Origin of the sequence: Streptomyces sp. NPDC048417, assembly GCF_040651615.1 — a bacterium.
Classification (GTDB): Bacteria; Actinomycetota; Actinomycetes; order Streptomycetales; family Streptomycetaceae; genus Streptomyces.
The window spans coordinates 228536-283391 of the sequence record NZ_JBEZKI010000006.1 but is presented as its reverse complement, the minus strand read 5'-3'; the positions used below and the strand labels follow the sequence as shown (position 1 = coordinate 283391).

Here is a 54856-nt window from a genome sequence, read left to right as displayed (position 1 = left end):
GCTGGAGCGGCGCCCGGCGGAGCTGTCGGGCGGACAGCGCCAGCGGGTGGCCATCGCGCGTGCCCTGGCCCTCTCCCCCGACCTGGTGGTGTGCGACGAACCCGTCTCCGCGCTCGACGTGTCCGTCCAGGCCCAGGTCCTGGACCTGCTGGCCGAGTTGCAGGCGGACACCGGCGTGGCGTACCTGTTCATCTCCCACGACCTGGCCGTCGTACGGCAGATCGCGCACCAGGTCGCCGTCATGCGGGCCGGACGGGTCGTCGAGACGGGACCGCCGGGGGACCTGTTCTCCGAGCCCCGTCACGCGTACACCCGCGAGCTGCTGGCGGCGATCCCGGGCGGGCGTGTCCCCGCCCCCGCCGCCGAGACCACCACGAGCTGAGGACCGGCGACCCATGACCACTCCGACCATCACCTCACTGGCCTTCCTGACCCCCGGCAACTTCGCGGACGACGACCCGTATCCGGGTCTGGAGGAGACCCTCCGGCTGTTCGAGTACGGCGAGCGGCTCGGCTACGACGGCGCCTGGATCCGGCAGCGCCACCTCGAACACGGCGTCGGCTCGGCGGCCGTGTTCCTCGCGGCGGCCGGGCAGCGGACCGAACGGATCGAGCTCGGTACCGCGGTCATCCCGATCGGTTACGAGAGCCCGTTCCGGCTCGCCGAGGACCTGGCGCTGGCCGACGTGCTCTCCCGGGGCCGGCTCCAGATCGGATTCAGCACCGGCATGCCGCACGCCGACCTGCTCGGCGACCTGGTGTACGACGGCGACTGGCGCGGCTTCGACCTGTCGTACGGCAGGATCGCCCGGGTCGTGCAGAACCTGGGCGGTGAGTACCTCGGCGGCCCGGACACGGTCATCCACTCGCCGGGCAACGTCCAGCGGCCCCGTCTGCAACCGCACAACCCCGGTCTGGCGCGGCGCATCTGGTACGGCGGCGGGAGCCTGCGCTCGGTGCGCTGGGCCGCCGGGCAGGGCCTGGGTCTGCTGTCCGGCAACATCGTCACCGGCGAGCAAACCGACGACTTCACCACGGCCCAGCTGAACCTGCTCGCCGAGTACCGGCGCACCCTGCCCGCGGACCGGGCGCCGCGCGTGGCCCTGGGCCGGGTGATCGTGCCCCTCGACAGCGCCGACGCGGCCACCCGGGCCCGCTACCGGGCCTACGCGGCGAGCCGCCACGAGCGCACCCTCGCGCCCCAGGGCCCGAAGCGCATCCTGTTCGCCCCGGACGTGGTGGGGACCTCGGAGCAGATCCTGGAGCGGCTGACCGCCGACCCGGTGCTCGCCGGGGTCGCCGAACTGCGCCTGGAGCTGCCGTACGAGTTCCACCGGGAGGAGTACGAGCAGATCCTCCACGACGTACGGCACCTCGTCGCGCCCGAGCTGGGCTGGCGGCCCGTCGCGTCGGCGGTTCGGGAGGCGGCCCGTTGAGTGCCGTCCGGCCGGTCGACGGCGGGCGCCGCCGCCTGTTATCCGGCTGGGCGACCGCGGCAACAGGCGGGCCGTGCAGTACTTCTGCGACGCCCCGCACACCAACCGACCACGGACGCTCTACGACGCCGGCAGCCTCCGGGGCCGGCAGCAGCTGTTCGGTGCTCCCGTGCTGGACGCGAACGGCATGCTGGAGGCGCCGGGGATCCACGTCCGCGACCACAGGGGTGATCCCGTCGGCGGCGAGCGCGACTGCGGCGAGGTCGGTGCGGGCCAGGCCGGTGACCAGGTGCCCGCGGGCCGTCAGATGTCGGGCGAGAGTGCCACCGACGTAGCCGGTGGCACCGATCACGAAGACGTTCACCACACCCTTCCTCAACCGGGCAGTGTGCTGAGTTCGCCGCCGTCGGCGAACAGGATGGAGCCGTTGACGTAGCTGCTTGCCGGGCCGACCAGGAACGAGACGACGCCGGCGATCTCGCTCGGGTCGCCCGCCCGGCCGCGCGCGTTGGTCCTGTCCAGGACCGCGGTGTGCTCGCCGAGCATCGCCGAGGTGCCCTCCGTGTGCACGGGACCAGGAGACACGGCGTTGACCCGCACGCCGGACGCGCCGAACTCGGTGGCCCAGTACCGGGCGAGGATCTCCACACCGGCCTTGGAGGCACCGTAGGCCGCGCCGACCGGCGCCGGCATACGCGCCGCACTCGACCCGACCAGCACGATCGACCCCTGTCCGCGCCGGACCATGCCGGGCGCCAGCGCGCCGACCAGCAGGAACGGGGCCCGCGTGTTGACCGCGATGTGCCGGTCGAAACTCGCGGCGTCGGTGGCGGGGGTCGGCGCGAACTCGTACAGGCCCGCGTTGCTCACCAGGATGTCCACGTCGCCGGCGCGCGAGGCCAGGTTCAGGGTGTCCTCGGCGTCGGTGAGATCGGCGGAGATGAAACGGGCGGTGCCGCCCTCGTGCGCGATCTCCTTCACCAGGGCCTCACCCCGGGCCTGGTCCCGCCCGTGCACCACGACCTCGGCCCCCTGCCGGGCCAGGCTCTGCGCGACGGCCTTGCCGATACCCGACGTCGCTCCGGTGACCAGTGCGGTACTGCCCCGCAAGGCGGTGCTGATGTTCATCGCGGTCTCTTTCGTCGTTGTCATGACGCTTCAGCGGGCGGATCACACGCAGAGCGCCCTCTCCTCAACAACTATGCACAGCAGATGTTCTGTCTGCAAGAACATCTGATTGGCAGCGCTTGGGTGCTAGATTGGACGGGTGAGCGCAGCGACTTCCGAAAACAACAAGCCGCGCGGCAAGGTCGAAGACCTGGCGCTGGAGACCGACCTGGGCTGGGCGATCCGCATGGTCTCCGCCGCATTCCGCCGCGTCGCCACCGAATCCGTCTCCGAACTGCCCGGAGGACCACGCGGCTACCTCGTACTGGTCGCCCTGGCCGGTGGCGAACCGCCCTCACAACTCGCTCTCGCCAAAGAGGTCAGCCTGGACCGCACCGTGATGACCTACCTGCTCGACGACCTCGAAGCACACGGACTCATCACCCGAAGGCCCGACCCTCGCGACCGACGTGCACGCCAGGTCCTCATCACCGACACCGGGCGCGCCAGCCTCAAGCAGGTACGACACGGCCTGTCCGCCGCCGAAGCACGCCTCCTCGCCGATCTGGGCGACCAGGACGCCGACCAGCTGCGCACCCTCCTCTCCCGCGTCGCACAGACCGCCCAGCGAGAGCCGATCACCCCTGAAGAAGCGGACTGCTGAGAGAAAGCCCCCACACCTCCCCCTCGCGCACCGCGTCAGTCCATGCGGCGGCGGTCCTCCGTGCTCCAGGCGCGGGTGTCACGGGGCGGGAGGCAGGGCTCTTCGCCCTTCCGGCGTCCGCCGACGACGGCACCCTGGCGGGCCAGGGCCGGGAAGAGCGACTGGACCCCGCAGTACGTCAACGCCGCGCTCGGCCTGGACTTGGCCCGTGGCGGCGCTGCCATCTCTTCCGCAGAGGCCCGGGAGCTCGCCTAGGCTGCCACGGTGGGGTTTGAGTTGCGGGAACGGTGGGGCGCACAGCCGTTGTGGGCGAGATGGGTTCTCGCGGTGTACTTGATCGGCCTCACCGAGGGCACGGGTTCTCACATCGCAGATCTGGTTCGTGGCGGCATCCACGCGTATGCGTCGTGGCCTCAGGTCCCTCTGCAGGTGTTCTTCGTCAGCTTGGTGATCCTCGATCCGCTGGCTGCCGTGCTGGTGGGGCTTGTGCGACGGGAAGGAATCTGGGTGGCGAATGCCGTGATGGTGATGGACGTCAGCGCGAACTGGTGGGGCAACCGGCACTGGCTGCGGGATGACCCCGCACAGCTCCTCTGGCTGTTGCCCATCACTCTGTTCTGCCTGTTCGTCGTCGCGTTCGCGGTCCCCTTGCATCGCACGGTCGCGGCACTGGCGAAGATCTTGTGACTGTGCCCGTACTGCGGGAGCGAACTGTCACGATGTCAGTCGTGCGGTTCGCGAACCCTTGAGACGTTTCTTCCTCATGTGGCTGCGGCGCCCGGATGATCACAGAAGTGTCCGTTGTGCCGTGTGAGGTCCGTTTCGCCGGGCACTCGGAGCAGTGACGTATTGGTCGGGTATGCCCTACGGGGCTCGCCCGTGAGGCGCCCCCTCGCATTGAGCCACCCGCCGGGTGCGTCCGGTGACACGCTCGGGGCGCGGGCTGCGAGGTGTACGCGTGATCGACATGACGACCCAGGATCACAGCGGAGTCGGCTCGGTGCCGGCCTCCTGGGGGGTGTACACCCCCCAGCACGACACCCTGCTGCTGGCCCAGGCTCTGGGCCGGGAGCACATCGGCGCCGGAGCCGCCGTCCTCGACGTGGGGACCGGTGCCGGGGCTCTCGCCCTGGTCGCGGCCCGGCGGGGTGCCCGCGTCACCGCCGTCGACAGGGCCTACCGGGCGGTCCTCGCCACCCGGCTCAACGCCAGACTCGCCCGCCTGTCCGTCGAAGTCCTCCACGGTGACCTGTTCGGCCCGGTCGTAGGCCGCCGGTTCGACCTCGTCGTGAGCAATCCGCCCTACGTCCCGACACCCGAGGCCGTCCTGCGCCGCCACCGTGCCGCGGTGGCGTGGGACGCGGGTGTCGACGGACGCCTCCTGCTGGACCGGATATGCCGCCGTGTGCACACCTCGCTGCGTCCCGGCGGTGTACTGCTGCTCGTGCACTCCGCCCTGTGCGGCATCGCACCGACCCTGGCCTGTCTGGAGCGGTCAGGACTCGCAGCCCGGGTGACCGACCGACGTCTCGTGCCCTTTGGCCCCGTGCTCCGCTCGCGAGGGGCGTGGCTGCGGGAGCAGGGGCTCGTCGACGCCGACGAGGAGAAGGAAGAGCTGGTGATCATCCGTGCCGAACGGACGCGCTGAACCACCGCGCCGCGTCACGCTGACGCGCGACGGGCCGATCCTCGTCGAAGGACCGGTCGAAGTGGTGCTCGAGGACGGGAGGACCGTGTGCTCGGACCGTTTCACGGTCGCGCTCTGCGTCTGCCGGCGCAGCCGGGCCTATCCCTGGTGCGACACCAGCCATCGTGCCCGGGAGAAGAGGCGGACCGCATGACCAGCACCGCGGCGATCGCCCACGATCGCGCCACCGGCCCCGCGCTGCCGCGGAGCAGGGGCGAACTCTCCCGCACCGTTCGCCAGTCCCTGACCCGTCCCGCCGGGACACCGCTGCCGCGGCAGGTGACGGCGGCGCACGCGGACCCGTACGGGGACGATCTGCAACTGGCGCTCTACCTCTGCTACGAACTCCACTACCGAGGCTTCGCCGGCGTCGACCCCGAGTGGGAGTGGGAGCCTGGCCTGCTGCGGCTGCGGGCGGAGATGGAGCACCGCTTCCTGTCCGCGCTCCGCGCCGACGCCGGCCCACCCAGAAAGGCGGAAGAGGCGCTGGCGGAACTTCTCGTGGAACCCGTCGACGGCGACGGGCCCTCCCCGTTCCTCAAGGAACGAGGAGAGTTGTGGCAGTTCCGCGAGTACGCGGCCCAACGCTCCCTCTATCACCTGAAGGAAGCCGATCCGCACGCCTGGGTCATCCCGCGTCTTGCGGGACGCGCGAAGGCTGCGATGGTCGCCGTGGAGTACGACGAGTTCGGCGCCGGACGGCCGGAGCGCATCCACGCGCAGCTGTTCGCCGACCTGATGGCCGACCTCGGCCTGGACACCGCGTACGGACGCTATGTCGACTCGGCCGGCGCGGAGATGCTGACGACGGTCAACCTCATGTCCCTGTTCGGACTCCACCGTGCGCTGCGCGGGGCGCTGGTGGGTCACTTCGCGGCCGTGGAGACCACCTCGTCGCCCGGTTCCCGACGCCTCGCCCAGGGCCTTCTGCGAGTCGGCGCGGGCCCCGCGGCCGTCCACTTCTACGCGGAGCACGTGGAGGCCGACGCGGTCCACGAGCAGATCGTCCGCCGGGACGTCGTCGGCGGTCTCCTGGAAGCCGAGCCCTTCCTCGACGAGGACATCGCCTTCGGCGTCGACGCCACCCAATGGTCCGAGAACCGGCTCGGCAACCACCTCCTCACCGCATGGGAAGACGGCCGTACCTCACTGCGCACACCGCTGTGACACCCGTCGACGTCCATCCGTTGGTCACCGTTCTCGCGGTGCTGGTCGGCGAGGCGCTCCTCGGCATCATCGGCGCCCTCGTCGCCATCCCGGCGGCCGTCGCCGTCGGACTGGTCCTCGACGAGTACGTCTTCCCCAAGAAGGAACGGCAGTCAGCTGACCTCGTGTCTCCGTGAACCCTCGGTCACTCCATGTCGGCGAAGACGCTGGAGTCCAGGTGCCCGAGGAGGTCGGCGGGGTCCCGGTACACCGCCTGGGCACCGGCGGTCTCCAGGTCCGCGCGCGGGATCCCGCCGGACAGCACCGCCACGGGAGTCGCTCCGTCCCGTGCGGCGGCCTTCATGTCCCAGACGGTGTCGCCCACGAACACGGCACGTTCGCTCGGCACCCCGGCCAACTCTCTGGCCTGTTGTACAGGGTCGGGGGCGGGTTTGCCGTCGGCGACGTCGTCCGCGCTGGCCGCCCCGAGGATCACGTCGTCCGCGTCGATGGCACGCCGCAGCGCGGACAGCTCCGCGCCGCTCGCCGACGTCGCCAGGACGATTTCCCACCCCCGCCCGGCAAGTGCGCGCAGCAGATCGCCCGCCGCGTCCAGCGCCGGCAGCCGCTCGAAGTACGTGGCGTAGAGGGCGTGGTGGGCCGCGGCCAGCTGCTCGTCCTCATCGGGATCACGGTCGTCGCCGAGCAGCCGGTCCAGCAGGTCGCCGCCGCTGAGGCCCACGGCCCGGTGGATGTCGCGCATGGGGACGTGGTGGCCCGCCTGCCGGAAGGCCTCCCACCAGGTGACGACATGCAGGTGGTTGGTGTCGACGAGCGTTCCGTCGACGTCGAAGACCGCGGCGCGTCTCGTGGTCATCTCGGCGCTCCTCGCCCTCTCACAGTTCACGGAGGGCGGGCAGCAGCTTGTGCTCGGCCCATTCCAGGAACGGCTCCTGGTGGTCGCCGCCGATCTGGACCAGGGCAACCTCGGTGAACCCGGCGTCGACGTAGGGGCGCACGGCTTCGACGACGGCGTCCACGTCGTCACCGCAGGGAATGGACTCGGCCACGTCCTCGGGCCGTACGAACTGGGTGGCCCCCGCGAACGCGGCGGGTCCGGGCAGTTCGGAGTTGACCGGCCAGCCGCCGCCGAACCAGCGGAACTGGTCGTGGGCGCGGGCGATCGCCGCGTCGCGGTCGGTGTCGTAGCAGATCGGCAGCTGGCCGACCCTGGGCTTGCCCGTGCCGCCGTACCGGTCGAACGCGGAGATCAGTTCCGGCCTGGGTTCGGTGGCGATCACCAAGTCGGCCAGACGCCCGGCGAGTTCGCAGGAGCTGTCGCCGGAGACGGCGACGCCGATCGGCGGGGGCGCCTCGGGCAGATCCCAAAGCCTGGCGTTCTCCACGTCGAAGTGGGCACCGTGGTGGTTGACGTTCTCCCCCGCCAAGAGCGGGCGGATGATGTCCACCGCCTCCTCCAGCATCTCAAGCCGGACGTGCGCGGCGGGCCAACCTCCCCCCACCACATGCTCGTTGAGGTTCTCCCCGGAACCGAGTCCCAGGCGGAACCGCCCCTGGGAGAGAAGTTGCATCGTGGCGGCCTTCTGCGCGACGACGGCCGGGTGATAGCGGGTCGTCGGGCATGTCACGTACGTCATCAGCGGAATGCGTTCGGTGGCCTGCGCGGCGGCACCGAGCACGCTCCACGCGTAGGAGGCGTGACCCTGGGACTCCAGCCAGGGGAAGTAGTGGTCGGACGTGACCGAGAAGTGGAAACCGGCACGCTCCGCACCGACGACATGACCCACCAGGTCCCGCGGCCCGGCCTGCTCGGTCATCATCGTGTACCCGATCTGCACCATCGCCCTCATCTCCTCGTGGCTCAGTGTTGTGGGAGGACGGTCCTCCGTCCCGTCACCGCTTCGTCGTCAGCCGCAGGTCGACCTCCTGCTCCTGGTCTCCCGAAGCCGTCCCCCGCTCGTCCACGGCGAACGCGACCCCCAGGGCTTCACGGAGCTGATCCACGGCGGCATGGTCGCCCTGGAGCGTGGCGGAGACCGAGCCCTCCAGCGGGGTCGGACCGGCAGGGATCCAGCCCTGCGTCGGCTCGAACTCCGCGGTCCACACAACGGAGCGGCCGCCCGGCTGCTCCTGGGGCACGTCGTCGGAGGAACGGTCGGTCGTGAACCCGGTCCGCAGAACGCCGAAGACGGTGGCGGCGTCTTCCTCGGACGCTCCGGTGAGGGACACGGTGGCCATCGGGCTCACTCTCCTTGCATACGACGGGACAACGCGCGGTGCCACTCCTCCCGGTGCCGACCTTGTCCGTGTCGGGGATCTTCAGGCCGGGGATCCCCGGATCACCCCCTCCTGGGGCGCGCGGCTTGTCCGCGCCGGCCTGCCGATCGGGCGGACCCTCGGGATCCGCCTCGGTCTCGGCCCCTGTTTCCGGGGGCTGCCGTGCGGTGCTCCCTCACGGCGTTCTCGAGTCCTCGCACAGGGTGGGTGTGGTGTCAGACGCAGGTACCCCGACAGCCGACGATGATGCCGACCTCGACGGCCCGGCCCGCGCTCGCCGTGCACATGCCCTCGCGCACGCCGTCCGATCTTCTCGCCCACGCCACCGAGCTGGTGGGACGCCCTTGGCGCCGGTTGCCCGACACATCGATCATCGCATAACGGATGAATATCGGATAAATGGGAACTTGGAGAAGGTACCTCACCTCCCCACAAGGAGCCGTGCCCATGTCCACCGGAACACTTTTGGCGATCATCATTGCGATCGTGGTGGTGCTAGCCCTTGCCGCGGTAGCGGTAACGCTCATGGCTCGACGCCGTCATCTCCGTGAGCGCTTCGGCCCGGAGTACGAACGGACCATGGACGGATCCGACGGCCGGCTCGGCGCCGAGCGCGAACTCAGGGAACGCGAGAAGCGGCACGATGCACTGGACATCAAACCGCTCCCCCCGGTCTCCCGTGACCGCTACACGCGGGAATGGAGCAGCGTCCAGGAGGAGTTCGTCGACCGGCCGCAGGACGCGGTGCACGACGCGGACCAGCTGGTGACGTCCCTGATGCACGACCGCGGCTACCCGACCGAAGGGTTCGACCAGCAGATGAAGGACCTCTCGGTGGAACACGGCCGCACCCTCGAGCACTACCGCGCCGCACACGAGGTGGAGTCCCTCAGCACCCACAGCCAGGCGACGACCGAGCAACTGCGGGGTGCCATGGTGCACTACCGCACGCTGTTCGACGAGTTGCTCACCGACGGCGGCCAGGCACGGCCCGCCCGCTCCTGACACCGCCCCTCGGACGACGAAGCTCCACAAGAAACGGCGGGCGTCGGGACCACGGTCAGCGAGACACCCGCCACGCCGGGTGATCGACAGAACCGTGGACCGCTCCGCCTGGAGGTCGCCGGCCACCAACCGCACCGCGCGGAGTAAGGAGGAGGCCATCCCACCCCCTCACCCGCCCCCTGCGGTCTCTCACCGTTCGCCGGGGCTCCGACCACCACTGCCGGGACGCCGGCACCAGTCCCCCATGGAGAAACCATGATCATCCTGGGCATCATTCTGCTCGTCGTCGGCTTCGTCACCGGGATATCCATCCTGTGGACCATCGGGATCATCCTGCTGGTCGTCGGAGCCATCCTGTGGCTCCTCGGCGGCATGGGACACGCCGTCGCCGGTCGACGCCACTACTGGTAATCGCCCCACCCCGCCGGCCACGGGCCGTCACCGGTCCCCCGGGATCGGTGACAGCAGGCACCCGGCCCACGGTGCGGGTAGCCGGGGGTACCCCTCAGCGCCCGAGTCGGCCTGGACGGCTCGGGCGCCGTCTCGTAGTCGGGGCTCGCGGTGGATCGATTCGAGGGCGTCCTGGGACAGGACCCGGCAGAGGATCTGCCGGGCCGTGCCGGCCTGGACTCGTTGGACAGCGACGCTTCCTCACGTTCCGGTCGTGTTCCCACTCGTGGTGGAACAGACCAAGGCGAGAGGCCACAGGCCACAGCACGAGGCCAGCATCTGAACAGGGGTGGCCTCGAGGCCGCTCAACGGCTGCCTCACCGGAAGCGCCCTCCTCTCAGGAGTGTCGGTGATAAGCCTTGTTGGCGATGCGCCAGGTGTCGTGCGCGCGGACCAGCAGGAAGATGTCGGTGAAGCTGTCCGCGCCGTGTGAGAGCGTCATGGTTGCGGTCGCCGCAACAGCGATGTCGGACTCAGGGTCGACAGGGGTGTCGGCCAGGTCGGCTGCGCTGCGCAGGGGAGTGTTCGACGCGGCGGCCAGCAGAGCCATGTCCTTGGCCAGCGCACCGATCGTGAAGTCGGCCGTGCCAGCGGCCGACTGGCCGGCGAGGAAGGGGCGTTTGCGGGCCGTGAGCCCGCCGAGTTGCCCGAGTTCGAGGACGTCCAGCGCCTGGGCGCGGGACAGGCCGAGGGCGTCGGCCTGCCGTAGCGAGTCCCGGAGCGCGAGGACGGCACCGGCGAGGCTGTTGTTGGCGATCAGCTTGAGCGCGGCGGCGGTGGAGGCGTCGTCGACACCGCACGGTGCCCAGCGTTTCCAGAACCGGTCGGACTCGATCGAGCGCGTCCTGGTCGGCGGCGGTGAGAATCTGCAGGGCACCAGCGGCGGCAGCCGGCACAGAGCCGAGCACCGGCGCATGGACGTAGGACGGGCCGAGTTGCCGGGCCAGCACCACGCTTCTGCGGGGGCGATGGTGCTGATGTTCAGCACCATCGCGTCCGGTCGCAGCGAGTCCGGACCTCGTCGAGGACCTGCCGGCAGGCCGGGCCGTCGAACAACGCCAGGAGCACGAGGTCGGCCTTCGCCACGGCCTCGTCCGGATCGCCGGTCATCGTGACAGCGCCCGCTGTACGCCCGGAGCGTGTCCAGCCGACGACGTCCCAGTCCTGGGCAGCCAGTCGTGTCGCGATCGCGCCGCCCATGCGCCCCAGGCCGAGGACGGCGATCGTGTGCGGTGTGGTCATGCGCGCCAGAGTGGTGCACGGCGATGGCTGCGACCAGCGCAGATATTGCAGGCAAGCCCTGCGGGATGCGCATACTGGCTGGTCATACCGGTTCCATGGAACTGACGGTGGGGCGGACCTTCGTGACCGTGTGTCGGCTCGGGTCGCTGTCGGCCGCGGCCGCGGAGCTCAGTCACACCCAGTCGGCCGTCTCCCGGCAGATCGCCGGGCTTGAGCGGCAGCTCGGCGTGCCTCTGATGGAGCGCCATGCGCGCGGTGTGCGTCCGACGCCTGCCGGCGAGGTGTTCAGGCGCCACGCCCTGGCCACGCTCAACGAGGCCGACCGCGCCGTTCGTGCGGCACGAGATGTCCGCGACGGGGCGTACGACCGACCGTTGGTGGTCGGTGCGACACCCTCTCTGGCCGCAGGGATCGTCCCCGAGGCCATCCGGAGCCTGCTGGAGCGAGCCGGATCCATCCGGTGGAGCCTGCTTCCGGGCCTGAGCGCACAACTGCACAACCGCGTGATCGCGGGCGATCTCGACATCGCCGTCGTCACCGACGCACCGCCAGGGCTCCCCAACGACCCGCGGGTCGATCGACGGTTCCTCGGGCTGGACGACATGGTCGTCGTCCTGCCCGTCGGCCATCCGCAGGCCGGGCGCGGTCCGGTGCGCATGCAGACGCTGGCCGACCAGACCTGGGTCGAGGACAACGACGGCTCGGCGGCCCTCCTGCGTCAGCACTCCGCCCGCGCCGGAGTCAGCGCCCGGATCGACCTCACCGCGGCCGATCTGCTCGGCAAGCTGGCCCTGGTCGCAACCGGCCACGCCATCGCGCTGATACCCGGAGTGCTGACGTGCGCGCTGCGGACCGACGTCACCACAGTGGGCCACGCCCGCCATGCCGTCGTCGAAGTCCAGTCCGCGCAGTGCGATCCGGGCCAGTACCTCGTCGCCCGTCGCGGCACTTGATTCCGTTGGTCTGGTTCGCTTTGGTGCGGGCCAGGCGGCAGGACTCGGGGCCGGTCTCGATGAGGGTGGCGTCGAAGGTGTAGATATATCGGCCGTTGCCGTAACTTCCGGCTCGTATCCCCTGTTTACTGTTCGGTGGCACTTTGCCATGTCCGGAACAAATCAAGGGGGATCACGTTGTTGAAGAAGGTTGCCGCCGTGGGTGCGGCCGTCGTGCTGGGCTGGGGACTGGGGACCACGCCGGCGAACGCGTCGTCGAGCTACTGGCACCTGCAGAACGTGGCCACGAACGAGTGCCTGGATTTCCGGGCCGACTACGGGCCTTACGCGACAGGGTGCAACGAGGGCGCGTACCAGACCTGGCTGATGAACGACGCCATCGGCGAGCTCTCCGAAATGCGGCAGAACGTGGGTGCCAGGTTGTGTTTGGTCGCCCGCAACGGTCAGGCGACGATGAAGCCTTGTTCGTCCAGCGACCCGGCAGCCCTGTGGGATGTGTACGTCACCGTCGCAGGCTTCGAACTGATCAACAACGTGACCAAGACCTGCCTCGGCGAGGGGTCGGGAGACGTCCACCACGTCACGCTCGTCAAGTGCACCGGCGGCAAGTCCCAGCAGTGGCGCGCCTACCCCTGACCAGGAAGCCCCAGGTCAGGCTCCGGATGCCGGCAGTGTGACGGCCTTGTGCTCGACGTACTGGGCGAGCCCCACCGCCCCGTACTCGCGGCCGATCCCGCTGGCCTTGTAGCCGCCGAACGGGCCGTCGAAGGAGATGGCCGCGCCGTTGACGGTGACCGTGCCGGTCCGCAGCCTGCGGGCGACCGCCAGCGCATGCGCCTCGTCGGTGGACCAGACGCCGCCCGAGAGCCCGTACTCGGAGTCGTTGGCGATCCGTACGGCGTCGTCCTCGTCGTCGTAGGGGATGACCACGAGGACCGGGCCGAAGATCTCCTCCTGGGCGATCCGCATGGAGTTGTCGACGTCGGCGAACACGGTCGGGGTCACGTAGTTGCCGTTCTCCAGCCCCGGCGGGATCCCGGGGCCGCCGGTGACGAGCCGGGCCCCCTCCAGGATGCCGACCTCGATGTAGTCGCGCACGCGCTGCTGCTGGTCGCGCCGGATCATCGGGCCGATGAAGGTGTCGGGGTCGGCCGGGTCACCGACCTTGAGCGACTCCACGAGCCCCTTGAGGCCGGTGACGACCTCGTCGTACCGGCCGCGCGGGGCGAGGACCCGGGTCTGGGCGATGCACGACTCGCCGTTGTTGAGCAGGGAGGCGAACTTCAGCCCGCGCACCGCCCGGTCGACATCGGCGTCCGGCAGGATGATCGCGGCCGACTTGCCGCCCAGCTCCAGGCTGACCCGCTTGAGCTGCTCGCCCGCGATGGCGGCGATCCGGCGCCCGGCCCGGGTCGACCCGGTGAACGCGATCTTGTCGATGTCGCGGTGCGACACCAGGTACTCACTGGTCTCCCGGTCGGCCGGGAGCACACTGATCACCCCTTCCGGCAGACCGGCGCGCTCCAGCAGCCCGGCGAGGACCCCCATGCTCAGCGAGTTCTCCGGGGACACCTTCAGGACGACCGTGTTGCCGGCCAGCAGCGCCGGAATGATCTTCGCCAGGGCCGCCGAGAACGGGGAGTTCCAGGGAATGACGGCGGCGACGACGCCGACGGGCTCGCGGCGTACGACAGCGCGGACCGCGGAACCGGACTCAAGCGTCTCCTCCCAGCCGAACTTCTCCGCGGCCCTGAGGTAGGCCTCGGCCTGCCGGGTGAGCCCCGGCTGCCCCGCCCTGGTGAACCAGGCGGCCGAGCCGTTCTCGGCCGAGATGAGGTCGGCGATCCTCTCGGCGTCGGCCTCGCGCAGTGCGTTCAGACGCCGCATGACGGCGATGCGTTCCGCCGGTGCCGTACGCGGCCAGGGGCCCTGGTCGAAGGCGGCCCGGGCGGCGGCCACGGCACGGTCGATGTCGGCGGGCCGGGCCTGGGCGGCACGGCCGAGGACCGACTGGTCGTGCGGCGACCGGATGTCGAGCAGGTCGGGGTCGCTGGGTGCCTCCCAGGATCCGCCGATGAAGAGACGGTCGTAAGTGATCATTTGCCCTCTCCCGAGGATGTCGAGTGAAGTGACTGTTATCTGTCACATCAATGTAGCACTTCTAGCGGAGACAGCCGCACGCTCGAGTCACTAGGCGAGTCAGATTCCACATCACGGGCTATCCTCGGCGCGTGAGAGCAGACGCAGCACGCAACCTGGAAGCGGTTCTGACGACCGGGGCCCGCATGCTCGCCGCCGATCCGGCCGCGACCATCGCCGCGATCGCCGCCGAGGCCGGCGTCGACCGGCGGACCGTCTACCGGCGGTTCGCGTCCCGCGAGGAGCTGCTGACGGCCATCTACGAGGCACGCTACGACGCGGTCGAGCGGGCCGTGGAGGACTCCAGGCTGCGTGCGGCTCCGGTCGCGGTGGCGCTGCACCGGTACGTCGAGGAGATCATCGGCGTCAATCGCAAGTGGCCGGTGGAACTCACCCGGCTGCGGGCCGACGACGCGATCCGGGAGCGGCGCGACGCTCTGATCGGGGAGATCGACGACTTCCTGCGGCGCGCCACCGACGAGGGGCTCCTCCGCGCGGATCTCCCGCTCGCGTGGGCGAGTTCGCTGCTGCCGCAGCTGATGCACCTGGCCTCGCAGGAGTTGCCCGAACTCAGCGCCGCCCAGGCCGCCGACATGGTCGTCGACACCTTCCTGCACGGCCTCGGCCCGCGCTGACCGCCACGGGTCTTGTGGTGCGCCCGTACGTCTGATTGGGTACCGCCCGGTAGAACGGGAGCAACCGACATGGATCAGGCGCCACGGCAGGACGTCCGCGGGGCGCTGCCCGCAGGGCTCGGGCAGGCGATACGGCAGGCCGGCGAGGACATCGCGGCCGTGCTGGACGGCGTGGCCGACACGGGTGTCGCCGTACCCGGGTCGCAATGGACGGTCGGCGAGGCCGCCGCCCATCTGGCGCTGGCCAACGGGCTGATGGCCGACCTCGCTCTCGGCAGGGAACGCCCTTACGGGGACGGCACACCGCGGAGCCTCGCGGCGGCCAACGCCGAGTCGCTGGCAGCGTTCGGGGAGCGCCGGGCCGAGCCGCTCGCGGCGATGATCACCGACCAGGCCGCGCGGTGCGTCGACGCGCTCGCCATGACGGCGGACGGGCCCGCGCCGGTCACCCCGCTCGGCTCGATGGACCGGTCCGTCCTCGCCTCCTACCTGCTCACGCACATGCTGGGCCACGGCTACGACCTCGCCCGCGCGCTGCGGCGCCCGCACATGATCGACGCCGAACGGGTCGCGCTGTGCATGCCGTTCATGCTCTCGGTGATGCCGGCCGTGGCGGACGGTTCGGCGATCGCCGAACTCACCGCCCGCTACACGATCCGGCTGCGCGGTGGCGGCGGCGCCTTCGGCGTCACAGTCGCCGACGGCGCCGTGCGGGTGGCTCCGGAACCGCAGGAGCGTCCGGACTGCACCATCCTCATCGATCCGGTGGCCTTCCTCCTCATCGCCCTCGGCCGCCGCAACCCGTGGCTGGCCATGGCCCGGGGCCAGATACTCGCCACCGGCCGTAGGCCCTGGCTGGCCCCTCGCTTCCCCTCCCTCTTCGTCGCCCCCTGACCCTGACCACCCGTCTCGGCGACTGAGGCCACTCGGCACTTCGCCGGGCACGTTCCGAGTCCCGATCCCGTGGGCCCCAGGCCGGAGGCTTCGGACGGCCGTGGGGCGCGGGGGAAGCGTGAAGAGCGACCGGTCAGGCCGCTGAGCACCGGGGAATCGGGGGCCGCCGGCCGGGTGTGGCAGCGGGAGACGGAGATCGACAACCTGTCGACGCCGGTGTGCTCGTCGACGTACGACGAGGTCTGCTTCGTCGACCGTAACGGCCGGCTGCTCGCCCCGGACAGGCGCACCGGCGCCGAGCGGTGGAGCACGGCCGAGGCGGCCGACGCCGGGACCTCCGCCGAGCCACCGTGCCGAGCCTGCTGCCGGTGAAGGACGCGATCGTGGCCCAGGTCGGCGACATCGTCCTCTCGGTCCGCCCGGACCGTCCCGCGCAGGCCGCCTCCGCCGGCTGACCCGGCGTACGCCCTGGCACACCCCGTTCGGCCCAACCCCGCTCGGCCAGAAGAGGCGAGCGGGCGTGACCGATGTGACCGTGGTGGAAGGTATGGGCGCGCGCACGGAACCGAGGAGGCTGCATGGCCGAGGGACTGGTCGACATGGCCGAGGGACTGGTCGACGGCAGAGCGCCCCGCACTGCCCTGGTGGACGGCTCGAAGCCGCCTCCTGAGCGGTCCGGGCACTCCTTCGGGCAGCTGACCGCCGTCGCCGATGCCGTCCTCTACGAGGGCTACCTGCTCTACCCCTATCGGCGGTCCTCGCCGAAGAATCGTGCCCGCTGGCAGTTCGGAGTCCTCTTCCCCAGGGACTGGGTGGAGGCCGACGGCCCGGTCCGCCCGGGCGTGTCGGGCTCGGCGGACTCCTGGTACCAGCAGACGGAGTGCCTGGTGCGGGTGCACCGGCCGGGCGCGGTCCTGCGGGTGCGGGTGCGGTACCTGCAGATGCAGCACAAGCAGGTCGAGGACCCGGACCGGCGGCCGGTCGAGTCGCTGACGTGCGACGACGGCACCGTGCACCTGACCTTCGAGGAGGCCGTACCGCGCGAGGCCGACCTCACGGTGGCCCTGGCCGAGGGCGAGCACACCTTTCCGGTGGGCTCCCCCGCCGGTGCCACCGCGGCGACGCTGTCCTCCGGTGCCTGCCGGGTGGTCAGGCGCCGGGAGGAGGTGCGGGCGAGCACCACGGTCGTGGTCGAGCGGTTCGGCGAGGGCCTCCTCCGGCTCCGGGTGCGCACCGCGCACGAGGGTCAGACGGCGGATCCGCACGCTCCGCGCGACCGGGCGCTGCGCCACGCCCTCATCGCCACCCACACCCTGCTCGGCGCCGAGGACGCGGAGTTCGTCTCGCTCATCGACCCGGGCCCGGCCCTCCAGGAGGCCGTCCGGAGCTGCCGTAACGACTTCACGTTCCCGGTGCTCGGCGGCGCATCCCCCGCGGACGCGCCCGCCGACGGCTCGGTCTCCGCCCTGCTGCTGTCCTCGCCGATCATCCTGCCGGACCATCCGCAGGTGGCACCGGAGAGCCCGGGGGATCTGCACGACGCCGGTGAGATCGACGAGATCCTCACCCTGCGCACCATGCTGCTGACGGACGAGGAGAAGCGGGAGGCCCGCGCCACCGACCCGCGGGCCGCCGAGATCCTCGACCGGGTCGACACCATGCCGCCGGAGGTCTTCGGGCGGCTGCACGGCGCGATCCGTTCGCTGAAGCCGGTCGCCGACCGTCCCGCGTGGTGGCAGGAGGACGCCGAGGAAGGACTGTCGCCTGCCACCGACACCGTCCTGGTCGACGGTGTGCGGGTCGGCGGCGGCAGCGCGGTGCGGCTGCGTCCGCGCGGCCGGGGTGCCGACGCCCAGGACATGTTCCTGGCCGGACGGACCGCGACCGTGGCCGCCGTCTTCCACGACGTGGACGGCAGCACCCATCTCGCCGTCACCGTCGACGACGATCCGGCGGCCGAACTGCACGGCTGGTACGGCCGGTTCCACTATTTCCGGCCCGACGAAGTCGAGCCGCTCGGGGGCACCGACGTCCCGGACCCAGCGGCGGCGAAAGAGCCGCCCACGGGACCCACTCCATCGGAGGCCTAGCGTATGAGCACCAAGAACGGCACCACCGCCGTCGGCGGCGAGCCCGGCGAAACCGTCAAGCACCAGGGGTTCGACGAGATCACCATCCTGTGGATCTCCGAGGGCATGAGCTGCGACGGCGACACCGTCTCGGTCACCGCGGCCGACCAGCCCTCCATCGAGGACCTGGTCCTCGGCCTGATCCCGGGCCTGCCGAAGGTCAACCTGGTCAACAAGGTGCTGTCGCCGAGCCTGGGCGGCGAGGACTTCCTCGCGCCGTACCGGAAGGCCGCGCGGGGCGAACTGGAGCCGTTCATACTCGTCATCGAGGGCTCGGTCCCGAACCAGAACATCATCGAGGGCGAGGGGTACTGGACGTCCTTCGGCAACGACCCGGAGACCGGCCAGCCGCAGACCCTCAACGACTGGATCGACCAACTGGCGCCCAAGGCCTGGGCGGTGGTGGCCATCGGCACCTGCGCCACCTTCGGCGGCATCCACGCGATGGCCGGCAACCCGACCGGTTCGATGGGCCTCGCGGACTACCTGGGCTGGGACTTCAAGTCGCAGGGCGGCCTGCCCGTGGTGAACATTCCGGGCTGTCCGGTGCAGCCGGAGAACTTCATGGAGACCCTGGTCTGGGTGCTCTACCACGCCGCCGGCACCGCTCCCCCGCCGCCGCTGGACCACATGCTGCGCCCCCAGTGGCTGTTCGGGCGCACGGTGCACGAGGGCTGCGACCGAGGCTCGTACTACGAGCAGGCGTCCTTCGCGATGGACTACAACTCCCCCAAGTGCCTGGTGAAGACCGGCTGCTGGGGTCCGGTCGTGAACTGCAACGTGCCCAAGCGGGGCTGGATGGCCGGCATCGGCGGCTGCCCCAACGTCGGCGGTATCTGCATCGGCTGCACCATGCCGGGCTTCCCGGACGCGTTCATGCCGTTCATGGACGAGCCGCCCGGCGGCACCCTCTCCTCGCTCGCCATCAAGCCGTACGGGGCGGTCATCCGCCGGCTGCGCGGCTTCACCAACGACCTGGTCAACCACGAACCCAAGTGGCGCCACAACAAGCGCAAGCTCACCAGCGGGTACGCCCCGCGCTGGCGGCCCTGACGCGCCAGAGTCCTCCCGCCCCCCAAAAAAAGAGTCCCCCCACAGCAAAGGCCAGCGACGCTGATGACAACCGAGGCCCGGCAGAAAGGGCGCAAGCCCGCGCAGATCGTGGACATGTCCTGGGATCCGATCACCCGCATCATCGGAAACCTGGGCATCTACACGAAGATCGACTTCGCCAACCAGGAGGTGGTGGAGTGCCACAGCACCTCCTCCCTCTTCCGCGGCTACTCCGTCTTCATGAAGGGGAAGGACCCGCGCGACGCGGGCTTCATCACCTCGCGGATCTGCGGCATCTGCGGCGACAACCACACCACGTGCTCCGACTACGCCCAGCAGATGGCGTACGGGGTGAAGCCGCCGCCGCTGGCCGAGCACATCGTCAACCTCGGCGAGGCGGCCGAGTACATGTTCGACCACACGATCTTCCAGGACAACCTGGTCTTCGTGGACTTCTGCGAGCAGATGGTCAAGGCCACCAACCCGAGTGTGCTGGCCCGCGCGCAGAAGACCGCCGCGCCGCGCGGTGACATCCACGGGTACCGGACCATCGCGGACATCATGAAGGCCTTCAACCCCTTCGAGGGCGAGGTCTACAAGGAGGCCCTGAAGGTCTCCCGGACCACCCGCGAGATGTTCTGCCTGATGGAGGGCCGGCACGTCCACCCCTCCACGCTGTATCCGGGCGGTGTCGGCACCATGCCGCAGCCGACCGTGTTCACCGACTACCTCAGCCGGCTGATGCACGTCATCGACTTCGTGAAGAAGGCCGTCGCCATGAACGACGACGTCTTCGACTTCTTCTACGAGGCGCTGCCGGGCTACGAGGAGGTCGGCAAGCGCCGTATCCTGCTCGGCTGCTGGGGCGCCTGGCAGGACCCGAAGGTCGTCGACTACCGCTACCAGAACATGGACCGCTGGGGCAAGGCGATGTACGTCACCCCGGGCATCGTGGTCGACGGCGAACTGGTCACCAACAACCTGGTCGACATCAACCTGGGCCTCAGGATCATGCTGGGCAGCTCGTTCTACGAGGACTGGGTGAACGAGGACCCGTTCGTCACCCACGACCCGCTGGGCAACCCCGTCGACATGCGCCACCCGTGGAACCAGACGACCCTCCCGGTGCCGCAGAAGCGGGACTTCGACGCCAACTACAGCTGGGTGATGAGTCCGCGCTGGTTCGACCAGCGCACCGGCGACCACCTGGCGCTCGACACCGGCGGCGGCCCGCTGGCCCGGCTCTGGTCGACCGCGCTGAACGGCATCGTCGACACGCCGTACATCAAGGCCACCGGCACCAGCGTGCGGATCTCGCTGCCCAAGGGCGCGAGCCTGCCGGAGACCACGCTGGAGTGGAAGATCCCGAAGTGGTCCAACACCCTCGAACGCGACCGCGCCCGTCCGTACTTCGTCGCCTACGCGGCGGCCATGGCCCTGCAGTTCCTGGACGAGGCGATGGGCCTGGTGCGGTCCGGCGACACCAAGGTGTTCGAGGACTTCGAGGTGCCGGACGAGGCGATCGGCTGCGGCTTCCACGAGGCCGTGCGCGGGGTCCTCTCCCACCACCTGGTGATCAAGGACAAGAAGATCGCCAACTACCACCCGTACCCGCCGACCCCGTGGAACGCCAGCCCCCGCGACAAGTTCGGCACCCCCGGCCCCTATGAGGACGCCGTCCAGGGCCAGCCGATCTTCGAGGAGAACGGCCCGGACGACTTCAAGGGCGTCGACATCATGCGCACGGTGCGCAGCTTCGACCCCTGTCTGCCGTGCGGTGTCCACATGTACACGGGCAAGGGCAAGACGCTGACCGTCACGCACTCGCCGACGTACGGGGCGAACCATGGCTGACCTCGGACGGCTCGACGGCCCGGCGGTCGAGGCCCGGCTGGGCCGCCTCGACACGCTGCTGGAGGGGCTGGAGTCGGCCCCCGGCCCGACCGGCGGCTCGGCCGTCGAGGCGGTGCGCCTGCTCACCGAGGTCTACGGCGAGGCGCTCGCCCGCGTCCTGGACCGCGCGGACGCACCGCTGGCCGAGCGACTCGCCGACGACGAGTTGCTCGACCACCTCCTGGTCCTGCACGACATCCACCCCGACTCGCCCGAGCGCCGGGCGGCCCGCGCGGTCGAGCGGCTGCGCCCCGCCGTACGCGAACGCGGCGGCGACGTCGAGTGGGCCGGTGTGGAGGGACAGGTGGGCCGGGTGCGGCTGACCACGGGTGGCGGTTGCGGCTCCGGGTGCGGCGGAGGTAGTACGGATGTGACCGACGTCGTCCGGGAGGCGGTGCTGGCGGCGGCCCCCGAGCTGACCGACGTGCAGCCGGTGCCCGAGACCCCGGCACCCGCCTTCGTCCCCCTGGACTCCCTGCGCCGGCCACAGGAGGCCCGGTGAGCATCGACGGAGCCCTGGCCCGCCTCATCCGCTCCGCCACCGACCACCGGCCGGCGGCGGAGGCGGAGGTGTGCGACCTGTGCGCCGCCCCGGTGCCCGAGAACCATCCGCATCTGTACGACACCGGGCAGGCCGAGGTCCGCTGCGCCTGCCGTCCCTGCTCGGTGCTGTTCCCGGGAAAGCCGGGACAGGGCGCCGGCGAAGTCCAGTTCCGGCTGATCCCGACCCGCCGGGTCCGGCTCCCGAAGGTGGACACCGCGGCCCTCGGGGTCCCGGTCGGCCTGGTCTTCTTCGTACCGCGCGCCGACGGCTCGGTCACCGCCGAGGGGCCGAGTCCGGCGGGTGCCATGCGCTGGGAGGTGGACGGGGCGGCCTGGCAGCGGGCGGTCGCCGGCTGCCCGCCCCTGTCCGGCATGGCGCCCGACGTCGAGGCGCTGCTGGTCAACACCGTCCACGGCCTGGACCACCACTGGATCGTCCCGGTCGACGACTGCTTCCGCATGCTCGCCGTGGTCCGCCGGGAGTGGCGCGGTCTGTCCGGCGGCGGCCGGATGTGGCCGGCCGTGGAGCGTTTCTTCGAGGAGCTCACCGAGCGGCCTTGAGGAACGGCAACACAGGAAGGAGAAACCCCATGGGAAGCATCCGAGTCGGCCGAGCACAGGCGAAGCCCGACACACCGTCCCACGTGCCCGGTATGCACCAGGGCAACGAGGGGCCGCACACCACCCAGACCGGGCACCACCCGGACGGCACCGCCGACGCGCGGCGCTCCACCGGCATCCACTGGAAGCGGCACGACACCCTGCTGGACGTCATGCCGAACATCCCTCCCGGATGACACAGAACAGGGAGTTCCCCACATGAAGGTCCAGCGAAAGAGAACCGGAACGGCGGCCCAGCGCGTGCTGACGGCCGAGATCGCCGTCGTGGGCGCCCTCGCCCTGGCGTTGTTCGTCACCGAACTGCCCTCGATCATGCGCGAGATGAAGATCTGGCGGATCGCGGGTGGTCTGCGCGCCGGTCACCGGTATCCGTGAGCCGGTCGTGCATGAACTGTCGATCGCGACCGCGATCGTGGAGCAGGCCGGGGCATGGGCCCGGGAGGACGGGGCGGACACCGTCTCGGCGGTGTCCGTCCGGGTCGGCGAGCTGTCCGGGGTCGTACCCGACGCGCTGACCTTCGCCTTCGAGGTGGCCCGGGACGGCACCGCCCTGGCGGGTGCGGATCTCGTGGTCGAGCAGGTGCCCGCGCGGGCCTGGTGCGACCCGTGCGCGGAGGAGTTCGCGGTGGGCATGCCGCCGTTCTTCTGGTGCCCGCGCTGCGACCGGCCCTGCCCCAAGCTGCGCAGCGGCCGGGAGCTGGAGATCACCGCCGTCGAATGACCCCGCCGGTGCCCGGGACGGACCTGGGCACCGGCGGGGTCTCGGCCCTGATCAGCAGATCCGCGGGAGTTGCTCTCCCAGGGGCAGGTCCACGACCCGGGTGCCGCCGAGTCCGGTGGCCACCACGACCATCCCGGGGTGGTCGGCCACGCACTCGCCGATCCGGGTCGCGCCCGCCCCCTGCGGGTGGGCGCGCATCGCCTCGAGGACGGCATCGGCCTCCATCGGCGGGACGAAGGCGACGAGCCGGCCCTCGTTGGCGACATAGAGCGGGTCGAGCCCGAGGAATCCGCAGGCGTTGGCGACCGCGTCCGGTACCGGCACGGCCCGCTCGGTCAGCCGCACCCCTGTGCCCGAGGCGCGGGCGATCTCGTTCAGCGAGGCGGCCAGGCCACCGCGGGTCGGGTCGCGCAGCACGTGGATGTCCGGGGTGACGTCCAGCATGGTGGCGACCAGGTCGGCCAGCGGCGCGGTGTCGCTGGCGATCTCGACCCCGAACTCCAGCCCCTCGCGCACGCTCAGGACGGCCACCCCGTGCAGTCCGATCGGCCCGCTGACGATGACCGCGTCACCGGGCCGGGCCCGCTGCGGCCGGATGTCCACCCGCTCGGGCACCAGGCCGACCCCGGCGGTGGTGACGTACACGCCGTCCCCGTGTCCGGCCTCGACCACCTTGGTGTCACCGGTGGCGATGGTGACTCCGGCCGTCTCGGCCGCCGCGCCCATGGCCCGCGCGACGCGTTCGACGACGGCCAGCTCCACCCCCTCCTCCAGGACGAACGCGGCGGAGAGGTAGGCGGGCCGGGCACCGCTCATGGCCAGGTCGTTGACCGTGCCGTTGACGGCCAGGTCACCGAGGCAGCCGCCGGGGAAAAACAGCGGCCGTACGACGTAGGAGTCGGTGGAGAACGCCAGCCGGGCGCCGCCGAGCTGGAGGACGGCCGAGTCGGTCATGCCGGCGAGCAGGGCGTTGCCGTAGGCGGGGACGAAGACCTGCTCGATCAGTTCGGCGGAGAGGGCGCCGCCTCCGCCGTGGCCCATCACCACGACCGGCTGGTCGCGGATCGGCGCCGGACAGCTCCAGTTCGCCGGGTCGGCGACGGTCTGCTCAGCCAACGGGGTTCATCTCCTCGCGCGAGAGCGCCGGTTCGGACATCCGGCGGTAGAGGTAGTAGGCGGCGCAGGCACCCTCGCTGGAGACCATGGTGGCGCCGAGGGGGGTGCGCGGGGTGCAGCTGGTGCCGAAGGCCGCGCACTCCGTGGGTTTGATCAGCCCTTGCAGGACCTCGCCGGCCCGGCACTCGGCCGGTTCCTCGGTGCGGATGCCGGTGACGTCGAAGCGGTGCTCGGCGTCGTAGGCCCGGTAGGCCTCGCTGAGCCGCCAGCCGCTGGCCGGGATGGGGCCGATGCCCCGCCAGGAGCGGTCGGTGACCTCGAAGACCTCCTCGATCATGCGGATGGCCGCCGGGTTGCCGTCCTCGCGTACGGCACGGGCGTAGGCGTTCTCCACCCGGTGCTCGCCGCGCTCCAGCTGAAGGACCGTGCGGCGGATGCCCTCCAGGATGTCGAGCGGTTCGAAGCCGGTGACGACGACGGGGACCCGGTGGCGTGCGGCCAGCTCCGGGTACTCGGTCATGCCCATCACGCTGCACACGTGCCCGGCGGCCAGGAAGCCCTGCACCCGGCAGCTGGGGGCGGTCATGATCGCCTCGATGGCCGGGGGGACCCGCACATGGGAGACCAGCAGGCTGAAGTTGGTCAGCCCGAGGCGCTTGGCCTGGTGGACGGCCATGGCGTTGGCGGGGGCGGTGGTCTCGAAGCCGATGGCGAAGAACACCACCTGGCGGTCGGGGTGTCGCTGGGCGAGCTGCAGCGCGTCGAGCGGCGAGTACACCACACGGACGTCACCGCCCTCGCCCTTGACCCGGAACAGGTCCCGGTCGGTGCCGGGCACCCGCAGCATGTCGCCGAACGAGCAGAAGATCACCCCGGGGCGGGCGGCGATCTCCAGCGCCTTGTCGATGCACTCCAGCGGGGTCACGCAGACCGGGCACCCCGGACCGTGGATCAACTCCACTTCCTCGGGGAGGAGTTGGTCGATGCCGTGCCGGATGATCGAGTGGGTCTGGCCGCCGCACACCTCCATGAGAGCCCAGGGCCGGGTGACGGTGGACCGGATCCCGTCCAGCAGCCGGCGGGCCAGCTGGGGGTCGTTGAACTCGTCGAGATACTTCACCGGGCCTCGTTCCCCTCTGCCTGCCGGGCCGCCTGCTGCCAGGCGTCGCCGAACTCCTCGTCCAGCAGCCCCAGTTCCTCGAACAGCTTGAGGGAGGCCAGGGCCGACTCCTCGTCGAGCCGCTGGAGGGCGAAGCCCACATGGACGATGACGTACTCACCGACGCGGACGTCGGACACGTACTCCAGACACGCCTGCTTCTGCACACCGCCGAAGTCGATCAGGCCGGTGAGCGGATCGGCCGTGTCGTCGATGCTCACCACTCTGCCGGGCACTGCCAAACACATGGGTCACTCCGTCTCGTCGCTGACTGCCGTACGTCGGCCGTCATGGGGGCGTTGTCCGTGGGCCGCGACCACCAGTTGTCCGAGCGCCAGCCCACCGTCGTTCGGCGGGACTTCGCGGTGCCGGACGACCGTGAACCCGTGGCCCTGCAGCAGGTCGGAACCGGCCTGCTCCAGAAGGGCGTTGGCGAAGACGCCGCCGGTGAGGGCCACCGTGGTCAGGCCGGTGGCCCGGTGCGCGCCGCGGCACAGGTCCAGGACCGCCCGGGCGACACCGCGGTGGAAGCGGGCCGCGATCACCGGCACGGGGGTGCCGCGCCGCAGGTCGGTGACGATCGAGCGCAGTGTCGGCGCCGGGTCGAAGCGGTCGCCGAACGGATAGGCGGCCGTCTCCTCGTCCCAGGCCAGACAGGCCTGCGCCTCCAGTTCCAGGGCGGCCTGGGCCTCGTACCCGGCTCGGTGGCACACGCCCGCGAGGGAGGACACGGCGTCGAAGAGCCGGCCCATGCTGGAGGTGGCCACACAGCCGACCTGGCTCGGCAACTGCCGTGCGAGCAGCCTGAGTTCCTCGCGCGAGCAGGCGGCGACGCTGGGCAGGTCCGCATCCCAGGGAACGCCGGCCGCCCACAGCCTGGCCAGTGCCGTCCGGCACGGGTTGGCGACTCCCGCGTCACCGCCGGGGAGCGGGGCCGGGGCAAGGTGGGCGAAGCGCCGGTAGCCGGTGTAGTCGGCGACGAGCACCTCGCCGCCCCAGACGGTGCCGTCGTCGCCGTACCCGGTGCCGTCGAAGGCGACGCCGATGACCGGTGTGGTGCCGTCGAGGCCGGCTTCAGCCATGGCGGCGGCGACATGGGCGTGGTGGTGCTGCACGAACACCGGTTTGTTCACGGGGAGTTGAGCGGCGTGGCGGCGGGCCCAGGCGGACGCGTGGTAGCCGGGGTGGCGGTCGGCGGCGACCAGTTCGGGGCGGACTCCGGTCAGCCGGTGCAGATGCCGTTCCGCACGGACGGCGGCCTCCAGCGTCGCCAGGTCGCCCATGTCGCCGATGTGCGGCCCGAACCAGGCCAGTTCGCCCTCGCCGACGCACAGCGCGTTCTTGAGGTCGCCGCCCACCGCGAGCGCGGGCCGCACCGGGACGGGCAGGCGCAGCGGGCGGGGCGCATATCCGCGGGAGCGGCGCAGGACCTGTTCGGTGCCGTCGGCGCGCACCCGCAGCAGGGAGTCGTCGCAGGGCGAGGCGATGGGCCGGTCGTGGGCGAGCCAGGCGTCGGCCAGTCCGAACAGCCGGGTCAGCGACTCGTCGTCGTCCGTGACGATCGGCTCGCCCGCGCGGTTGCCGCTGGTCATCACCAGGACGCGGGGGCCGGGCGGGTCGCCGGGGAGGCCGAACAGGAGGGTGTGGACGGGGGTGTAGGGCAGCATCACACCGAGGTGGGGACTGCCGGGGCAGACCCCGGGTGCCAGCGGTACGCCGTCGCGGGGGCGGAGGAGGACGATGGGGCGGCGGGGGCCGGTGAGCGCGGCGCGTTCGGCGGACCCGGCCACGGCGATCCGCTCCGCCCCGTCCAGGTCCGCGCACATCACGGCGAACGGCTTGTCCCCGCGCGCCTTGCGGGTGCGCAGCGTGTCGACGGCACGGGCGTTGGTGGCGTCGCAGGCCAGGTGGTAGCCGCCGATGCCCTTGACGGCGACGATCTGGCCGGCCGCGAGCAGCTCTCGCGCCCGTGAGAGGGCATCACCATCGCGAGCGGCGCTCACTCCGCTGTCCGCGGTGGTCACCAGCCGCAGCCGGGGCCCGCAGTCCGGGCAGGCCACGGGCTGAGCGTGGAAGCGGCGGTCGGCCGGGGCCTCGTACTCCCGGGCGCAGCCGGCACACATGGGGAAGCCGGACATGGTGGTGACCGCGCGGTCGTAGGGCATGCCGGTGGCGATGGTGAAACGGGGCCCGCAGTGGGTGCACGTGATGAAGGGGTGCCGGTGTCTGCGGTCGGCAGGATCGGCCAGCTCCCGAAGGCAGTCGGCACAGGTCGCGGTGTCGGGCGGGAGCAGGGTGCGGCCCGGGGACGACGGCCCGGTGGTGCGGATGGTGAAGCCGGGGTCCGCCCCGGTGACGGGTACCTCCTCGACGCCGACGGCGGTCACGGTGGCCAGCGGCGGCGGTTCGGCCGCGAGCAGCTCGCGGAACCGCTCGACGCCGACCGCCGTTCCCTCGACCTCGATGAGCACGCCGTCGGCCGTGTTGCTGACGAACCCGGTGAGCGCGAGGCCGGCGGCGAGGCGGTGGACGTAGGGGCGGAAGCCGACGCCCTGCACGGTTCCGCGCACGGTGATGCGCCGGCGGACGGCCGTCGCCGTGCTGGAGGCCGTCACGAGGCGCTGGGCGCGTGGACGTGACCGTGCGGGTGCGGGGCGAGGGGCGGCCGGTGCGCGGGAGCACCGTCCCGTACGGCGAGCACCCGGTCCAGGACCGTGTCGACGCCCTCGCCGGTGCGGGCGCAGGTGCGGACGATCTCCACCCCGGGGTTGACCCGGCGCACCTGGTCGGCGAAGGCGGTCTCGTCGAAGCCGGCCGGCCCGGCGAGGTCGGTCTTGGTGAGCACGACCAGGTGCGCGGAGCCGAAGGCGGTGGGGTACTTCGCGGGCTTGTCCTCGCCCTCGGTCACCGCCATCAGCACGATCCGCAACTGCTCGCCGAGGTCGTAGGAGGCCGGGCAGACGAGATTGCCGACGTTCTCCACGAACAGCAGGGCGGTGTCCGGCGGCAGCCAGCCCTCCAGGTGGCCGCGTACCTGCCGGGCCTCCAGATGGCACAGCCCGTCGGTCAGCAGCTGTTTCACCGGCGCCCCCGAACGGGCAAGGCGCCTGGCGTCGTTCTCGGTGGCGAGGTCGGCGGTGAAGGCGGCGACGGGCACGTCCCGCTCCAGCGCCCGGGCCAGCACCCGGCCGAGCAGTTCGGTCTTGCCGCTGCCGGGGCTGGAGAGCAGGTTCACCACGCTCACCCCGCGCGCGGCCAGGTCGTCGCGCAGGCCGGCTGCCAAGCCGTCGTTCCTGGCCAGGACGGCCCGGGTGACCTCCTCGGACTGACACATGGGTGCTCCTCGATCGTTGAGTTCCGGAAGAACCGTCGGATCGGGTGAGTCCCGTCCTGGTCCGCTAGCGATCCTCCGCGCCGGTTGCGGCCGGGTGCGGGAGCCCGGCCGCGGCGGGGCCCGTGGATTCCTCCGGGCGGTCCAACGAGGGCGTGACCTGGGGATCGGCGAGCAGCGCCGGGACGAGGGCGTGCAGGGCTTCGACGGCCTGTTCGACCGCGTCCCGGACGGGCTCGCTCAGGCCGGGGGCGATGTCCTCGTCGCCGCGCGGCAGCTCCCCGGGCTCGCAGGCGAGCACGAGGACGCGCGGCAGGGGTTCGTCGCCGAGGTGGGCGGCGAGGGCGAGCACCTTCACCGGGTCCATGCCGTGTGCCTCGGGCGGGGCCGCCGGGGCGCCGTCGGGGAGTTCGGGCTCGATCAGGGAGAGCGTGCCGGGGCGCCGGCCGCGGGCGGCGGCGTCCACCAGGACGGCGACCGTCCAGCCGTCGAGCAGTGCGTAGGCGAGGTCCATGCCCCGGATGCCGTAGTCCCGGACGTGCACCTCAGGGGGCAGTGGGCGGCGGGCCAGGGCGCGGATCACCTCGGGGCCGAAGGAGTCGTCGCCGAGGAAGATGTTGCCGACGCCCGCCACCAGCAGCCGCGTCACCGGGCACCGCCCGGGACCTTGCGGACGAAGTCCGAGCGCAGCGAGTGGTAGGCGGCGGCAGGGTCGAAGAACAGGGCGTGCATCCGGTCGAGTTCGTCCTTCCGGTACTCGGCGAGCGGCCGGCGTGCCTCGTCGGCCTCGCGCGCCGCGGCCTTGGCGGCGATGCGCCGGCCGAGATCCGGGGTGCCGGCGAGCGCGGTCGCCAGCTCCTCGACCTCGGTGGCGAAGCGCTGTGCGGGGACCGGCAGCAGCCGGTCGACGAGCCCGGTCCGGGCGGCGGTCGCGGCGCTCACCGGCTGTGCCTCGTCGGTCAGCCGCCGGGCGGTCCCGACTCCGGCGCGGCGGGGCAGCGAGTACGTCCAGAACTCCGAGCCGTACAGGCCCATCCGCCGGTAGTGCGGGTTGAGGACGGCGCCGGTACGGCACCAGACCTCGTCGGCGGCGAGGGCGAGCATGGCGCCGCCGGCCGCCGCGTTCCCGCCGAGCGCCGCCACGACCAGCCGGTCGGTGGTCCGCAGCACGGCCTCCGCCAGGTCGTCCATCGCGTTGAGGTTGGCCCAGGACTCCTCGGCGGGGTCCGGGGCGGCCTCGATGACGTTCAGATGGATGCCGTTGGAGAAGAAGTCCCGGCGGCCGCCGAGCACCAGCACCCGGGTCGGCCGGGCGAGCGCGTACTCGTAGGCGGCGAGCAGGCGCCGGCAGTGGCCGGTGCTCATCGCGCCGCCCGGGAAGGAGAAGGTGACGAAGCCGACGTCGCCGTGCTGCCGGTAGCGGATGTCGGTCCAGGTGTCGCGGTCCGGGGGCAGTTCGAGCGGGGCGGGGCTCTCGGGCAGGCCGGGGGTGGCGAGGACGTCGGCCGCGGGGCGGCGGAAGGGGGCGGGGTCGCCGGAGTTCTTGCGGGGGCGCAGCTCGGGAATCCACACGGCGCCGTCCCGGGTGGCCCGGCAGACCGCACCCGCGCGGGTCGCGAGCAGCTCACCGGGGCGACCGCGCAGTCGGTCCTCGGGGTGGCCGCCGTGCAGGAACAGTTCCCGGCCGAGGAGTTCGTCGAGCACCCCGGGCTGCGAGTCGGCGCCGCGCAGCTTGCGCAGCACCGTCTCGGTGTCGTCGGCCGCCCAGTCGATCCGCCGCCGCACCTGGCGGAAGACGTCCCGCCAGACGATCCGGCCGTGGATCGAGGGATCGCTCTGCGGCACCGGCTTGTACGAGCCCTCCGCATACCGTCGTACGGCCTCGTGGACGGCGGTGAGAGCGGCGTCGGCGGCCTCGTTGCGGTAGAGGTCGCTCTTGCCGACCGGCTCCACCGGGAAGGGCTCGCTCGCCCAGACGGCGCCCGCGTCCACGGCCGCCTCGGCCTGGAGCACGGTCACTCCCCAGCGGGGCGCCTGCCCGTCGATGGCCCAGTCGAGCGAGGAGGGGCCGCGGTCGCCGGGCGGTCCCGGGTGCACGATCAGGCAGGTGTGGTCCCGGCAGACGTCCCCGGGGAGCGCGGTCTTCAGCATCGGCGCGATGATCAGCTCCGGGCGGCGGTGCCGGACCGCGGACCGGACGGCGTCGGGGCCGTGGGCGGCGAGGACGACGTCCACCCGGTGGCCGAGGTCGGACAGTTCGGCGTAGACCCGTTGGGACAGGCTGTTGAACGCGCTGGCGACGAGCAGAATGTCCATGGTGCGGCATATTCGCCGCTTCAGCGGTTTCCGGAAAGCACCCCGGCGGCGTTTCGTCGCCCGTCCTGGACCGCTTGGCCCTCCCGCGCCCGGAACGCCCACTCCATTGTGGGCTCCATCACGAACCGGAAGACCCGGCGCACCGGCGGAGTGCACAGCAGGGTCACCGTCACGGCGGCGACGAGGGTGACCGTCACCGCGCCCACCGGGCCGTGCGTCCAGGCCGGGTCGTACCAGTGGGCGGGCTTGGCGCTCTGCGCGACGAAGCCGTGCAGCAGGTAGCCGTAGAGCGTGCCGGCGCCGAGGGCGGTGAACCAGGTGCGGCGGCCCGGCACCCAGGCGAGGAAGCAGGCGACCAGCACCAGGGAGCAGCCGAAGACGGCCAGGGTCATGACGGGCCCGTACCAGGCGGGCGCGCCGAGCTGCTCGGCGCTGTCCCGGTGGAAGAACCAGCGGTAGCCCTGGCGCGGCACCGACCAGTACGCCACGGCGAGGGCGCACAGGGCGACCGGGACGGCCCACAGGCGCACGCTCCACCGGCGCAGCAGGCCGAAGTGCTCGGGCCGCAGGCACAGGCCCAGCACGAAGTACGGCAGGAACTGCAGGGCCCGCTGCAGATCGAGGTCGTTGCCGATCGACGGCGTGAGGCTCGCCAGCATGGCGACGGCGAGCGCGAGGGGCAGCGGCCACCGCAGGATCCGCCAGATCGGCGTCGTCAGCCGCCAGATGAACAGGGCCGCCAGGAACCAGGTCAGATACAGCGGGTCCAGCAGGCTGATCTCGCGGTCGGGGGCGTGGTCGCTCCAGCGGGTGAAGAGGGTGTAGGCGACCTCGAACACCACGTAGGGCACGGCGACCCCGGTGACCAGCCGTCTGATGCGGGCGGGGCCGGCGTCGAAGCCGCGGGAGAAGTAGCCGGAGATGATGACGAACGCCGGCATGTGGAAGGCGTAGACGAACGTGTAGAGCGCGGTGACGGTCCGGCTGTCCGAGCGCAGCGGCTCCCAGGCGTGCCCCACGGCGACGAGCACGATCGCCAGGTACTTCGCGTTGTCGAAGTAGGCGTCCCGCCGGCCGGCGGGCGGGCTGTTCCGGGTGACCGGGCCGCTCCGGGTGACCGGGCCGTTCCGCGGGGCCGGGCGGGGCGGCGGGACCGGGGTCCGGTCCGCGTCCGCCATCCGGGCGGGCGGCGCGTCGACTGTGGTTGCTGTCTCGCGGGAGCCGGACAGACCAGAACACCTCTCACACGACATGCGCTTCGGGGAGCGACGGGGGCCGTACACGAGGCCCTGCACGGGGCCGGTGCACGACGGCGGTACACGGGGCGGTACTCCGGTGTCGCTGCTCTCCGGAATCCGGCGGAGTAAACCCACGGTGATGCTCCGGCGTCGATACGGGAAACGGCGTCCGGCCGCCGTGTCCCGGCACGAAGATGGTTCCGCCCGTGTCGACCGATGCCTCCTGGGAGCGTGCCGCGTGACGTCGTCGGACCGAGTCTCCGCGCCCGTCGGGGAACTGCTGAACACCCGCCCGGAAGCCCTTCGGGAGGCGGCCGACGACTTCGGCCACCTGATGCGCCGGCAGCCCCTGGGCGTGCTGCGGCCCCGGTCCGCGGCCGAGGTCAGGGACGCGCTGGTGTATGCGGGGCCGCGCGGTATCCCGGTGGCCGCGCGGGCCGGCGGTCACTCGCTCTACGGCCAGGGTCAGGCGCCGGACGGGATCGTCCTCGACCTGTCCGCGCTGACCGCGGTCGGGCCGGTGACCGGCGACCGGGTGGCGGTACGGGCCGGGGCGCTGTGGCGGGACGTACTGGCGGCGACCCTGCCGTACGGGCGCACGCCTCCCGTCCTCACCGACTACCTCGGTGCCGGCGTCGGCGGTGTGCTGAGCGCGGGCGGGCTGGGCGGCGCCAGTCACCGGCACGGTCTGGTCGCGGACTCGGTGCTGGAACTGGAGGTGGTGACCGGGGCCGGTGAGCACCTGGTCTGCTCGCCGGAGCACAACGGTGCCCTCTTCCACGCCGTCCTCGCCGGCCTGGGACAGGTGGCCGTGATCCTCCGGGCCACGCTCCGGCTGTCCCCCGCGCCCACCCTGGTGCGCCGCTACTGCCTGTACTACCCCGATCTCGACGCCTACCTGGCCGACCAGCACCTACTCGCGACCGACCGGCGCTTCGACTATCTCGAGGGCCAGGCCCGCCCGGCCGAGGACACCGCCGGCGGCTGGAACTACATGGTCGAGGCCGTCGCCGCCCACCAGGGCCCGACGCCGCCCGACGACCGGAGCCTCCTCGCGGGCCTCGCCTTCGACTCGGCCGAGATCACCGACCTCGGACACGCCGAGTTCGCGCACCGGGTCGCGGCCGACGAGGAGCTGCTGCGCGCGACCGGCGAGTGGCTGCACCCGCACCCCTGGCTGAACCTGCTGCTTCCCGAGGACACCGCCGCGTCGGTCGTGACCGGCATCCTCGCCGACCCCGGCTTCCGGGACCTGCGCGAGAACGGCGTGGTCCTGCTCTATCCCCTGCTCACCCGCGCCCTGCGGGCCCCGCTGTTTCGCCGCCCGCGCGGCGAAGTCGTCTTCCTGCTGGCCCTGTTGCGCACGGCCGTGCCGGGCGCGGCCGACCCGATGGTGGCCGCCAACCGCAGGGCGTACGAGTCCGCGCGGGCGATGGGCGCCGTCGCCTATCCGGTCAACGCGCTGCCGATGACCCCGGCCGACTGGCGCCAGCACTTCGGCGGGCAGTGGGACACCCTGGCTCGGGCCAAGAGCGTCCACGACCCGCACGGCATCCTGGGCCGGGGCCACGGGATGACGCGGTGAGCACTGCCGTACGCCGGGGTGTCGATTCCGCTCGGCGCCGTTCGTCGGTGGGGTGTAAGAAGCTCTTGAGGACCGGGAGGAACGATGAAGTACATGCTGCTGGTCTGCGGCGACGACACCGCTGACGCCTCGGGGATGGCGCCGGTCGAACCCTGGGTGGAGGAGCACGGTGTCCGACGGGGGACCCGGCTCTACGGCCACCGGCTGCAGCTGCCCGACAGGGCGGTCACCGTGCGCGTCCGCGACGGTGAGGTGCTGCGGACCGACGGCCCGTTCGCGGAGACGAAGGAGTACGTCGCCGGGTTCGACGTCGTCGACTGCGACAGCCTGGAGGAGGCCGTACGGATCGCCGCCGGGCATCCCGTGGCCACCATCGGGGCCATGGAGGTGCGGCCGTTCTGGGACGAGGGGTTCGCCGAGGACGCCGAGACGGTGATCCGTCATATCGACGCCGAGCTCACCGAGGCCGCCCGCGAGCGGGATGTCGAGCGGCTGACGGCCTGCTACGCGCCCGACGTGGAGACCTTCCAGCCCTCCGGCGTCGAGCCACGGTCGGGGATCGCCGCGTTCCGCAAGGCGGTCGAGGGGTGGTTCGCGACGCTCGACGGGCCCGTGCACCGCGAGGTGCTCGACCTGCGGGTACGGCCCGGGGAGGGCAGTGCCTTCAGCCACGCCCTCGTCCGGATCCGCGGCACCCGCCTGACCGGGGAGTCCCTGGACCGGACGGTGCGTGTCACCACCGGCTACCGGGACACCGGTTTCAGCTGGCTGATCGCCCACGAGCACGTGTCGGTGCCGCTGGACGGGACGGCCGGGAAGGAGCGGTCATGAAGTACGTCCTGTTCATCTGCACGCCCGTCGGCGGCGAGGAGCTCAGCCCCGCAGAGATCGCCGAGGACCCGCGCTTCACCTCGTACATCCACGAGGTCCGCAGCCGTGACCTCGTCAAGGGCGGCGCCCGGCTGCGGCCGGCCGCCGACGCGACCACCGTGCGCGTCCAGGGCGACGAAGTTCTGCTGAGCGATGGTCCGTTCGCCGAGACCAAGGAGTACGTGGCGGGCCTCGACTTCATCGAGGTCGGCGACCTCGACGAGGCCATCGCGCTCGCCTCCCGGCACCCCGCGGCGCTCGCCGGCGGCTCGGTCGAGGTGCGGCCGGTCTGGGAGTGAGTGCCACGGACGACGTCGAGAAGGCCGTCGCCGCCGCCTTCCGCGAGGAGTGGTCCCAGGTCGTCGCCACCCTGATCCGGGTGACCGGCGACTGGGACCTCGCCGAGGAGTGCGCGCAGGACGCCTTCGCCCAGGCGCTGGAGCGGTGGCGGCGCGACGGAGTGCCGCGCCGCCCGGGCGCCTGGCTGACCACGACCGCCCGCAACCGCGCCCTGGACGTGCTGCGCCGGGAGGCGGTGGGGGCGGCGAAGCTGCGGGAGGCGGCCGTGCTGGCACGGGACGAGGGACCGTACGACCCGGATCACGAGGGCGACGACAGCGGTGTGGCCGACGACCGGCTGCGGCTGATCTTCACCTGCTGCCATCCGGCCCTGCCCATCGAGGCGCGTGTCGCCCTGACCCTGCGCACCCTCGCCGGGCTGACGACGCCGGAGATCGCCCGCGCGTTCCTCGTCCCCGAGGCGACGATGGCGCAGCGGCTGGTGCGCGCCAAGCGGAAGATCCGCAACGCCGGTATCCCGTACCGGGTGCCGCCCGCACATCTGCTGCCCGACCGCACGACGGGCGTCCTCGGCGTGGTCTACCTGCTGTTCAACGAGGGCTACGCGGCCACGGCCGGCGCCGACCTGATGCGGACCGGCCTGTGTGCCGAGGCCGTCCGGCTGGCCCGACTGCTGGCCCGGCTGATGCCCGACGAGCCGGAGGTCGTCGGGCTGCTCGCGCTCCTGCTGCTGCACGACGCGCGCCGGGACACCCGGGTGGACGCGGCCGGCGACCTGGTGACCCTGGAGGACCAGGACCGCACGGCATGGGACCGCGCCGAGATCGACGAGGGCGCCGCTCTCCTGGAGGGCGCCCTGCGCCGCGGCCGCCCCGGCCCGTACCAGATCCAGGCGGCCGTGGCAGCCTGCCACGCCACCGCGGCGACCGCCGCCGACACCGACTGGGCGGACATCGCCGGCCTCTACGGCGAACTCCAGCAGTACGTCCCCTCGGCCGTGGTCCGCCTCAACCGCGCGGTCGCCGTGGGCATGGCCGAGGGCGGGGAGGCGGGGCTGGCGCTGGTGGCGGAGCTGGAGGCGCAGGACGACCTGACCGGTTACCACCTGTTGCCGGCGACCCGCGCCGACCTGCTGCGCCGTATGGGGCGCAGCCGGGAGGCGGCCGAATCGTACGCGCGGGCTCTGGAGTTGGTGGAGAACGCGGCGGAGCGCAGGTTCCTGGAGAAGCGGCTCACGGAGTGCCGGTCCGGGTAGGTACCGGGGGCTCGCCGCAGGCTCCGGCCGGGGGTTGCCCCCACTCCGGATGCGGCAGCCCTCCGGATGATCGCGGGCCGGACCGAGCCTGGCGTGATGATCCATGGCAACCTTCTCCGTGAAGTCCGCCCTGGCGTTATCGGTGGCAGCGCTTGTGCTGGTGCCCGCTCCGGTGGCCACCGCACGGTCGTCACCTCCGGGCCCGTCCGGGCGCTGTGGTACCCATGTCGACGTCCGCGGGGTGCCGTACGTCACCACCCGGAACACGGCGACGGACATAGCGACGACTCCGGACCGTCCCGGCAAGGGGCGGCCCGGGGTGTCCGCGGCGACGCCCTCGGGCGTGGGCACCGGCCGGGTCCGCGCCAGCACCGGCGCCCCAGTGGCGTCGCGTGCGGCGAGCACCGCCGTCGGGCGCCGGAGGCGGTGGTCCAGCCGGTCCGGCCACCGCCTCCAGCACGGGGCGTCAGCCGCCGAGCGCGGCCATCACCACCGCCTTGGCCTCCTCCTGTACCCGGGTCAGGTGGTCGGGCCCCTGGAACGACTCGGCGTAGATCTTGTACACGTCCTCGGTCCCGGACGGGCGGGCCGCGAACCAGGCGTTCTCCGTGGTCACCTTGATGCCGCCGATCGCCGCGCCGTTGCCCGGCGCCTCGGTGAGCACCCCGGTGACCGGTTCGCCGGCCAGCGTCTCGGCGGTGACCTGGGCCGGCGAGAGCTTGGCGAGGAGGGCCTTCTCCTCGCGGGTCGCCGGGGCGTCGATGCGGGCGTAGGCGGGCTCGCCGAAGCGGGCGGTCAGGTCGGCGTAGTGCTCGGACGGGGTCTTGTCCGTCACAGCCGTGATCTCGGAGGCGAGCAGGGCGAGCAGGATGCCGTCCTTGTCGGTCGTCCACACCGAGCCGTCCCGGCGCAGGAAGGAGGCGCCGGCCGACTCCTCGCCGCCGAACCCGATGGCGCCGCTGACCAGTCCGTCGACGAACCACTTGAACCCGACCGGGACCTCGACCAGTTGACGGCCGAGGTCGGCGGCGACCCGGTCGATCATCGAGGAGGAGACGAGGGTCTTGCCGATGCCGGCGCTCGTCGCCCACTGCTCGCGGTGGCGGTAGAGGTAGGAGATGGCGACGGCCAGGTAGTGGTTGGGGTTCAGCAGGCCGGCGTCGCGGGTGACGATGCCGTGCCGGTCGGCGTCCGCGTCATTGCCGGTGGCGACCCGGAACTCGTCCCGCTTCTCGATCAGCGAGGCCATCGCGTACGGCGAGGAGCAGTCCATGCGGATCTTGCCGTCCCAGTCCAGCGTCATGAACCGCCAGGTGGGGTCGGTGTACGGGTTGACCACGGTGAGGTCGAGGCTGTGCCGTTCGGCGATCCGGCCCCAGTAGGCGACGGAGGCACCGCCGAGCGGGTCGGCGCCGATGCGCAGCCCGGACGCCCGGACCGCGTCGAGGTCGAGCACGCTGGGCAGGTCGTCGACGTACACGCCCATGAAGTCGTACCGGCCGGTGGTGGGCGCGGCCAGCGCGCGCTCGTAGGGAAGGCGCTGTACGTCCTTCATCCCGTCGGCGATGATCCGGTTGGCGCGGTCCTGGATCCAGGAGGTGGCGTCCGAGGCGGCCGGGCCGCCGCTCGGCGGGTTGTACTTGAAGCCGCCGTCGGCGGGCGGGTTGTGCGAGGGGGTGACCACGACGCCGTCCGCGAGTCCCGTCGTACGGCCGCGGTTGTGGGTGAGGATGGCGTGCGAGACGGCGGGGGTCGGCGTGTAGCCGTCGGCGCTGTCGATCAGGACGGTGACGCCGCCCGCGGCGAACACCTCCAGGGCGGTGACCTTGGCGGGCTCGGACAAGGCGTGGGTGTCGGCGCCCAGGAAGAGGGGGCCGTCGGTGCCCTGGCCGCTCCGGTACTCGCAGATGGCCTGGCTGGTGGCCGCGATGTGGTCCTCGTTGAACGCGGTCGTCAGCGACGATCCGCGGTGCCCCGAGGTGCCGAACGCCACCCGCTGGGCCGGGTCGGCCGGGTCGGGGTGCAGTGCGTAGTACGCCGTGACCAGCCGGGCCACGTCGACGAGGTCCTCCGGAGCCGCCGGCCGGCCCGCTCGCTCATGCGGCATGAGTCCACTTCCTCCGCAGTCGTTGATCGATCGCTGGACGCCCATCTTTCCTTGTCAGCGGCGGTGGACGCGAGTGCGGCACCGGCGCCGTCGCCGAAGACACGGCGGGTTCACGGCTGGTTCACATCAGCCGCAGCGCTCCCGGGGCGCGCTGCTCGAAGACGCCGAGCAGCCAGTCGAAGGCGGTGGCCCCGCGTCCGGGCAAGGGCCTCGGCCAACTCCGCGGCGACGGCGGCCCGGTTGGACGGGTGGCAGCGGGCGAGCCGGATCTCCAGTTGGCGGGCGGTCTCCGGGTGGCCCAGACGGGCCCGGGACGTCTCGTGGTCGTGCCACTCGAAGACGAAGTCATGGTCGTCGGGGGTGCCGAAGCCGCCGCTGAGGCAGTCGGCGAGGGCGTCGGGATTCCGGCCGAAACAGCCGCCGGGCCCGTTGACCGCCTCACCGGTCACCCGCCAGAAGTCCTCCAGCGTCGCGATCCCGGTGCCGTCCAGTACAGAGGTCGCCGTCACGGCCCGCAGGATACGGCGGTCGTCCGGACGGGAGTGGGCGGTCGGCCGAACGGCTCCCCGACAGGCGCGGCGGACGTTTTGGAGAGCCTGCGACGGAACATACTGAACATCAGTCAACTCCCGCGCCCCGGACACTCACGAGAGGCCGCACCGTGGAGAGCAACACCCACGGCTCAGGCCGCGGTGTCCACGCCGATGGGTGTCAGGTGGCCGGGGTGCGGTGGCGGCGGATCAGGTCCGCTATCGCGCAGCGCAGGCACTCGGCGTCCGGCGCACCGCCCGCGCCCGGTGCGGCCCGGCACTCCGGCGACGGCCGGCCGGCCGGCTCGTGGCGGTCCGTCTCACGGCGGTCCGCCGGGTCGCTGACCAGGTTCTCCAGTTCGTTCAGGAGCTGTTCGGTCCGCTTCACCTGCTGGGCGAGCACCCGTACCCGGGCGCTCTGGCCGCCGATCTGCCGGCGGCTGGCGGTCAGTCGCTCGTACTCGCGGACGGTGAGTGCGACGGCCTCGTGGCCGCCGAGGGTGATGCGGCGTGGCTGGGGGTGTCTGGCCACTCGGGTCCTCCGCTCCTCGCCCGGCTCGTCTCCGCCCGAAGGGTCGGTTTCCGGAGAACGCGAGAGGGCCCCCGGTTCCGGAGGGCCCTCTCGTGTCGTGAATCGTTCAGTGTGCGGCGGGAACCGTCCGCCCGGCCGGGGCCGTCGCCGGCCGGGGGTTGAGCTGCCGTTCGGCCAACTCGCCGAAGAGCAGGCCGAATCCGCCCCACAGCACCAGTTGGATGGCCAGCGCGGAGAGCCGGAACCGCCACAGCAGGGTGGCCGGGAAGTCCGTCGGCACCTCGTTGATGGCCGGCAGGAACTGGTACGCCAGCCCGATGACGACCGCGAACGCGGCCATCGCGGCCATGGTCGCCCACCAGGTGCCGAGGCTCGGCCCAAGCCGCTTGCCCAGGATGGTCGCGGCGACCGCCAGCAGCACGCTGAGCACCATCATCAGGAAGTACAGCGTGGTCCGCTTGCCGATGGTGTCCGGGTCGCCCACCGACGGCGGGTTGGCCGGGTACTTCAGGAACGGCACCACGTACACGGCGAGCAGCGCGCAGCCGGACAGCAGCAGCGCCGTCGCCCGCGGCGAGAAGCGGCCGACGCGGCCCAGGGCGAAGCAGTAGGCGAGGGCCGCGATGCCGCCGAAGGCGACCCCGTAGACCAGCACACCGGTGGCCAGGCCGGCGGTGGACTGGAGCGAGCGGGAGACGACCTCCATCTCGTGCTCGTGCGAGTGGGCGTCCTCGAAGCTGATCGCCTTGTCGACGTTCGGCTCACCGAGGAGATAGGCGGCGACCAGGGCGAGCACGCCGGCGGCCAGGCCGGCGAGCATGCCCCGCACCAGGAGGTTTCTTACCGTTGCGGAGTTCATGAGGGTGGGGCGTCCCTTACGTCAGTGGCAGGGGAAGCCGAGGAGGTGGCGGGCGTCATGCACCCACTCGTGGACGTCCGTGCCGTTGAACACGGAGGTGGCGCCCTGCTCGGCGCCGACGAAGTAGAGCAGGATGAGCATGAGGATGCCGAAGAAGACCGCCCAGGGAGCTATCGCACTCAGCGGCAGCTTGGCGGGAACGACGGGGGTGGTGGCTGTCGGCTGCGCGACGGTCTGCGCCATGGCAGAACCTCCTCTGGGAGTTCGCGTCCCATCTCGGTGGTGCACTGGACGACGGCTACGGGTCTGACTCACGAGCTCCCGGGGGCTCTCGCATACAGTGGCGCGACCGTGCCGGACTCCCACCGGCTTCCGTTCTGGCGTCGTCGATATCGGACAGACCGTACCGCGTGTCAGGGGCACGGCCAAGACCGCCCCACCAGGCGTGATCTTCATCTCGCGCCTGGTGGCCGGTTCTGGGCGTGAAGGGACGGCGGTGACGGAACTCGGCGGGGCGCCTGCCGGTCCAGGTGGCCCTGCGGCCGTATCTCCTCGATGTCGGCGCCGGCCGCGAACGCCTTCGGCGGCCCTTCGCCGACCCGGTGATCACCCCGCATCCGCGGTCCGGGTCCCGGTCCGGGTCGGCCGGACCGGCCGGAACCGGGTCGAGCACCGGGCAGTTGACGTCCGCGACGGCGTCCGGGGCGCAGGTGGGGGCTCCAGGCCGGGGCCGGGGGTGACCACGAGGTCGTATCCGCGCACCCGATGGCCGGCCTTGGCCAGGTTGACGGCCATGGGGGCGCCCAGGTGCCCGAGTCCGATGAACGTGCCGGTACGGTTCAGCAGGCCGCATCCCTGCTGCTTCCGGGGCCGGCCAGCCCGAGTTCACGCTCGCCGAGCGGAGTGAAGAACCGGTCCACGTCGGCGTCGGTGACCTCGGCGAGGGTGGCCGGGGACCAGCGTGGGTTCCGGTCCTTGTCGATGATCTGGGCGCGGATGCCCTCCACCAGGTCGGGGGCGGACAGGGCGGCGCAGGAGACGCGGTACTCCTGGTCGAGGACCCGCTCCAGCGGGCCGAGCCGCCGGGCCCGGCGCATCGCCGCCAGGGTGACTTTCAGAGAGGTAGGCGACTTGGTGAGCAGGGTCTCCGCCGCCTCCTTCGCCGCCGGGTCGCCGTGGGCGAGCAGCCGCCGGACGATCTCCTCGAGGGTGTCGGCGGCGTAGCAGGCGTCGATCCACTCCCGGTGGCGGGCGAGTTCGCCCTCCGGCGCCGGTCGTACATGCCGGGTGAGCGCCTCGTGCACGGGCCGGTCGGCGAGGTCGGCGATCAGCCGCTCGGTCCTGTCCGACGGGACACAGTGGTCGGCGAGTCCGCACAACAGGGCGTCCGCGGCGCCGATCTGAGCTCCTGTCAGCGCGAGGTGGGTGCCCAGTTCGCCCGGGGCGAGGGCGAGCAGGTAGGTCCCGCCGACATCGGGGACGAAGCCGATGCCGGTCTCCGGCATCGCGATCCGGGAGCGCTCGGTGACGATCCGGACGCTGCCGTGCGCGGAGACGCCGACGCCGCCGCCCATGACGATGCCGTCCATGATCGCGACGTAGGGCTTGGGGTAGCGGGCGATCCGGGCGTTGAGGTGGTACTCGTCGCGCCAGAACTCCGCCGACGCGGTGCCGCCCCCGGCGCGCGCGTCCTCGTAGATGCTCCGGATGTCACCGCCCGCGCACAGGCCGCGCTCCCCCGCGCCGGTGATGACGACGGTCTCGACGGCCGGGTCGTGCTCCCAGCCGGTGAGCGCCTCGTCGATGGAGCGGACCATGGCGTGGGACAGGGCGTTGAGGGCCTTGGGCCGGTTCAGGGTGAGGCGGGCCGCCCGGCCGGCGGTGTGGAGCAGGACGTCGCTCATCCGAACGCCTCCATGAGGCCGCGGGCCACGATGACGCGCATGATCTCGTTGGTTCCTTCCAGGATCTGGTGGACCCGCAGGTCACGGACGATCTTCTCGATACCGTACGCGTTGCGGCAGCTGTAGCCGCCGTGCAGGTGGAGCGCGCGGTCGGCAGGGTGGGCGGCGACCGACGAACACCGGCCGGCCTCTGTCACGCCGCATCCACGCGGTGGCCAACCCGCGCAAGCTGACGCGCCTCGACGAGCCGACCGAACTCACCCGCTAGGGCCTGTCTGACAATTCCCGTCGTCGCCCGGAGGGCGGCCTCGCGGCGTCAGGTGCGTGCTCTCGCCGTGCCGGGCGTAGGCCCTCGTACTGGACGTACTTGGGTCTGCGCCCGGTGCGTCGAGAGCACGTGCATGGCGTCGTGGGGCAGACGGGAATTGTCAGACAGGCCCTGGGCCGGCGTGTTCCCGGCGGGCGACGCCGGGAACACCGGTCCGCGGAGGCTACGCACGCGGTTCGTCACGGCCGTTGTATCCGCGATGGTGGTCATGGCAGGTGGCGGCAGGAGACCGGGCCGGTCCGCCGGGTGCACCGCCACGGCCAAGGCTGGACGGCACCGAACGCCACCTCCGTCACGAGGAAGAGCCACAGCAGCCGCGTGGCACCATGGCCCAGCGCGTACGCCTGCCACAGGGCGAACAGGGCGCGCGCCGCGCCGTCGAACAGGCCGGCCGAGGCGCTGTCCGCGCTGTTCGAGGAGAAGATCCGGGTCGTCGACGCGCGCATCGCCGAATGCGCGGCCCTGTGGACCGATCTCGAAGCCCGCGTCGGCACCGGATGCCCGTGCGGGCGGTGGAGCAGACGGGCCGAGGGCCGGCGTGGGGTGCTCGGCGTCGGAGGAGCCGTGGCGTCAGTCGTCGGGGATTGCGGATCCGCGGAGCGCGGGCACGGCCCGCTTCCCGCCCGGCCGCGGCGGTCCGTACGGCGCGCCGGTACCCGCGCCTTCTTCAGGATGGTCCAGCCCGGCACCGACCGGGGGGCTCTTCGGAAGGTCCGGTGAACCGGCAGGGAACTCTTGGTCATGGGTTTCTCTGGACGGCCGTTCGAGTGCGAAGTCCTGCCTAGCATGAGGCGATCACGAACGGTACGAACCCAGGAGCTCGGGATGGTGTGGTCCGGCCTCGGCTGGAGGTCGTTGCGTCCCTGGGCGGTCGTCGCGGTCGCTGTCGTATGCCTGGTGGCCGGAGTCCTGGCGCTCACGCACGACTCACGCCCCGCACAGGCCGACCCGGCCGCCCTGCCGCACACCACGGTGGAGGTGTCCGCCAGCCGCTGCGGCCGCGGCTGGAGCACACCCACCCCTGGGATCCAGGTCTTCGACCTGCGCAACCCGGCCGACGGCCCCGCCGAGGTCTTCCTGGAGGACCCGAAGAGCCAGGCCGTCTACGGCGAGGTGGAGGACATCGGCCCCGGCACCACCCGGGAACTCACCGTCCGCCTCGGCAAGGGCACCTACGCGTTCATGTGCGTCCCCGACGACGCCGACGCCGTCACCGGGCCCACGGTCCGCGTCACCAGGGGGCGCAGCGGGCCGGCCGCGGCCCCGGTCACCGAGCACGATCTGATCCCGCCGGCGCTCACCTACCAGAAGTGGATCGGCAGCGGCCTGTCCGACGTCGTACGGCTGACGACGACGCTGCGGGAGGCGATCGACGGCGGCGACCTCGCCGCCGCCCGTACCGACTGGCTGCCGGCGCACCTGGAGTACGAGCGGCTGGGCGCGGCGTACGACGCCTTCGGGGACGCGGACGGCGCGATCAACGGCACGGACGCGGGCCTGCCCGGCGGGGTGCACGACAAGGACTTCACAGGCTTCCACCGCATCGAGTACGGCCTGTGGCACGGCGAGTCCAAAAACGGCCTGCGCGGCCCGGCGGCCGACCTGGTAAAGGCGGTCACCGCGCTCCGCGACGACTGGGCACAGACCCGGATGGACCCCGCCCAGCTGGGGCTGCGGGCGCACGAGATCCTGGAGAACACGGTGCAGTTCGAGCTGACCGGTCGCACCGACTACGGCAGCGGCAGCAACCTCGCCACCGCCCGCGCCAACCTGGACGGCACGGTGCAGGTGATGTCCCGGCTGCACCCGCTGCTGACCACCCGGTACGCCGGTCTGTCCGGCCTGGAGGACGAACTGGACCGGGCCGGGAAGACGCTCGACGGTTTCGAGCACGACGGCACCTGGACACCCCTGGGGCAGCTGGGCCACCGGCAGCGCGAGAACGTCGACGCGGCGCTCGGGGACCTGGTGGAACGGCTGGCGTCGGCGGCGACCCTGTGCGATCCGCGGAGGACGGTGTGAGCACCGACAAGACGACGGGCAAGGGCGGGGTCGGCCGCCGCGGCTTCCTGCGGGGCGCGGCGCTCGCGGGCGCGGGGCTGGCCGCCGGCGGCGCGGCCGCCCCGATCACCGACTCCACCGCGGCGACGCCGGCCATCGCGCCCTTCCACGGCGCCCGTCAGCGGTCCGCGATCGCGGCGCCGCGCCGGACCACCGTCTTCACCTCGCTCGACGTCACCGCCCAGAACCGCGCCGACCTGACCGACCTGCTGCGCACGCTCACCGAACGCGCCCGCTTCCTGACCTCCGGCGGCACCCCCGACCCGGTGGGCGTCACCGCGCCGCCCGCCGACTCCGGCGTCCTCGGCGAGGAACTGCCGTCCCGGGCGCTGGCGGTGACCGTCGGCGTCGGCGCCTCGCTCTTCGACGACCGGTACGGGCTCGGGAAACTGCGACCCCGCCGGCTGACCACGATGCCGGCCTTCCCCGACGACGATCTCAGGCCCGAGTGGTGCCACGGCGACCTCAGTTTGCAGTTGCACGCGGACGACACCGACACCGTGCTGCACGCCCTGCGCGACATCGCCCGGCACACCCGGGGCGGCATGCAGGTCCGCTGGCGGCTGGACGGGTTCACCAGCCCGCCCCGGCCGTCCGGCACCCCGCGCAACCTGCTCGGCTTCAAGGACGGCACCGCCAACCCGGAGACCGGCAGCGCCCGTGAGATGGACCGGCTGGTGTGGGTCGGCGCCGATTCCGGCGAGCCGGACTGGGCGGTCGGCGGCAGTTACCAGGTGGTGCGGCTCATCCGCATGCTGGTGGAGTTCTGGGACCGGGTCTCGCTCAGCGAGCAGGAGCGGATGTTCGGCCGCTCCCGCCAGTCGGGGGCGCCCCTGGACGGCGACGCCGAGCACGACACGCCCGACTACGCCGACGATCCCAAGGGTGACGTCATCCCGCTGGACGCGCACATCCGGCTGGCCAACCCGCGCACCTCGGCCACCGCCGAGCAGCGGATCCTGCGCCGCGCCTACAACTACGACCGGGGCATGGACAGCAACGGCAACCTCGACATGGGCCTGCTGTTCAGCTGCTACCAGCAGGACCTGGCCCGGCAGTTCGAGACGGTGCAGAAGCGGCTGGCCGGCGAACCGCTCGTCGACTACATCTCGCCGTTCGGCGGCGGTTACTTCTTCGCGCTGCCCGGGGTGCGGGACACCGACGACTGGTACGGGCGCGCGCTCCTCACCTGAGCCTGTCCGCAATCTGAGCTTGTCCGTAATCTGAGCTTGTTCGGACAACTTGCTGACCCAGTCGGTCAATACACGGTCAAGATTTGCCCCAGCATCCCTGACCCGGTATTCATTCACCCGCCATCATGGCTCCGCCGCAGCGCCCGGAAGCAGGCGAAGCATCCCTGCCTGTACGACGCAATGACGTTCATGCCCGGAGGGTGAGTCCGCATGGCCAGCACAGGAAGACGAACGGCGATCAGGAGTCTGGGGGCGCTCGCGGGTGCCGCCGCGCTCACGGTCCTTGGTGGCACCGCGCCCAGTTGGGCGGCCGTACCCGACGGGCACGGCGGCGGGTCGTCGACCGCGACGCCGATCAAGCACGTGGTCGTGCTGTTCGACGAGAACATCTCCTTCGACCACTACTTCGCGACCTACCCGAAGGCCGCGAACACCGACGGCACGAAGTTCACGGCGTCCAGGAAGACCCCGAAGGACATCGACACCCTCGTACACGCCGGGCTGCTGACGAAGAACCCGAACCAGTACGCGCCCAAGCGGCTCTCCCCCTCGCAGGCCATGACCTGCGACCAGAACCACTCCTACGGGCCGGAGCAGTACGCCTACGACGGCGGCAAGGCCGACCAGTTCGTGCAGAACACCGAGGTCGACAAGTGCAGCGGCGGCCTGTTCGGCGAGCCGGGCCTGGTCATGGACTACTACGACGGCAACACCGTCACAGGCCTGTGGAACTACGCCCAGCAGTACGCCCTCAACGACCGCTCCTACAGCTCGGTCTACGGACCCTCCACACCCGGCGCGCTCAACCTGGTCTCGGGTCAGACGCACGGCGCGATCTCCGTCGACTCGGTCACCGGCAAGCAGACGTCGACGCCCGACTCGTACGCCATCGCCTCCCCGAACGCCAAGGGCGTGGGCACGGTCATCAACGACCCCGACCCGGCCTTCGACGACTGCTCCGACAAGGACCACACGAGCACCAGCGCGCTGGCCTCGCTCCAGGGCAAGAACATCGGTGACCTGCTCAACTCCAAGCATGTGACCTGGGGCTGGTTCCAGGGCGGCTTCCGCCCGTCGACCGGCTGGGACGGCAAGTCGGCCGACTACGCCAAGTGCGACACCACGCACACCAACGTCGGCGGCGCCTCCGTGGTCGACTACAGCCCGCACCACAACCCGTTCTCTTACTACAAGTCGACGGCCAACCCGCACCACGTGGCGCCGAAGAACGTCAGCGAGATCGGCCACAACGGCCAGGCCAACCACAACTACGACCTGACCGACTTCACCGCGGCCGCCAAGGCGGGCAAGCTCCCGGCCGTCAGCTTCCTCAAGGCCGGGGAGTACCAGGACGGCCACGCCGGCTACTCCGACCCGACCGACGAGCAGCACTTCCTCGTCAACGAGATCAACGCCGTCCAGAGCTCCCCGGAGTGGAAGTCCACGGCGATCGTCGTCGCCTACGACGACTCCGACGGCTGGTACGACCACGCCTACGCCAAGCCCCGCAACGGCTCCAAGGACACCACGGCCGGCTCCAACGGCAAGGCCACGGACAGCGCGGCCTGCCAGGCGGGCCCGGCCGCGTCCGGCGGCTACGCCGACCGCTGCGGCCCCGGCACCCGGCAGCCGCTGCTGGTCATCTCGCCGTACAGCAAGGTGGACAAGGTCGACCACACGCAGACCGACCAGTCGTCCGTCATCCGCTTCATCGAGGACAACTGGCGCACCGGCCGTATCGGCGACCACTCCTTCGACGCCACCGCGGGCTCCCTGACCAACATGTTCGACTTCCGGCACCCCAACAACAAGCAGGTGCTGCTGAACGCGGACGGTTCCGTCAGGCGCGTCGGCCCGATCCACCACGTGGCTCCGGTCAGCACGCACATCACGCCGGGCCCGGCGATGGTGAACACGGCCGCGACGACCGGCTCCGGCACGTTCCCGACGCTCCCGGTGAGCCTCGGTGCGGGCGCCCTCGTGGCCGCCGGTGCCACGGGCACGTACCTGAGCCTGCGCCGTAGGCAGCGCACCACGGCCTGACCTGCGCACGGCCCCCACCACCTCGGCACGGTCCTCCTTCCCGGACCGTGCCGAGGTGCGTGTGGACATGGCTCGAATTCGTCATTCTTTCGGGCGGAATGGGGCATTCAGGGAACGTCGGTCAGTCCTCGGGAGTCCTGTGGGGTGAAGGCAGAGACCACAGAACACACGGGGGTGTTCGGACCTTGACCGACATCATTGACATGATCACCGAGGACGCCACGGGGGAAGCGGCGCCGACTCCGGAGGATCTCGCGCCCTATGTGACGCCGTTGCCCGTCCCGCCCGTGCTGCGGCCCGGCACCGGTGACGTGCTGCGCGAGACGGAGATCGCCCTGCGGCCGGCCTGGGTGCGCCTGCACCCACAGCTCCCGCCGACCCTCATGTGGGGGTACGACGGCCAGGTGCCGGGCCCGACCATCGAGGTGCGCCGCGGCGAACGCGTCCGCATCGCCTGGACCAACCGGATCCCCAAGGGCAGTGCGTATCCGGTCACTTCGGTGCAGGTGCCGGGCGCCGCGCCGGGCACCGCACCGCCCAGCACCGAACCCGGCCGCGCGGGCGTCGAGCCCGACAAGGACGTCGCCGCCCTGCCCGCCTGGACGGTGACCCACCTGCACGGAGCACAGACCGGCGGGGGCAACGACGGCTGGGCGGACAACGCCGTCGGCTTCGGCGACGCCCAGCTCTCGGAGTACCCGAACGACCACCAGGCGGTCCAGTGGTGGTACCACGACCACGCCATGAACATCACCCGGTGGAACGTGCACACGGGCCTGTACGGCACCTACCTCGTCCGTGACGACGAGGAGGACGCGCTCGGGCTCCCGTGCGGGGAACGCGAGATCCCGCTGCTGCTCGCCGACCGGAACCTGGACACCGACGAGGACGGCCGGCTCAACGGCCGGCTGCTGCACAAGACAGTGATCGTCCAGCAGCAGAACCCCGAGACCGGCAAGCCGGTCACCACCCCGTTCACCGGCCCGTACACGACGGTCAACGGCCGCATCTGGCCGTACGCCGAAGTGGCCGACGCCTGGTACCGCTTCCGGCTCGTCAACGCGTCCAACGCGCGCATCTACAACCTCGTCCTCGTCGACGAGGACGGCAACCCGGTCCCGGGCGTCATCCACCAGATCGGCAGCGACGGCGGACTGCTGCCGCGCCCGGTCCCGGTCGACTTCGACGGCGCGCTGCCGGCGCTGACCGTGGCCCCGGCCGAGCGCTTCGACCTGCTCGTCGACTTCCGCGGCCTCGCGGGCAAGAAGCTCCGCCTGGTCAACAAGGGCCGCAACCAGGCGCCGGGCGTACCCGACCCGGCCGGTGACGTGCGCTATCCGGCGGTCCTGGAGTTCCGGGTCGGCTGCGGCGGTGAGGCGGACACCTTCGAGCTGCCCGAGGTGCTCTCCGGTTCCTTCCACCGGCTCACGCACGACGTCCCGCACGGCCACCGCCTGATCGTGCTCACCCCGCCGGCCACCAAGGGCGCCGGCGGCCACCCGGAGATCTGGGAGATGACCGAGGTCACCGACCCCGGCACCGTCCAGGTCCCGGCCGACGGCGTCATCCAGCTCACCGGAGCCGACGGCACGACGAAGACGTACCGCCGCACCTCCCGTACCTTCAACGACGCGCTGGGCTTCACCATCGCCGAGGGCTCCTACGAGCAGTGGAGCTTCCTCAACCTCGCGCCGATCGTCCACCCGATGCACATCCATCTGGCCGACTTCCAGCTGCTGGGCCGCGACGCCTACGACGTCTCGGGGTTCGACCCGACCGTGGGCGGCACGGCCAAGCCCATCGCGTACGACGCGACGACCCGGCTCCCGCTGGCACCCAACGAGCTGGGCCACAAGGACGTCTTCCGGGTACCGGGCGGCCAGATCCTGCGCGTCATGGGGAAGTTCGACGGCGCGTACGGGCGGTTCATGTACCACTGCCACCTCCTCGAACACGAGGACATGGGCATGATGCGGCCGTTCGTCGTCATGCCCGAGGAGGCGATGACGTTCGACCACGGGGCGGGCCACGGCGGCCATGGCGAGGGCCACACGGGCTGACCCCGGCGAGGGCCACACGGGCTGACCCTGCGCAGCGGCTCGCGTCGGCACCCGAGGACGGTCCGGGTGCCGGCGCGACGCGCGCCGAACGGTTCGGTCACCGTGCGGTGCGCGGGTCCGCGGCCGGTGCGCAGGGGTCCGCAGCACCGGTGCCGGGCCGGGCAGGAGCGTCCAGGGAGGCGAGCAGCCGCAGGCGGTCCTCGGAGTCACTGCCGGGGCGTGCGTGATAGGTGACCAGGGTCTGGCCGGCGCTGCCGGGGATCAGGAGCTTCTCGTAGTGCAGTTCGAGCGGGCCGACCTGGGGGTGACGCAGCAGGCTGGTTCCGGTCGACTTGTGCCGCACGTCGTGGCGGGCCCAGAGTCTGCGGAAGCGTTCGCTGCGCAGGGACAGCTCCCCGATGAGTTCGACCAGGCGTGGGTCGTCGACGTCGGCGCCCGCGGCCGAACGCAGATAGGGCACCACGCGGGCGGTCATGGCCTCCCAGTCCGTGTGCAGCTCACGCAGCTCCGGCAGCAGGAACGCGTCGAGGATCGTGTTGCGGCCCGGAGTGTAGGACGGTGAGAGGGCGAGGGCGAGCCGGTTCGCGGCGAGGACGTCCATGTACCTGCCGTGGACGTACGCCGGAGTCAGCGGCCAGGTGCCGATCAGTGTGCGGATGCCGTCGCCCGCCCTCTCGGGTCTGCGTGCGCGGCGGCCGCGGGTGGCCTGCGGGGCCGTGCCGAGTCCGATCAGGTAGGCGGTGGCCTCCTCGTCCAGCTGCAGCGCGCCGGCGATGCTGACCAGCACCTGTTCGGAAGGGTGGCGGTCGCGGCCTTGTTCCAGGCGCACGTAGTAGTCGGAGCTGACCCCGGCGAGGAAGGCGACCTCCTCACGGCGCAGCCCGGGCACGCGGCGCTTGCCGTCGTCCGGGATGCCCGCGTCGACGGGGCGGACGAGTTCCCTGCGGGCCCTCAGATAGCCGGCCAGGGCACCTGGATCACCGACTGCTGTCATATGCCCAGGGTAGGCAGGAGCCGCGCCGCCCGGGTGGCCCTGTCACTCCTAGTCCCGAGCCGTCCTGGTCCGTGCGCGGACGGCACCGCACAGTGGCAGGAGCCCGTCCGTCCTCGTGAGGAGCCTCTGTGTCCGAGCCTTTCCGCAGTCCGTTCGACCGTCACTCGACCGCCGCGCAGGTGATCGACGGCGTCGACCTGTCCGGCAGGCGTGCCGTCGTCACCGGCGCCGGATCCGGGATCGGGGTGGAGACCGCGCGGGCGCTGGCGGCCGCGGGCGCCGAGGTGACCCTCGCGGTGCGCCGGCCGGAGGCGGGCGAACAGGTCGCAGCCGGACTGCGCAAGGTCACCGGGAACGACGCGGTGCGCGTCGCCCACGTCGACATCGCCGACCTGGACTCCGTGACGGCGTTCACCTCCGCGTGGCGCGGGCCCCTGCACATCCTGGTGAACAACGCCGGGATCATGATGCTGCCCGGGCTCGAACGGGGCAGCCGCGGCCATGAGCAGCAGTTCGCCACCAACTACCTGGGCCATTTCGCTCTGACCCTGGGTCTGCACGACGCGCTCGCCGAGGCCGGCGGCGCCCGTGTCGTGACCGTGTCCTCCAGCGGCCACCTGTTCTCCCCCGTCGTCTTCGACGATCTCGACTACCGCTTCCGCCCCTACGACGCGCTCGGCGCCTACGGGCAGTCCAAGACCGCCGGGGTGCTCCTGGCCGTGGAAGCGGACCGCCGCTGGGCGGGCGAGGGCATCAGGGCCAACGCCCTGCACCCCGGGGCGATCGCCACCAACCTCCAGCGGCACACCGGCGGTCTGAAGACCCCCGAGCCGTACCGCAAGACGGTCGAACAGGGCGCCGCCACCTCGGTGTTCCTCGCCGCGTCCCCGCTGGTCCAGGACGTGGGCGGACGCTACTTCGAGGACGTCGACGAGTCCCCGCGCGTCGCCGGGCGCCCAACCGAACTCGGCGTGCCCGGCGTCGCCCCCTACGCCCTGGACCCCTCGAACGCCGAGCGGCTGTGGGAACTGGCCCACGCCATCCTCCGCTGACCGCACGGCAGCCGGAACGGGACCGTGAAGCCGTGCCGCCCGCACAGTGATTGCACTGTGCACTTTCTCACGCGACGGGACGCGCGGATGCCGGTAGCGTCGAGGGGGTTCACCCCGTAAGGAGAAGCGTCCGTTGTCCCTCCCGACCGTGTCCCAGGGCAGTTACTTCGAGGCCGTCGACGACCGCCGCTACAAGCCGACGCCGCACGCGGGCGGGGCCTGGGCCCCCGACGAGCAGCACTTCAGTCCGCTGTCGGGGCTGGTCGTGCACGCCCTCGACCGGTACCGGGCCGCGCGCCCCGACAACGGTCTGCTGCTGTCCCGGATCAGCTACGACATCCTCGGCCGTCTCGCCCTGGACGAGTGCGAGATCGAGGTGGAGACCGTCCGTCCCGGGCGGACCATCGAGCTTCTCGAAGCGGTCGTACGGATCTCCGGCCGCTCGGTCCTGCGGGCCCGTGCCTGGTATCTGGCCGACTCCGACACCACCGCGGTCGCCGACGGTCCCGACGCCCGTCTCGTCCCGCCGGACTCCCTCACCCCGTGGCCGGCCGGCGAGCTCTGGCCCGGCGGCTACATCGACTCCGTGGAGATCCGCCCGGTCGAACCGCGGCGCCCGGGCCGTACGGCCGCCTGGATCTCCTCGCCCCTGGAGCTGGTCGCCGGTGTCCCGGTCAGCCCGCTCGCCTCGTATCTCACCCTGGTCGACACCGCCAACGGCATCGCCGTCCGGCAGCCGCCCACCGAGTGGATGTTCCCGAACGTCGACCTGACCATCCACCTCCACCGCCAGCCCCGGGGCATCTGGACGGGGCTGGACACCAAGGTCACCTTCGGCCCGACCGGACAGGGTCTCACCAGCACGGTCCTGCACGACGTGGACGGCCCGGTCGGACACGCGTCGCAGATCCTCACGGTCCGGCCGCTGCCGGGGGCGTAGGTCACCTGGCCGCGGCTCGCAACTGCGGTCCCTTGATGGACAGTCGGCCGCCGAACTGCACGGCCTGCGCCACGGTCGCCGAGACGAGGGTGATCGTGCGGGTACGGGCGACCGGGTGTGAGAGCCAGCGGGGTACGGCCCCGGGGGTGACGGTGACGGTACGGTGCGCCGGGAGCCGGCCGCCGCCGAGGCCCGTGACCCTGCCGGACAGCTTGCGGACGTAGAGGGTGACCACGCCGTGGGCGCCCTTGCCCTTGATCGTCGAGGTCGTCGCCGGTCTGGCCCGAAGGCGCAGCGCCGCGCGGCCCCGGCCGGCGGTCAGGTCCAGGTCGACGGCGTCCAGTGACCGCACGGTGAACCTCAGCGCCCGGACGGTCCCCGTCGCCGTGTGCACCGTGACCGTCCCGTGGAACCTGGCGCCGCGCAGCACGAGCCGGTCGGCACGCAGCACCCAGGAGCCCTGGGCGGCGCGGGGCGGGTGCGCGCCGAGGCGTGGCGCGTCGGCGGGCGCCGCGGAGAGGCCCCCGCCCGGGTACAGGGGCCCCGGGTGCAGGGACCCCGGGTGCAGGGACAGGGACAGGCAGGCCACGGCCGCCGCGCAGGCGAGCGGCCGGGACGCACGGGCGAGGACGGAACCGGTCGTACTCGTACGGCGCGGGCGACCGCGCCCGGCGGTGCGGGCGCTCCGGCCGGTGCGGTCGTCAGCAGTCGGCACTTCGGTCCTCCGGTGCCACAACCGCCTTGGTCCCGCTGCCGCTCGGCGGTGTCGGCGGTTCCCCGGCCGTGGGCGGCAGCCAGGCGCAGGCCAGGGAGCCGCCGATCAGGCCGGAGGCGACACCGAGGAAGAGGCCGCCGAAGTTCGCGACGGGAAAGGAGATGACGGCGAGCAGGAGGGTGGCGATCCCGGCGAAGACCCGCAGATGGGGACGGCAGCAGAGCGCGATGCCCAGCACCAGGAGGAGGGTTCCGATCACCAGCGACCCGGCGCCCGAGGTGGTCGACAGGGCGAGCGGGATGCCGCCCAGGTCCAGTTTCGCGAAGGGCCAGTAGAGGATGGGCAGCCCGGCGGTGAAGGTGAACAGGCCTGCCCAGAAGGGGCGTTCGCCGCGCCAGGTACGGAACCCGCGCCGGAACTCCGGTGCCGCGGCGAGCAGTTCGCCCGGCCTGGCGAAGGGGTTGGTGATCACGCGTCCTGTCCTGATCAGTGGTGTCGTGGTCCGCCGGGTCAGGGGCATGTGTGGTTGCCCGGTTGGATGCGCACCCGCAGACCCGGGACGTTGAAGGTGCCGGCGGACAGCGCGAGCGTGTTCACCCGTACGTCGGTGAGGGTGACCGAGGTGGACTGGAGGGCGATGCCGTCCGGATCGAAGAACCGGGAGTCCCGGTCTCCGGACCTCACCGGACCCTTGGAGATGGCTCCCTGCGCGACACCGATGTCGAGGCCGGTGAAGTTCGCGCCCGAGGCCGCCTCGGCCGTCGCGTCGAGGAACAGGTCCGACGCCTCCGCCAGCCGGTGGTCGCCGCTGGTGAGCCGCAGGGTCTGCGTGCCCAGCAGCGGAACGTCGACCGTGATGGCCTCGCACAGCCCGCCGATCGTGGCATGCCGGAAGCCGGTGACCACGACGGGGACGAGTTCGCGCTTCCTGGTCACGTCGATCATGCTGTAGAGGCTCACCCCACGGGCGGTCAGTGAATCGGCGGTGACCTGGAACTTCTGGCCGGAGATGAAGAACGACGCGGCGAGCACGCCCTGCGCCATGCCGATACCGACGGTGGCGCACGCGGCGACGGAGGGCACCAGGACCACCGCGAAGAGCCGCCAGCGGGTTCTCCCGGTGCGGTCCGACATCCCGTCTCCTTCAGTCGTGAGGTGCAGTCCCGCCCCTATCGGACAAGGCGAGAGATGTCCTTTTTTGCCCGGTGACGGATCCTAGGCTTCCGGGTCGGACGACCGGCTGCACGCCAGGCCCGCCGTACGAGTGATGCAAGTTCTGGTGGGCCCTTCGGGCGACGGGAGGAGGGCTCCGTGAGGCCCGCGTAGGCTTACGGGCGTTCGAAGTGGGTCAAGTGCCCATATCGCCGAGAAGGAGCAGCCCGATCGACGAGCGTCCGACCTTCGCGCAGTTGCTGCGGCGCCATCGCCGCGCGGCCCGTCTGACCCTGGAGCAACTGGCCGACATGTCGGGGGTCAGTGCCCGGACCCTGTCGGACATCGAGCGCGGCCGGAGCAAGGGGCCCCAGCAGCGGACCGTCACCGCCGTCGCGGACGCGCTCTCCCTGGCCTACGACGCCCGGCAGCAACTCCTGCACCTCGCGCGGGACGCACGGCTGCGGGATCACTGGACCCGTCCGACCGGGTTGTGCGAACTCCCCCGGTCCGTCGACGACTTCACCGGCCGGGCCGCCGAACTGGCCTGGGTGGACGGTCTCGTGCAGAGCGACCTCGCGCCCGGCATCGCCGTGGTGG

58 protein-coding genes, 6 pseudogenes and 1 riboswitch (1 of these 65 only partly in view) are annotated in these 54856 nt (G+C 71.8%); of the genes and pseudogenes, 36 read left to right on the top strand and 28 right to left on the bottom strand.

Translation table 11 applies throughout. The features are described 5' to 3' along the window. From AB0D59_RS12340 to AB0D59_RS12330, 3 genes are all read left to right on the top strand, one after another. Nucleotides 1-382, top strand: the 3' portion of a protein-coding gene (locus tag AB0D59_RS12340; protein WP_362564075.1) for an ABC transporter ATP-binding protein. It extends 1319 nt beyond the left edge of the window; the window shows 382 of its 1701 coding nt (coding positions 1320-1701); its start codon lies beyond the left edge, outside the window; the stop codon is at nt 380-382. Nucleotides 383-395: 13 nt separating this feature from the next. Continuing rightward, complete coding sequence (locus tag AB0D59_RS12335; RefSeq protein WP_362564073.1) at nt 396-1436, top strand: LLM class flavin-dependent oxidoreductase; 1041 nt, start codon at nt 396-398, stop codon at nt 1434-1436. A 73-nt stretch (nt 1437-1509) separates the two neighbouring features. Next, a complete protein-coding gene (locus AB0D59_RS12330; RefSeq protein WP_362564072.1) occupies nt 1510-1872 on the top strand; it encodes a hypothetical protein in 363 nt (120 codons plus the stop codon). On the opposite strand, the gene AB0D59_RS12325 is transcribed toward AB0D59_RS12330, so the two are convergent. Further along, nucleotides 1812-2564 carry an SDR family oxidoreductase gene (locus tag AB0D59_RS12325; RefSeq protein WP_362564070.1) on the bottom strand — a complete coding sequence of 251 codons (753 nt, stop codon included), beginning with the start codon at nt 2562-2564 and terminating at the stop codon, nt 1812-1814. The genes AB0D59_RS12330 and AB0D59_RS12325 overlap by 61 nt on opposite strands. A 139-nt stretch (nt 2565-2703) precedes the next feature. Here AB0D59_RS12325 and AB0D59_RS12320 point away from each other — a divergent pair, with 139 nt between their 5' ends. Next, nucleotides 2704-3207 carry a MarR family winged helix-turn-helix transcriptional regulator gene (locus tag AB0D59_RS12320; protein WP_362564069.1) on the top strand — a complete coding sequence of 168 codons (504 nt, stop codon included), beginning with the start codon at nt 2704-2706 and terminating at the stop codon, nt 3205-3207. Between the two features lie 35 nt (nt 3208-3242). Here the strand turns inward: AB0D59_RS12320 and AB0D59_RS12315 are convergent, their stop codons facing one another. Beyond that, on the bottom strand, nt 3243-3431 hold the full coding sequence (locus tag AB0D59_RS12315) for a hypothetical protein (RefSeq protein ID WP_362564067.1): 189 nt from the start codon (nt 3429-3431) through the stop codon (nt 3243-3245). 40 nt (nt 3432-3471) lie between these two features. On the opposite strand from AB0D59_RS12315, the gene AB0D59_RS12310 reads away from it, so the two are divergent. The 5 genes from AB0D59_RS12310 (at nt 3472) to AB0D59_RS12290 (ending at nt 6237) form a co-directional block, all read left to right on the top strand. Continuing rightward, complete coding sequence (locus AB0D59_RS12310; protein WP_362564066.1) at nt 3472-3894, top strand: hypothetical protein; 423 nt, start codon at nt 3472-3474, stop codon at nt 3892-3894. Nucleotides 3895-4174: 280 nt separating this feature from the next. After that, nucleotides 4175-4855 carry a HemK2/MTQ2 family protein methyltransferase gene (locus tag AB0D59_RS12305; RefSeq protein WP_362564183.1) on the top strand — a complete coding sequence of 227 codons (681 nt, stop codon included), beginning with the start codon at nt 4175-4177 and terminating at the stop codon, nt 4853-4855. Beyond that, a complete protein-coding gene (locus AB0D59_RS12300; RefSeq protein ID WP_362564065.1) occupies nt 4836-5048 on the top strand; it encodes a CDGSH iron-sulfur domain-containing protein in 213 nt (70 codons plus the stop codon). Before AB0D59_RS12305 ends, AB0D59_RS12300 begins: the two co-directional genes overlap by 20 nt. Continuing rightward, complete coding sequence (locus AB0D59_RS12295; RefSeq protein ID WP_362564063.1) at nt 5045-6061, top strand: iron-containing redox enzyme family protein; 1017 nt, start codon at nt 5045-5047, stop codon at nt 6059-6061. The genes AB0D59_RS12300 and AB0D59_RS12295 overlap by 4 nt, the downstream gene beginning before the upstream one ends. Further along, nucleotides 6058-6237: a hypothetical protein gene (locus AB0D59_RS12290; protein WP_362564061.1), complete on the top strand. Its 180-nt coding sequence runs from the start codon at nt 6058-6060 to the stop codon at nt 6235-6237. The genes AB0D59_RS12295 and AB0D59_RS12290 overlap by 4 nt, the downstream gene beginning before the upstream one ends. A gap of 8 nt (nt 6238-6245) precedes the next feature. Here the strand turns inward: AB0D59_RS12290 and AB0D59_RS12285 are convergent, their stop codons facing one another. The 3 genes from AB0D59_RS12285 to AB0D59_RS12275 are packed head-to-tail and all read right to left on the bottom strand — an operon-like array spanning nt 6246 to nt 8299. Further along, complete coding sequence (locus tag AB0D59_RS12285; RefSeq protein WP_362564059.1) at nt 6246-6917, bottom strand: HAD family hydrolase; 672 nt, start codon at nt 6915-6917, stop codon at nt 6246-6248. A 19-nt stretch (nt 6918-6936) separates the two neighbouring features. Further along, nucleotides 6937-7902, bottom strand: coding sequence for an LLM class F420-dependent oxidoreductase (locus AB0D59_RS12280; RefSeq protein ID WP_362564057.1), 966 nt, complete (start codon nt 7900-7902; stop codon nt 6937-6939). A 52-nt stretch (nt 7903-7954) separates the two neighbouring features. After that, on the bottom strand, nt 7955-8299 hold the full coding sequence (locus tag AB0D59_RS12275) for a hypothetical protein (protein ID WP_362564056.1): 345 nt from the start codon (nt 8297-8299) through the stop codon (nt 7955-7957). Between the two features lie 486 nt (nt 8300-8785). Between AB0D59_RS12275 and AB0D59_RS12270 the strand changes: the two genes are divergently transcribed. Together AB0D59_RS12270 and AB0D59_RS12265 are read left to right on the top strand one after the other, a co-directional pair. Beyond that, nucleotides 8786-9343, top strand: coding sequence for a hypothetical protein (locus AB0D59_RS12270; RefSeq protein WP_362564054.1), 558 nt, complete (start codon nt 8786-8788; stop codon nt 9341-9343). Nucleotides 9344-9598: 255 nt separating this feature from the next. Continuing rightward, on the top strand, nt 9599-9754 hold the full coding sequence (locus tag AB0D59_RS12265) for a DUF6131 family protein (protein ID WP_362564053.1): 156 nt from the start codon (nt 9599-9601) through the stop codon (nt 9752-9754). Nucleotides 9755-10130: 376 nt separating this feature from the next. On the opposite strand, the pseudogene AB0D59_RS12260 reads toward AB0D59_RS12265, so the two are convergent. Further along, nucleotides 10131-11035, bottom strand: a pseudogene (locus AB0D59_RS12260) (NAD(P)-binding domain-containing protein). A gap of 95 nt (nt 11036-11130) precedes the next feature. Between AB0D59_RS12260 and AB0D59_RS12255 the strand changes: the two are divergent. Both AB0D59_RS12255 and AB0D59_RS12250 read left to right on the top strand, forming a co-directional pair. Beyond that, nucleotides 11131-11988, top strand: coding sequence for a LysR family transcriptional regulator (locus AB0D59_RS12255; RefSeq protein ID WP_362564051.1), 858 nt, complete (start codon nt 11131-11133; stop codon nt 11986-11988). 180 nt (nt 11989-12168) lie between these two features. Further along, on the top strand, nt 12169-12624 hold the full coding sequence (locus AB0D59_RS12250; protein ID WP_362564049.1) for a ricin-type beta-trefoil lectin domain protein: 456 nt from the start codon (nt 12169-12171) through the stop codon (nt 12622-12624). 15 nt (nt 12625-12639) lie between these two features. Here AB0D59_RS12250 and AB0D59_RS12245 read toward each other — a convergent pair whose 3' ends face one another. Next, a complete protein-coding gene (locus tag AB0D59_RS12245) occupies nt 12640-14088 on the bottom strand; it encodes an aldehyde dehydrogenase (RefSeq protein ID WP_362564047.1) in 1449 nt (482 codons plus the stop codon). Nucleotides 14089-14273: 185 nt separating this feature from the next. Between AB0D59_RS12245 and AB0D59_RS12240 the strand changes: the two genes are divergently transcribed. The 11 genes from AB0D59_RS12240 to hypA all read left to right on the top strand — a co-directional run bounded on the left by AB0D59_RS12240 (nt 14274) and on the right by hypA (nt 22616). Further along, nucleotides 14274-14762: a TetR family transcriptional regulator gene (locus AB0D59_RS12240; RefSeq protein WP_362564182.1), complete on the top strand. Its 489-nt coding sequence runs from the start codon at nt 14274-14276 to the stop codon at nt 14760-14762. 69 nt (nt 14763-14831) lie between these two features. Continuing rightward, nucleotides 14832-15656, top strand: coding sequence for a maleylpyruvate isomerase family mycothiol-dependent enzyme (locus AB0D59_RS12235; RefSeq protein WP_362564045.1), 825 nt, complete (start codon nt 14832-14834; stop codon nt 15654-15656). A 174-nt stretch (nt 15657-15830) separates the two neighbouring features. Beyond that, the gene (locus AB0D59_RS12230) at nt 15831-16028 is read left to right on the top strand and encodes a hypothetical protein (protein WP_362564044.1); all 198 of its coding nucleotides are present in this window, start codon (nt 15831-15833) and stop codon (nt 16026-16028) included. A gap of 206 nt (nt 16029-16234) precedes the next feature. Continuing rightward, nucleotides 16235-17746, top strand: coding sequence for a hypothetical protein (locus tag AB0D59_RS12225; protein ID WP_362564042.1), 1512 nt, complete (start codon nt 16235-16237; stop codon nt 17744-17746). 3 nt (nt 17747-17749) lie between these two features. Next, on the top strand, nt 17750-18838 hold the full coding sequence (locus AB0D59_RS12220) for a hydrogenase expression protein HypE (protein WP_362564041.1): 1089 nt from the start codon (nt 17750-17752) through the stop codon (nt 18836-18838). Nucleotides 18839-18901: 63 nt separating this feature from the next. Continuing rightward, the gene (locus AB0D59_RS12215; RefSeq protein WP_362564039.1) at nt 18902-20692 is read left to right on the top strand and encodes a nickel-dependent hydrogenase large subunit; all 1791 of its coding nucleotides are present in this window, start codon (nt 18902-18904) and stop codon (nt 20690-20692) included. Next, nucleotides 20685-21233: a NifU family protein gene (locus tag AB0D59_RS12210; protein WP_362564038.1), complete on the top strand. Its 549-nt coding sequence runs from the start codon at nt 20685-20687 to the stop codon at nt 21231-21233. The genes AB0D59_RS12215 and AB0D59_RS12210 overlap by 8 nt, the downstream gene beginning before the upstream one ends. Then, complete coding sequence (locus AB0D59_RS12205) at nt 21230-21835, top strand: DUF5947 family protein (protein ID WP_362564036.1); 606 nt, start codon at nt 21230-21232, stop codon at nt 21833-21835. Before AB0D59_RS12210 ends, AB0D59_RS12205 begins: the two co-directional genes overlap by 4 nt. 29 nt (nt 21836-21864) lie before the next feature. Further along, a complete protein-coding gene (locus AB0D59_RS12200; RefSeq protein WP_362564035.1) occupies nt 21865-22071 on the top strand; it encodes a hypothetical protein in 207 nt (68 codons plus the stop codon). A gap of 22 nt (nt 22072-22093) precedes the next feature. After that, a complete protein-coding gene (locus AB0D59_RS12195; RefSeq protein ID WP_362564033.1) occupies nt 22094-22270 on the top strand; it encodes a hypothetical protein in 177 nt (58 codons plus the stop codon). A 7-nt stretch (nt 22271-22277) separates the two neighbouring features. Then, on the top strand, nt 22278-22616 hold the full coding sequence (gene hypA / locus AB0D59_RS12190) for a hydrogenase maturation nickel metallochaperone HypA (RefSeq protein WP_362564031.1): 339 nt from the start codon (nt 22278-22280) through the stop codon (nt 22614-22616). Nucleotides 22617-22667: 51 nt separating this feature from the next. On the opposite strand, the gene hypE is transcribed toward hypA, so the two are convergent. The 8 genes from hypE to AB0D59_RS12150 form a co-directional block, all read right to left on the bottom strand. Then, nucleotides 22668-23657, bottom strand: coding sequence for a hydrogenase expression/formation protein HypE (hypE, locus tag AB0D59_RS12185; RefSeq protein WP_362564180.1), 990 nt, complete (start codon nt 23655-23657; stop codon nt 22668-22670). 67 nt (nt 23658-23724) lie between these two features. Beyond that, the gene (gene hypD, locus AB0D59_RS12180; protein WP_362564029.1) at nt 23725-24852 is read right to left on the bottom strand and encodes a hydrogenase formation protein HypD; all 1128 of its coding nucleotides are present in this window, start codon (nt 24850-24852) and stop codon (nt 23725-23727) included. Next, nucleotides 24849-25139 (bottom strand): HypC/HybG/HupF family hydrogenase formation chaperone, encoded by a 291-nt coding sequence (locus tag AB0D59_RS12175; RefSeq protein ID WP_362564027.1) that lies wholly within the window; start codon nt 25137-25139, stop codon nt 24849-24851. Before AB0D59_RS12175 ends, hypD begins: the two co-directional genes overlap by 4 nt. Nucleotides 25140-25142: 3 nt before the next feature. Continuing rightward, on the bottom strand, nt 25143-27506 hold the full coding sequence (gene hypF, locus AB0D59_RS12170; RefSeq protein ID WP_362564025.1) for a carbamoyltransferase HypF: 2364 nt from the start codon (nt 27504-27506) through the stop codon (nt 25143-25145). Next, nucleotides 27503-28225: a hydrogenase nickel incorporation protein HypB gene (hypB, locus tag AB0D59_RS12165; protein ID WP_362564024.1), complete on the bottom strand. Its 723-nt coding sequence runs from the start codon at nt 28223-28225 to the stop codon at nt 27503-27505. Before hypB ends, hypF begins: the two co-directional genes overlap by 4 nt. 64 nt (nt 28226-28289) lie before the next feature. Beyond that, on the bottom strand, nt 28290-28871 hold the full coding sequence (locus AB0D59_RS12160) for a hydrogenase maturation protease (protein ID WP_362564022.1): 582 nt from the start codon (nt 28869-28871) through the stop codon (nt 28290-28292). Further along, entirely contained in the window at nt 28868-30538 is a 1671-nt protein-coding gene (locus AB0D59_RS12155; RefSeq protein ID WP_362564021.1) for an enoyl-CoA hydratase-related protein, read from the bottom strand. Before AB0D59_RS12155 ends, AB0D59_RS12160 begins: the two co-directional genes overlap by 4 nt. A 20-nt stretch (nt 30539-30558) precedes the next feature. Further along, nucleotides 30559-31716 carry an acyltransferase family protein gene (locus AB0D59_RS12150; RefSeq protein WP_362564019.1) on the bottom strand — a complete coding sequence of 386 codons (1158 nt, stop codon included), beginning with the start codon at nt 31714-31716 and terminating at the stop codon, nt 30559-30561. Between the two features lie 298 nt (nt 31717-32014). Between AB0D59_RS12150 and AB0D59_RS12145 the strand changes: the two genes are divergently transcribed. The 4 genes from AB0D59_RS12145 (at nt 32015) to AB0D59_RS12130 (ending at nt 35786) form a co-directional block, all read left to right on the top strand. Beyond that, the gene (locus AB0D59_RS12145) at nt 32015-33361 is read left to right on the top strand and encodes an FAD-binding protein (RefSeq protein ID WP_362564017.1); all 1347 of its coding nucleotides are present in this window, start codon (nt 32015-32017) and stop codon (nt 33359-33361) included. A gap of 84 nt (nt 33362-33445) precedes the next feature. Further along, nucleotides 33446-34192, top strand: a complete 747-nt coding sequence (locus tag AB0D59_RS12140) for a nuclear transport factor 2 family protein (RefSeq protein WP_362564015.1) — start codon at nt 33446-33448, stop codon at nt 34190-34192. Continuing rightward, the gene (locus AB0D59_RS12135) at nt 34189-34530 is read left to right on the top strand and encodes a YciI family protein (protein ID WP_362564014.1); all 342 of its coding nucleotides are present in this window, start codon (nt 34189-34191) and stop codon (nt 34528-34530) included. Before AB0D59_RS12140 ends, AB0D59_RS12135 begins: the two co-directional genes overlap by 4 nt. Then, nucleotides 34527-35786 carry an RNA polymerase sigma factor gene (locus AB0D59_RS12130; RefSeq protein WP_362564012.1) on the top strand — a complete coding sequence of 420 codons (1260 nt, stop codon included), beginning with the start codon at nt 34527-34529 and terminating at the stop codon, nt 35784-35786. Before AB0D59_RS12135 ends, AB0D59_RS12130 begins: the two co-directional genes overlap by 4 nt. Before the next feature lie 466 nt (nt 35787-36252). On the opposite strand, the gene pgm is transcribed toward AB0D59_RS12130, so the two are convergent. From pgm to AB0D59_RS12085, 9 genes and pseudogenes are all read right to left on the bottom strand, one after another. Next, a complete protein-coding gene (pgm, locus tag AB0D59_RS12125) occupies nt 36253-37893 on the bottom strand; it encodes a phosphoglucomutase (alpha-D-glucose-1,6-bisphosphate-dependent) (RefSeq protein ID WP_362564011.1) in 1641 nt (546 codons plus the stop codon). Between the two features lie 121 nt (nt 37894-38014). Beyond that, nucleotides 38015-38402 (bottom strand): annotated as a pseudogene (locus tag AB0D59_RS12120) (barstar family protein). A 202-nt stretch (nt 38403-38604) separates the two neighbouring features. Continuing rightward, nucleotides 38605-38955: a hypothetical protein gene (locus tag AB0D59_RS12115; protein WP_362564009.1), complete on the bottom strand. Its 351-nt coding sequence runs from the start codon at nt 38953-38955 to the stop codon at nt 38605-38607. 106 nt (nt 38956-39061) lie between these two features. Beyond that, the gene (locus AB0D59_RS12110; RefSeq protein WP_362564007.1) at nt 39062-39814 is read right to left on the bottom strand and encodes a CbtA family protein; all 753 of its coding nucleotides are present in this window, start codon (nt 39812-39814) and stop codon (nt 39062-39064) included. 21 nt (nt 39815-39835) lie between these two features. Further along, the gene (locus AB0D59_RS12105; RefSeq protein WP_351696601.1) at nt 39836-40057 is read right to left on the bottom strand and encodes a CbtB-domain containing protein; all 222 of its coding nucleotides are present in this window, start codon (nt 40055-40057) and stop codon (nt 39836-39838) included. Nucleotides 40058-40093: 36 nt separating this feature from the next. Then, nucleotides 40094-40234: riboswitch (cobalamin riboswitch) on the bottom strand. A gap of 321 nt (nt 40235-40555) precedes the next feature. Then, nucleotides 40556-40657, bottom strand: a pseudogene (locus tag AB0D59_RS12100) (NAD(P)-binding domain-containing protein); the annotation flags it as partial. Further along, nucleotides 40654-41718, bottom strand: coding sequence for an enoyl-CoA hydratase/isomerase family protein (locus AB0D59_RS12095; protein ID WP_362564005.1), 1065 nt, complete (start codon nt 41716-41718; stop codon nt 40654-40656). The pseudogene AB0D59_RS12100 and the gene AB0D59_RS12095, both read right to left, overlap by 4 nt. Next, a complete protein-coding gene (locus AB0D59_RS12090) occupies nt 41715-41915 on the bottom strand; it encodes an acyl-CoA dehydrogenase family protein (protein WP_362564003.1) in 201 nt (66 codons plus the stop codon). The genes AB0D59_RS12095 and AB0D59_RS12090 overlap by 4 nt, the downstream gene beginning before the upstream one ends. Nucleotides 41916-42252: 337 nt before the next feature. Continuing rightward, a pseudogene (locus tag AB0D59_RS12085) lies at nt 42253-42435 on the bottom strand (hypothetical protein); the annotation flags it as partial. Between the two features lies 1 nt (nt 42436). Between AB0D59_RS12085 and AB0D59_RS12080 the strand changes: the two are divergent. The 5 genes and pseudogenes from AB0D59_RS12080 to phsA form a co-directional block, all read left to right on the top strand. Then, nucleotides 42437-42550: pseudogene (locus AB0D59_RS12080) on the top strand (MerR family transcriptional regulator); the annotation flags it as partial. A 321-nt stretch (nt 42551-42871) separates the two neighbouring features. Continuing rightward, nucleotides 42872-44068 carry an EfeM/EfeO family lipoprotein gene (locus AB0D59_RS12075; protein ID WP_362564001.1) on the top strand — a complete coding sequence of 399 codons (1197 nt, stop codon included), beginning with the start codon at nt 42872-42874 and terminating at the stop codon, nt 44066-44068. Then, nucleotides 44065-45300 carry an iron uptake transporter deferrochelatase/peroxidase subunit gene (gene efeB / locus AB0D59_RS12070; protein WP_362563999.1) on the top strand — a complete coding sequence of 412 codons (1236 nt, stop codon included), beginning with the start codon at nt 44065-44067 and terminating at the stop codon, nt 45298-45300. The genes AB0D59_RS12075 and efeB overlap by 4 nt, the downstream gene beginning before the upstream one ends. Before the next feature lie 210 nt (nt 45301-45510). Then, the gene (locus AB0D59_RS12065; protein WP_362563997.1) at nt 45511-47343 is read left to right on the top strand and encodes an alkaline phosphatase family protein; all 1833 of its coding nucleotides are present in this window, start codon (nt 45511-45513) and stop codon (nt 47341-47343) included. A gap of 203 nt (nt 47344-47546) precedes the next feature. Further along, the gene (gene phsA / locus AB0D59_RS12060; RefSeq protein ID WP_362564178.1) at nt 47547-49403 is read left to right on the top strand and encodes an O-aminophenol oxidase PhsA; all 1857 of its coding nucleotides are present in this window, start codon (nt 47547-47549) and stop codon (nt 49401-49403) included. Nucleotides 49404-49500: 97 nt separating this feature from the next. On the opposite strand, the gene AB0D59_RS12055 is transcribed toward phsA, so the two are convergent. Beyond that, nucleotides 49501-50397 (bottom strand): helix-turn-helix transcriptional regulator, encoded by an 897-nt coding sequence (locus AB0D59_RS12055; RefSeq protein WP_362563996.1) that lies wholly within the window; start codon nt 50395-50397, stop codon nt 49501-49503. Between the two features lie 128 nt (nt 50398-50525). Here AB0D59_RS12055 and AB0D59_RS12050 point away from each other — a divergent pair, with 128 nt between their 5' ends. Together AB0D59_RS12050 and AB0D59_RS12045 are read left to right on the top strand one after the other, a co-directional pair. Next, on the top strand, nt 50526-51449 hold the full coding sequence (locus AB0D59_RS12050; protein ID WP_362563994.1) for an SDR family NAD(P)-dependent oxidoreductase: 924 nt from the start codon (nt 50526-50528) through the stop codon (nt 51447-51449). Between the two features lie 148 nt (nt 51450-51597). Continuing rightward, nucleotides 51598-52389, top strand: coding sequence for a thioesterase family protein (locus tag AB0D59_RS12045; protein ID WP_362564177.1), 792 nt, complete (start codon nt 51598-51600; stop codon nt 52387-52389). Nucleotide 52390: 1 nt separating this feature from the next. Here AB0D59_RS12045 and AB0D59_RS12040 read toward each other — a convergent pair whose 3' ends face one another. The 3 genes from AB0D59_RS12040 to AB0D59_RS12030 are packed head-to-tail and all read right to left on the bottom strand — an operon-like array spanning nt 52391 to nt 54238. Beyond that, nucleotides 52391-53104 carry a hypothetical protein gene (locus AB0D59_RS12040; protein WP_362563992.1) on the bottom strand — a complete coding sequence of 238 codons (714 nt, stop codon included), beginning with the start codon at nt 53102-53104 and terminating at the stop codon, nt 52391-52393. Further along, nucleotides 53091-53576 carry a DUF6114 domain-containing protein gene (locus AB0D59_RS12035; protein WP_362563991.1) on the bottom strand — a complete coding sequence of 162 codons (486 nt, stop codon included), beginning with the start codon at nt 53574-53576 and terminating at the stop codon, nt 53091-53093. Before AB0D59_RS12035 ends, AB0D59_RS12040 begins: the two co-directional genes overlap by 14 nt. A gap of 38 nt (nt 53577-53614) precedes the next feature. Further along, complete coding sequence (locus AB0D59_RS12030; protein WP_362563989.1) at nt 53615-54238, bottom strand: DUF6230 family protein; 624 nt, start codon at nt 54236-54238, stop codon at nt 53615-53617. Nucleotides 54239-54447: 209 nt separating this feature from the next. Here AB0D59_RS12030 and AB0D59_RS12025 point away from each other — a divergent pair. Beyond that, nucleotides 54448-54627: pseudogene (locus tag AB0D59_RS12025) on the top strand (helix-turn-helix transcriptional regulator); the annotation flags it as partial. Nucleotides 54628-54856 lie beyond the last annotated feature (229 nt).

Excerpts from the sequence above, each read along its gene's own strand:
- AB0D59_RS12240 (WP_362564182.1), top strand. The coding sequence starts at position 14,274 with ATGCTCGCCGCCGATCCGGCCGCGACCATCGCCGCGATCGCCGCCGAG.
- AB0D59_RS12200 (WP_362564035.1), top strand. The coding sequence starts at position 21,865 with ATGGGAAGCATCCGAGTCGGCCGAGCACAGGCGAAGCCCGACACACCG.
- AB0D59_RS12095 (WP_362564005.1), bottom strand. The coding sequence starts at position 41,718 with ATGAGCGACGTCCTGCTCCACACCGCCGGCCGGGCGGCCCGCCTCACC.
- AB0D59_RS12065 (WP_362563997.1), top strand. The coding sequence starts at position 45,511 with ATGGCCAGCACAGGAAGACGAACGGCGATCAGGAGTCTGGGGGCGCTC.
- AB0D59_RS12295 (WP_362564063.1), top strand. The coding sequence starts at position 5,045 with ATGACCAGCACCGCGGCGATCGCCCACGATCGCGCCACCGGCCCCGCG.
- AB0D59_RS12280 (WP_362564057.1), bottom strand. The coding sequence starts at position 7,902 with ATGGTGCAGATCGGGTACACGATGATGACCGAGCAGGCCGGGCCGCGG.
- AB0D59_RS12030 (WP_362563989.1), bottom strand. The coding sequence starts at position 54,238 with ATGTCGGACCGCACCGGGAGAACCCGCTGGCGGCTCTTCGCGGTGGTC.
- AB0D59_RS12220 (WP_362564041.1), top strand. The coding sequence starts at position 17,750 with ATGAGCACCAAGAACGGCACCACCGCCGTCGGCGGCGAGCCCGGCGAA.
- AB0D59_RS12210 (WP_362564038.1), top strand. The coding sequence starts at position 20,685 with ATGGCTGACCTCGGACGGCTCGACGGCCCGGCGGTCGAGGCCCGGCTG.
- AB0D59_RS12225 (WP_362564042.1), top strand. The coding sequence starts at position 16,235 with ATGGCCGAGGGACTGGTCGACATGGCCGAGGGACTGGTCGACGGCAGA.
- AB0D59_RS12140 (WP_362564015.1), top strand. The coding sequence starts at position 33,446 with ATGAAGTACATGCTGCTGGTCTGCGGCGACGACACCGCTGACGCCTCG.
- pgm (WP_362564011.1), bottom strand. The coding sequence starts at position 37,893 with ATGCCGCATGAGCGAGCGGGCCGGCCGGCGGCTCCGGAGGACCTCGTC.
- AB0D59_RS12110 (WP_362564007.1), bottom strand. The coding sequence starts at position 39,814 with ATGAACTCCGCAACGGTAAGAAACCTCCTGGTGCGGGGCATGCTCGCC.
- AB0D59_RS12135 (WP_362564014.1), top strand. The coding sequence starts at position 34,189 with ATGAAGTACGTCCTGTTCATCTGCACGCCCGTCGGCGGCGAGGAGCTC.
- AB0D59_RS12255 (WP_362564051.1), top strand. The coding sequence starts at position 11,131 with ATGGAACTGACGGTGGGGCGGACCTTCGTGACCGTGTGTCGGCTCGGG.
- AB0D59_RS12265 (WP_362564053.1), top strand. The coding sequence starts at position 9,599 with ATGATCATCCTGGGCATCATTCTGCTCGTCGTCGGCTTCGTCACCGGG.
- AB0D59_RS12335 (WP_362564073.1), top strand. The coding sequence starts at position 396 with ATGACCACTCCGACCATCACCTCACTGGCCTTCCTGACCCCCGGCAAC.
- hypE (WP_362564180.1), bottom strand. The coding sequence starts at position 23,657 with ATGGGCCACGGCGGAGGCGGCGCCCTCTCCGCCGAACTGATCGAGCAG.
- AB0D59_RS12215 (WP_362564039.1), top strand. The coding sequence starts at position 18,902 with ATGACAACCGAGGCCCGGCAGAAAGGGCGCAAGCCCGCGCAGATCGTG.
- AB0D59_RS12105 (WP_351696601.1), bottom strand. The coding sequence starts at position 40,057 with ATGGCGCAGACCGTCGCGCAGCCGACAGCCACCACCCCCGTCGTTCCC.
- AB0D59_RS12075 (WP_362564001.1), top strand. The coding sequence starts at position 42,872 with ATGGTGTGGTCCGGCCTCGGCTGGAGGTCGTTGCGTCCCTGGGCGGTC.
- AB0D59_RS12195 (WP_362564033.1), top strand. The coding sequence starts at position 22,094 with ATGAAGGTCCAGCGAAAGAGAACCGGAACGGCGGCCCAGCGCGTGCTG.
- phsA (WP_362564178.1), top strand. The coding sequence starts at position 47,547 with ATGATCACCGAGGACGCCACGGGGGAAGCGGCGCCGACTCCGGAGGAT.
- AB0D59_RS12150 (WP_362564019.1), bottom strand. The coding sequence starts at position 31,716 with ATGGCGGACGCGGACCGGACCCCGGTCCCGCCGCCCCGCCCGGCCCCG.
- AB0D59_RS12155 (WP_362564021.1), bottom strand. The coding sequence starts at position 30,538 with ATGGACATTCTGCTCGTCGCCAGCGCGTTCAACAGCCTGTCCCAACGG.
- AB0D59_RS12245 (WP_362564047.1), bottom strand. The coding sequence starts at position 14,088 with ATGATCACTTACGACCGTCTCTTCATCGGCGGATCCTGGGAGGCACCC.
- AB0D59_RS12175 (WP_362564027.1), bottom strand. The coding sequence starts at position 25,139 with ATGTGTTTGGCAGTGCCCGGCAGAGTGGTGAGCATCGACGACACGGCC.
- AB0D59_RS12325 (WP_362564070.1), bottom strand. The coding sequence starts at position 2,564 with ATGAACATCAGCACCGCCTTGCGGGGCAGTACCGCACTGGTCACCGGA.
- AB0D59_RS12235 (WP_362564045.1), top strand. The coding sequence starts at position 14,832 with ATGGATCAGGCGCCACGGCAGGACGTCCGCGGGGCGCTGCCCGCAGGG.
- AB0D59_RS12275 (WP_362564056.1), bottom strand. The coding sequence starts at position 8,299 with ATGGCCACCGTGTCCCTCACCGGAGCGTCCGAGGAAGACGCCGCCACC.
- AB0D59_RS12315 (WP_362564067.1), bottom strand. The coding sequence starts at position 3,431 with ATGGCAGCGCCGCCACGGGCCAAGTCCAGGCCGAGCGCGGCGTTGACG.
- AB0D59_RS12055 (WP_362563996.1), bottom strand. The coding sequence starts at position 50,397 with ATGACAGCAGTCGGTGATCCAGGTGCCCTGGCCGGCTATCTGAGGGCC.
- AB0D59_RS12285 (WP_362564059.1), bottom strand. The coding sequence starts at position 6,917 with ATGACCACGAGACGCGCCGCGGTCTTCGACGTCGACGGAACGCTCGTC.
- hypB (WP_362564024.1), bottom strand. The coding sequence starts at position 28,225 with ATGTGTCAGTCCGAGGAGGTCACCCGGGCCGTCCTGGCCAGGAACGAC.
- AB0D59_RS12305 (WP_362564183.1), top strand. The coding sequence starts at position 4,175 with ATGACGACCCAGGATCACAGCGGAGTCGGCTCGGTGCCGGCCTCCTGG.
- AB0D59_RS12270 (WP_362564054.1), top strand. The coding sequence starts at position 8,786 with ATGTCCACCGGAACACTTTTGGCGATCATCATTGCGATCGTGGTGGTG.